The sequence below is a fragment of the Tunturiibacter empetritectus genome (genome assembly GCF_014201375.1).
Lineage (GTDB): Bacteria > Acidobacteriota > Terriglobia > Terriglobales > Acidobacteriaceae > Edaphobacter > Edaphobacter lichenicola_D.
In genome coordinates, this window is the sequence record NZ_JACHDZ010000002.1 from 517664 (window position 1) to 575334 (window position 57671).

At 57.4% G+C, this 57671-nt stretch carries 45 protein-coding genes, 1 tRNA gene and 3 pseudogenes (1 of these 49 cut by a window edge); 29 read left to right on the plus strand and 20 right to left on the minus strand.

Annotated elements, in window-relative coordinates; genetic code table 11:
- Together HDF10_RS08220 and HDF10_RS08225 are read right to left on the minus strand one after the other, a co-directional pair.
- A protein-coding gene (locus HDF10_RS08220) for an aldehyde dehydrogenase family protein (protein ID WP_183812316.1) crosses the window boundary here: on the minus strand, positions 1 to 374 show its start. 1021 nt of this gene lie to the left of the window's left edge; only the first 374 of its 1395 coding nucleotides appear in the window; the start codon lies at positions 372 to 374; the stop codon falls past the left edge of the window.
- Between the two features lie 18 nt (positions 375 to 392).
- Positions 393 to 2090 carry an acetolactate synthase large subunit gene (locus tag HDF10_RS08225; protein WP_183812317.1) on the minus strand — a complete coding sequence of 566 codons (1698 nt, stop codon included), beginning with the start codon at positions 2088 to 2090 and terminating at the stop codon, positions 393 to 395.
- Between the two features lie 296 nt (positions 2091 to 2386).
- Here HDF10_RS08225 and HDF10_RS08230 point away from each other — a divergent pair, with 296 nt between their 5' ends.
- Positions 2387 to 2920, plus strand: a complete 534-nt coding sequence (locus HDF10_RS08230; protein WP_183812318.1) for a hypothetical protein — start codon at positions 2387 to 2389, stop codon at positions 2918 to 2920.
- A gap of 352 nt (positions 2921 to 3272) precedes the next feature.
- On the opposite strand, the gene HDF10_RS08235 is transcribed toward HDF10_RS08230, so the two are convergent.
- The 5 genes and pseudogenes from HDF10_RS08235 to HDF10_RS08250 form a co-directional block, all read right to left on the minus strand.
- The gene (locus HDF10_RS08235; protein WP_183812319.1) at positions 3273 to 6545 is read right to left on the minus strand and encodes a TonB-dependent receptor; all 3273 of its coding nucleotides are present in this window, start codon (positions 6543 to 6545) and stop codon (positions 3273 to 3275) included.
- 314 nt (positions 6546 to 6859) lie between these two features.
- Complete coding sequence (locus HDF10_RS08240) at positions 6860 to 7906, minus strand: YncE family protein (RefSeq protein ID WP_260177725.1); 1047 nt, start codon at positions 7904 to 7906, stop codon at positions 6860 to 6862.
- Positions 7907 to 7924: 18 nt separating this feature from the next.
- Entirely contained in the window at positions 7925 to 9343 is a 1419-nt protein-coding gene (locus tag HDF10_RS08245) for a short-chain fatty acid transporter (protein ID WP_183812320.1), read from the minus strand.
- The gene (locus tag HDF10_RS20890) at positions 9340 to 9474 is read right to left on the minus strand and encodes a hypothetical protein (protein ID WP_260177726.1); all 135 of its coding nucleotides are present in this window, start codon (positions 9472 to 9474) and stop codon (positions 9340 to 9342) included. The genes HDF10_RS08245 and HDF10_RS20890 overlap by 4 nt, the downstream gene beginning before the upstream one ends.
- A 4-nt stretch (positions 9475 to 9478) precedes the next feature.
- A pseudogene (locus HDF10_RS08250) lies at positions 9479 to 9843 on the minus strand (efflux RND transporter permease subunit); the annotation flags it as partial.
- A gap of 50 nt (positions 9844 to 9893) precedes the next feature.
- Between HDF10_RS08250 and HDF10_RS08255 the strand changes: the two are divergent.
- Positions 9894 to 10391 (plus strand): TolC family protein, encoded by a 498-nt coding sequence (locus HDF10_RS08255; protein WP_183812321.1) that lies wholly within the window; start codon positions 9894 to 9896, stop codon positions 10389 to 10391.
- A 155-nt stretch (positions 10392 to 10546) separates the two neighbouring features.
- Here the strand turns inward: HDF10_RS08255 and HDF10_RS08260 are convergent, their stop codons facing one another.
- Complete coding sequence (locus HDF10_RS08260) at positions 10547 to 11569, minus strand: YncE family protein (RefSeq protein ID WP_183812322.1); 1023 nt, start codon at positions 11567 to 11569, stop codon at positions 10547 to 10549.
- Positions 11570 to 11774: 205 nt separating this feature from the next.
- Between HDF10_RS08260 and HDF10_RS08265 the strand changes: the two genes are divergently transcribed.
- The 5 genes from HDF10_RS08265 to HDF10_RS08280 all read left to right on the plus strand — a co-directional run bounded on the left by HDF10_RS08265 (position 11775) and on the right by HDF10_RS08280 (position 16251).
- The gene (locus HDF10_RS08265) at positions 11775 to 12443 is read left to right on the plus strand and encodes a response regulator transcription factor (RefSeq protein ID WP_311732700.1); all 669 of its coding nucleotides are present in this window, start codon (positions 11775 to 11777) and stop codon (positions 12441 to 12443) included.
- Complete coding sequence (locus tag HDF10_RS08270) at positions 12440 to 13963, plus strand: sensor histidine kinase (RefSeq protein ID WP_183812325.1); 1524 nt, start codon at positions 12440 to 12442, stop codon at positions 13961 to 13963. Before HDF10_RS08265 ends, HDF10_RS08270 begins: the two co-directional genes overlap by 4 nt.
- A gap of 284 nt (positions 13964 to 14247) precedes the next feature.
- The gene (locus tag HDF10_RS21580; RefSeq protein WP_260177760.1) at positions 14248 to 14949 is read left to right on the plus strand and encodes a phosphoenolpyruvate carboxykinase (ATP); all 702 of its coding nucleotides are present in this window, start codon (positions 14248 to 14250) and stop codon (positions 14947 to 14949) included.
- Positions 14901 to 15935, plus strand: coding sequence for a phosphoenolpyruvate carboxykinase (GTP) (locus HDF10_RS21585; protein ID WP_311732701.1), 1035 nt, complete (start codon positions 14901 to 14903; stop codon positions 15933 to 15935). Before HDF10_RS21580 ends, HDF10_RS21585 begins: the two co-directional genes overlap by 49 nt.
- 49 nt (positions 15936 to 15984) lie before the next feature.
- A complete protein-coding gene (locus HDF10_RS08280) occupies positions 15985 to 16251 on the plus strand; it encodes an ATP-binding protein (protein WP_183812327.1) in 267 nt (88 codons plus the stop codon).
- A 539-nt stretch (positions 16252 to 16790) separates the two neighbouring features.
- On the opposite strand, the gene HDF10_RS08285 is transcribed toward HDF10_RS08280, so the two are convergent.
- Both HDF10_RS08285 and HDF10_RS08290 read right to left on the minus strand, forming a co-directional pair.
- Positions 16791 to 17729 (minus strand): FAD-dependent oxidoreductase, encoded by a 939-nt coding sequence (locus HDF10_RS08285; protein ID WP_183812330.1) that lies wholly within the window; start codon positions 17727 to 17729, stop codon positions 16791 to 16793.
- Positions 17713 to 18108: a hypothetical protein gene (locus tag HDF10_RS08290; RefSeq protein WP_183812332.1), complete on the minus strand. Its 396-nt coding sequence runs from the start codon at positions 18106 to 18108 to the stop codon at positions 17713 to 17715. Before HDF10_RS08290 ends, HDF10_RS08285 begins: the two co-directional genes overlap by 17 nt.
- Before the next feature lie 97 nt (positions 18109 to 18205).
- On the opposite strand from HDF10_RS08290, the gene HDF10_RS08295 reads away from it, so the two are divergent.
- The 6 genes from HDF10_RS08295 (at position 18206) to HDF10_RS08320 (ending at position 28521) form a co-directional block, all read left to right on the plus strand.
- A complete protein-coding gene (locus HDF10_RS08295) occupies positions 18206 to 20023 on the plus strand; it encodes a tetratricopeptide repeat protein (RefSeq protein WP_183812334.1) in 1818 nt (605 codons plus the stop codon).
- A gap of 96 nt (positions 20024 to 20119) precedes the next feature.
- Positions 20120 to 21517: a TolC family protein gene (locus HDF10_RS08300; RefSeq protein ID WP_183812336.1), complete on the plus strand. Its 1398-nt coding sequence runs from the start codon at positions 20120 to 20122 to the stop codon at positions 21515 to 21517.
- Positions 21514 to 22716 carry an efflux RND transporter periplasmic adaptor subunit gene (locus HDF10_RS08305; protein ID WP_260177728.1) on the plus strand — a complete coding sequence of 401 codons (1203 nt, stop codon included), beginning with the start codon at positions 21514 to 21516 and terminating at the stop codon, positions 22714 to 22716. Before HDF10_RS08300 ends, HDF10_RS08305 begins: the two co-directional genes overlap by 4 nt.
- Positions 22717 to 22727: 11 nt before the next feature.
- Positions 22728 to 26366 carry an efflux RND transporter permease subunit gene (locus tag HDF10_RS08310; protein ID WP_183812338.1) on the plus strand — a complete coding sequence of 1213 codons (3639 nt, stop codon included), beginning with the start codon at positions 22728 to 22730 and terminating at the stop codon, positions 26364 to 26366.
- 5 nt (positions 26367 to 26371) lie between these two features.
- The gene (locus tag HDF10_RS08315; protein ID WP_183812635.1) at positions 26372 to 26878 is read left to right on the plus strand and encodes a hypothetical protein; all 507 of its coding nucleotides are present in this window, start codon (positions 26372 to 26374) and stop codon (positions 26876 to 26878) included.
- Positions 26872 to 28521: an FAD-dependent oxidoreductase gene (locus HDF10_RS08320; protein ID WP_183812340.1), complete on the plus strand. Its 1650-nt coding sequence runs from the start codon at positions 26872 to 26874 to the stop codon at positions 28519 to 28521. The genes HDF10_RS08315 and HDF10_RS08320 overlap by 7 nt, the downstream gene beginning before the upstream one ends.
- Before the next feature lie 171 nt (positions 28522 to 28692).
- Here the strand turns inward: HDF10_RS08320 and HDF10_RS08325 are convergent, their stop codons facing one another.
- Positions 28693 to 29454: a class I SAM-dependent methyltransferase gene (locus HDF10_RS08325; protein ID WP_183812342.1), complete on the minus strand. Its 762-nt coding sequence runs from the start codon at positions 29452 to 29454 to the stop codon at positions 28693 to 28695.
- A 748-nt stretch (positions 29455 to 30202) separates the two neighbouring features.
- Between HDF10_RS08325 and HDF10_RS08330 the strand changes: the two genes are divergently transcribed.
- From HDF10_RS08330 to HDF10_RS08350, 5 genes and pseudogenes are all read left to right on the plus strand, one after another.
- Positions 30203 to 30547: a hypothetical protein gene (locus HDF10_RS08330; protein ID WP_311732713.1), complete on the plus strand. Its 345-nt coding sequence runs from the start codon at positions 30203 to 30205 to the stop codon at positions 30545 to 30547.
- Positions 30544 to 32775, plus strand: a complete 2232-nt coding sequence (locus HDF10_RS08335) for a beta-galactosidase (RefSeq protein WP_260177729.1) — start codon at positions 30544 to 30546, stop codon at positions 32773 to 32775. Before HDF10_RS08330 ends, HDF10_RS08335 begins: the two co-directional genes overlap by 4 nt.
- Before the next feature lie 236 nt (positions 32776 to 33011).
- Positions 33012 to 35119 (plus strand): annotated as a pseudogene (locus HDF10_RS08340) (GH92 family glycosyl hydrolase).
- On the plus strand, positions 35059 to 35508 hold the full coding sequence (locus HDF10_RS08345) for a hypothetical protein (protein WP_221271596.1): 450 nt from the start codon (positions 35059 to 35061) through the stop codon (positions 35506 to 35508). The pseudogene HDF10_RS08340 and the gene HDF10_RS08345 overlap by 61 nt, the downstream one beginning before the upstream one ends.
- 93 nt (positions 35509 to 35601) lie before the next feature.
- The gene (locus HDF10_RS08350) at positions 35602 to 36495 is read left to right on the plus strand and encodes a LysR family transcriptional regulator (protein ID WP_183812348.1); all 894 of its coding nucleotides are present in this window, start codon (positions 35602 to 35604) and stop codon (positions 36493 to 36495) included.
- Between the two features lie 32 nt (positions 36496 to 36527).
- On the opposite strand, the pseudogene HDF10_RS21365 reads toward HDF10_RS08350, so the two are convergent.
- Positions 36528 to 37292: pseudogene (locus HDF10_RS21365) on the minus strand (S8 family serine peptidase); the annotation flags it as partial.
- A 231-nt stretch (positions 37293 to 37523) separates the two neighbouring features.
- On the minus strand, positions 37524 to 37781 hold the full coding sequence (locus HDF10_RS08355) for a hypothetical protein (RefSeq protein ID WP_183812350.1): 258 nt from the start codon (positions 37779 to 37781) through the stop codon (positions 37524 to 37526).
- A gap of 213 nt (positions 37782 to 37994) precedes the next feature.
- Here HDF10_RS08355 and HDF10_RS08360 point away from each other — a divergent pair, with 213 nt between their 5' ends.
- Positions 37995 to 38492: a tyrosine-type recombinase/integrase gene (locus HDF10_RS08360; protein WP_311732702.1), complete on the plus strand. Its 498-nt coding sequence runs from the start codon at positions 37995 to 37997 to the stop codon at positions 38490 to 38492.
- 29 nt (positions 38493 to 38521) lie between these two features.
- On the opposite strand, the gene HDF10_RS08365 is transcribed toward HDF10_RS08360, so the two are convergent.
- Positions 38522 to 38597 (minus strand) — tRNA-Ala (locus HDF10_RS08365).
- 210 nt (positions 38598 to 38807) lie between these two features.
- On the opposite strand from HDF10_RS08365, the gene HDF10_RS08370 reads away from it, so the two are divergent.
- The 8 genes from HDF10_RS08370 (at position 38808) to HDF10_RS08405 (ending at position 46379) form a co-directional block, all read left to right on the plus strand.
- On the plus strand, positions 38808 to 39512 hold the full coding sequence (locus HDF10_RS08370) for an RNA polymerase sigma factor (RefSeq protein WP_183812352.1): 705 nt from the start codon (positions 38808 to 38810) through the stop codon (positions 39510 to 39512).
- Positions 39509 to 40192 (plus strand): zf-HC2 domain-containing protein, encoded by a 684-nt coding sequence (locus HDF10_RS08375; RefSeq protein WP_183812354.1) that lies wholly within the window; start codon positions 39509 to 39511, stop codon positions 40190 to 40192. Before HDF10_RS08370 ends, HDF10_RS08375 begins: the two co-directional genes overlap by 4 nt.
- A gap of 34 nt (positions 40193 to 40226) precedes the next feature.
- Entirely contained in the window at positions 40227 to 40586 is a 360-nt protein-coding gene (locus tag HDF10_RS08380) for a nuclear transport factor 2 family protein (protein ID WP_183812356.1), read from the plus strand.
- 151 nt (positions 40587 to 40737) lie between these two features.
- Positions 40738 to 42468 carry a hypothetical protein gene (locus HDF10_RS08385; RefSeq protein ID WP_221271544.1) on the plus strand — a complete coding sequence of 577 codons (1731 nt, stop codon included), beginning with the start codon at positions 40738 to 40740 and terminating at the stop codon, positions 42466 to 42468.
- A gap of 239 nt (positions 42469 to 42707) precedes the next feature.
- Entirely contained in the window at positions 42708 to 43538 is an 831-nt protein-coding gene (rnc, locus tag HDF10_RS08390; RefSeq protein WP_183812360.1) for a ribonuclease III, read from the plus strand.
- A complete protein-coding gene (gene lepB / locus HDF10_RS08395) occupies positions 43535 to 44404 on the plus strand; it encodes a signal peptidase I (RefSeq protein ID WP_183812362.1) in 870 nt (289 codons plus the stop codon). Before rnc ends, lepB begins: the two co-directional genes overlap by 4 nt.
- 81 nt (positions 44405 to 44485) lie before the next feature.
- Positions 44486 to 45898, plus strand: a complete 1413-nt coding sequence (locus HDF10_RS08400) for a sigma-54 dependent transcriptional regulator (protein WP_183812364.1) — start codon at positions 44486 to 44488, stop codon at positions 45896 to 45898.
- 193 nt (positions 45899 to 46091) lie between these two features.
- Complete coding sequence (locus HDF10_RS08405) at positions 46092 to 46379, plus strand: hypothetical protein (RefSeq protein WP_183812366.1); 288 nt, start codon at positions 46092 to 46094, stop codon at positions 46377 to 46379.
- Positions 46380 to 46538: 159 nt separating this feature from the next.
- Here the strand turns inward: HDF10_RS08405 and HDF10_RS08410 are convergent, their stop codons facing one another.
- The 4 genes from HDF10_RS08410 to HDF10_RS08425 all read right to left on the minus strand — a co-directional run bounded on the left by HDF10_RS08410 (position 46539) and on the right by HDF10_RS08425 (position 53672).
- The gene (locus tag HDF10_RS08410) at positions 46539 to 48686 is read right to left on the minus strand and encodes an HlyD family efflux transporter periplasmic adaptor subunit (protein WP_183812368.1); all 2148 of its coding nucleotides are present in this window, start codon (positions 48684 to 48686) and stop codon (positions 46539 to 46541) included.
- Positions 48683 to 49585: an efflux RND transporter periplasmic adaptor subunit gene (locus HDF10_RS08415; protein ID WP_183812370.1), complete on the minus strand. Its 903-nt coding sequence runs from the start codon at positions 49583 to 49585 to the stop codon at positions 48683 to 48685. The genes HDF10_RS08410 and HDF10_RS08415 overlap by 4 nt, the downstream gene beginning before the upstream one ends.
- Before the next feature lie 8 nt (positions 49586 to 49593).
- The gene (locus tag HDF10_RS08420; protein WP_183812372.1) at positions 49594 to 51984 is read right to left on the minus strand and encodes a GAF domain-containing protein; all 2391 of its coding nucleotides are present in this window, start codon (positions 51982 to 51984) and stop codon (positions 49594 to 49596) included.
- Between the two features lie 248 nt (positions 51985 to 52232).
- On the minus strand, positions 52233 to 53672 hold the full coding sequence (locus HDF10_RS08425) for a trypsin-like peptidase domain-containing protein (protein ID WP_183812374.1): 1440 nt from the start codon (positions 53670 to 53672) through the stop codon (positions 52233 to 52235).
- 436 nt (positions 53673 to 54108) lie between these two features.
- On the opposite strand from HDF10_RS08425, the gene HDF10_RS08430 reads away from it, so the two are divergent.
- Positions 54109 to 54801 carry a GNAT family N-acetyltransferase gene (locus HDF10_RS08430; protein WP_183812376.1) on the plus strand — a complete coding sequence of 231 codons (693 nt, stop codon included), beginning with the start codon at positions 54109 to 54111 and terminating at the stop codon, positions 54799 to 54801.
- 97 nt (positions 54802 to 54898) lie between these two features.
- Here the strand turns inward: HDF10_RS08430 and HDF10_RS08435 are convergent, their stop codons facing one another.
- Together HDF10_RS08435 and HDF10_RS08440 are read right to left on the minus strand one after the other, a co-directional pair.
- On the minus strand, positions 54899 to 55486 hold the full coding sequence (locus HDF10_RS08435; protein WP_183812378.1) for a YciE/YciF ferroxidase family protein: 588 nt from the start codon (positions 55484 to 55486) through the stop codon (positions 54899 to 54901).
- A 164-nt stretch (positions 55487 to 55650) separates the two neighbouring features.
- On the minus strand, positions 55651 to 55854 hold the full coding sequence (locus tag HDF10_RS08440) for a hypothetical protein (RefSeq protein ID WP_183812380.1): 204 nt from the start codon (positions 55852 to 55854) through the stop codon (positions 55651 to 55653).
- A 597-nt stretch (positions 55855 to 56451) separates the two neighbouring features.
- Between HDF10_RS08440 and HDF10_RS08445 the strand changes: the two genes are divergently transcribed.
- Positions 56452 to 57615, plus strand: coding sequence for a hypothetical protein (locus HDF10_RS08445; RefSeq protein ID WP_183812382.1), 1164 nt, complete (start codon positions 56452 to 56454; stop codon positions 57613 to 57615).
- The last annotated feature ends 56 nt before the right edge of the window (positions 57616 to 57671 follow it).

Sequence of the window (57671 nt, forward strand, 5' to 3'; positions counted from 1 at the left end):
ACGGGTTCGCGGGTGGTAAAGGCCCAGCGATTGGCCGAGGCCGGGGTGAGGCCCATAGGGATCTCGGCACCCACGAGATGCTCGATGTGTGAGGCCGCCCACTCGATACTGTTGATGGCGCGCGCGACCTCTACTTGAGCATCCGTGATTGGCTTGCCGCCCTCGAGTGCGATTCGCAGGGCGAAGGTTTCGCGATCCCGGTCAACTAGAGCGGCAAGCCGTTTGATGATCTCGATGCGTCGGTAGGGAGGTAACCAGGCTGCGCGATCAGCGAAAACCCGTGTGGCCCGGTCGAGCATGGCCTCGATCTCGGCGGGCGTATGGGGGGTGATCTCGGCGATGAGCGCGCCGTCGTAGGGTTGGGTGATGAGCATGGGGAGTCTACTTTCGCTTCAGTCGATGCGGCTGGGACGTGCGCTGAGTTCGTCGATGAGGACGCGCCGGTTCTCGGTGTAGTCGATCGGCACGATGACGAGGTGCACACCGCCCTGCTGGAATGCGGCTTCGAGCGCCGGAACCAGGTCATCGGCGGTGTCGATGCGGGTCCCAGTCGCGCCGTAGGCCGCCGCGTAGCGGACGAAATCGGGGTTGTTGAAGGTGAGGCCGAAGTCGGCAAAGCCTTCGGCCTCCTGCTTCCAGCGGATCATGCCGTAGCCATGGTCTTCAATGAGGAGCACGACGAGGTTCAACCCAAGACGGATGGCGGTTTCGAGGTCTTGCGAGTTCATCATGAAGCCACCATCGCCACACACGGCCATGACGCGCCGTTCGGGATAGAGCATGGCTGCCATCATGGCGGAGGGGAGGCCTGCGCCCATGGCGGCAAGAGCATTGTCCAGCAGGATGGTGTTAGAGATGTGAGTCCGGTAGTTGCGTGCGAACCAGATCTTGTACATGCCGTTATCGAGGCAGAGGATGCCGTTCTCCGGCATGACGGCGCGCACGTCGGCGACGATGCGCTGCGGGGCGAGCGGAAAACGCGGGTCGTCCGCGCCTTCGGCAACCCGCTTCAGCACCAGCGACTGCACCTTACGGTAGTAGGAGAACTCGTGCTTCGTACCTTCGAGCGCATCGGCCAACCGCGTCATGCTGTCGCCGACGTCGCCGATGACCTCGACATGCGGGAAGTAAATTTGGTCGATGTCGGCGGGGTTGAAGTCGATATGGACAACCTGTGGCCCGGTGGACTGCATGAGGAAGGGTGGCTTCTCGACCGTGTCGTGACCGACGGCGATGATCAAGTCGGCATGCCCGCTCGCGAGGTGAACGTAATCTCCACTCGAGAGCGCGGCGGTGCCGAGATAGAGGTCGGAGTTGCCGTTTACCGCTCCCTTGCCCATCTGAGTGTTGAAAAAGGGTATGCCCATACGGTGCATGGCCGCGGAGAGCGCGGGGGCGAGACCGGGCCGGTTGGCTCCGCCGCCCAGCACGATGAGCGGGCAGGTGGCCTCGGTGATGCGGCAGGCGGCCTCATGGATGGCGTTCTGCGCAGCGACGGGCCGGAAGGAGGGGCTGACGGGTACCAGCGTGTCGGAAGCGACGATCTGCGCGGCGATGTCCTCGGGAAGCTCGAGATGGACGGGGCCGGGGCGCTCAAACTGGGCGACTCGGAAGCCGTCACGCACCAGCGTGGCGATGTTACGCGCATCGATGACCTGACGCGCCGACTTGGTGAGTGGCCGCATCATGGCGACGGTGTCGATGATCTGGAAGCGCGCCTGGCGACTGTGCCGGATCGGCTTCTGCCCAGTGATCATCAGCATGGGCATCCCGCCGAGCGAGGCGTATGCTGCGGCGGTGACGAAGTTGGTGGCGCCCGGCCCCAGCGTGCTAAGGCAGACGCCGGGCTTGCCCGTAAGTCGGCCATAGGTTGCCGCCATGAATCCGGCGACCTGCTCATGCCGGGTCACGACCAGCTGGATGCTGGAGTGGTGAAGCGATTCGAGCAGGTCGAGATTCTCCTCGCCCGGCACGCCAAAGATGTACTCGACGCCTTCGTTTTCAAGTGCTCGCACGAAGATGTCGGAGCCATTGAGCTCCGGCAGGATAGGGGAGAGCGTCGTCTGCGGCGTGGGAAGCGTGGTGGACATCGATAGCCTCATGGCGCCTGTTCCGGAGCGGCTGGAAGTTTGGGGCGCAGGTGTTCCCAGCCTTTATCGACCCGCAGGATGAAGACGGGGTGAAATCTGGATGAAGCCGCGTTTATGTGGTGGCCCCGCAAACCGTGTGGCTGCGGTCCTGTGAGATGAAAGCAATTTCATACTTGTTTCAGTTGTCGCTCATCTCAAGCGGCCATCGTTCAATACGGCATAGGATGTATGCGTGGCCGGTTTTGGACGGTCCCCGCAGCATCACCATCCAAACCTTCACTCAGTCCGGGAGAAACATGAAAACAGCAACCGCCGCAATATGTGCCATGACCGTGAGTCTCTTTAGTCTCGTTCCCGCCTTCGCACAGGAGACGCGCGAACAGGCTATTTCTGCGATGCGCAAGGTCGAAGCCAAAGAGATGGACCCGACCTACACCACGCCCTCACCCTTCGCGATGAAGCTGACGCAGGAGGCGCTAGCGAAGCATCCGGAGGTGATCCTGATCGCCATTCATGCAACGCCGCCGGGCCACAAGAATGTCATCGTGGCGTCGAACTTCGGCCGTATCGGCAAGATCGGCGATGAGGATGATATGCGCTGCATCAACACCGGTAAGAGCAACCTGGAGGTGGACAAAACCGGACGCCACTTTGAAGATGAACTGGTGCTTCAGGATGCGTCGGGCAAGACCATCGGTGCCCTCGGCGTTGTCTTCAACTACAAGCCAGGCGACGATAAGCTCGCGTTGGGCAAGATCGCCAACGAGATCCGTGATGAGATGAAGTCGCAGTTGACGACGAAGGCCACTCTATTTGGCCCGATAAAGTAACACCGCACCTCAGTAGTTGCGCTGATTCCGGTTTGCGGTTGGTGGAATGACACATCGTCATCCATCAACCGCATTTTTACTGTTTCGCCGTTGAACGCAAGGATTACTCCTCCGTCGATCGGGTGAGAGGCAACGGCTCGATCGTAGTCTGGGAAAACGCGCGATTCGCACGACATTGACGGCAAGCATCGCGATGTGCCGACTCCACGGGTCACCTTTGAGAACAACTTGATGTCGGACTACCGGATAATCTTCCTGAAAACGGATGTGAGACTTATCGGATACTTTCTTCTACTTTTACGGAGGACTAAGGGCGGGACCGAAGCCCCGCCCTTGTGATGCGAGGATTGGGTTAGAAGAGGACCTTGAGGGCGAACTGGGCCTGCCGGGAGCTGGTTGCGGTGGGGCCTACGAGGACGCCGGCGGTTGCGGCGGATAGGGCTGCTCCGCTGGCGTTGAAGAGCTGGGTGCCAGCCTTCGGTGGTGGGCCGTAGTTGGTGTGGTTGGCGACGTTGAAAAGTTCGGCGCGGAACTGGAGGTTGATGGGGTGCTCCCAGGGCTTAAAGGTGGTGTTCTTGACGAGCGAGGTATCGAACTCATTGAGGTTGGGAGCGATGACGGAGTTGCGTCCCGCGTTGCCGAGGTGGGTGTATCCGGTGACCGGGTTGTAAGTGGGGAAGGCGAAGCAGGCGGTGTTGAGGAACTGGCGGTTCATCGAGTTGAAAGACTTGACCGGATTACCGGTGCAGCCGGGTCCCTTCAGACGGTCGGGAAACGCGAAGGTGTCGGCGCTCTTGAGGTTGAGAGGGTCACCACTGATGAGCGGGGTGAGCGGTTCGCCGGTGGAGAACTGGAAGATGCCTCCCCACTGCCAGCCGTTAGCGAGATAGGAAACACCATTGCCTTCTTTGACCTTGGGTAACTCGTAAAGATAGTTGACGACTACGTTATGAGCGACGATGAAGTCGGAGATGGCGCGGCGGCGGTCGGGTGCCCAGGTAGGCAGGCTGGAGACGGAGTTGGCGAAGGTGTCTCCGAAGGTGGAGGAGGAGCCGTCGTCGATGGACTTGGCCCAAGTGTAGGAGACGCCAAGCTGAGTGCTATGGCTGAAGCGCTTGTTGAGGCTGGCCTGCAGCGAGTTGTAGTGGGAGTATCCGGACATGAAGACAGCGCTTATCTGGCCGACGTTGGGATTCAGCTTTTGCGAGGTGAGGGTCGCGGTGGACACGCAGGTAGTGCAGTTAGGGCCGTAGAAGCCGTAGCCGATGGAGTCCTTGACTGGTTGCACGGTGTTGATATCGTCCACGCGGTAGGGAAGGTGAATGCCGCGGGAGCCAGCGTAGCCGACCTGCAAGGTGAAGTCGTAGGGCAGGGTCTGCTGGATGTTGAGGCTGTACTGCTGGACGTAGCCGCGCTTGGGGTGCTGGTCGGCATAGGCGTAGCGAAGGCCGACCGCGCCTGCTGCGTTCTCCTTGGTGTAGGCGTTGTTGGGGAAGTCTCCGGAGGCGAGTGCGGTGATGTTGCCGAGTAGGAGATACGGCGCGGTGAAGATGGACAGGCCCTCATAGAGATAGTTGAGGGTCTGGGTGTCGTAGATGCCGTAGCCGCCGCGGACGGAGGTATTGCCTTTACCGAATGGATCGTATGCGAAGCCGACGCGAGGTGCGATGTTGAGGAAGCTGGAATTAGGGAAGTAAGGGCTGCCGAGACGCCGCGCCGTGGCCGACACGGCGGGCAGGACGGCGATGCGGTTGGCGGTCTCCGTGGGCACGCTGACGGGCTCGTAACGCAGGCCGAGGTTGAGGGTGAGGTTGTTGAAGATGCGGTAGTTGTCGGTCAAGTACGCGCCATAGACGGACTGACGCAGGTCGCGGGGCGAGGTGCCCTGCTGGATGGGGCTGTTGAAGCTGGTTGGAGTTGCGCTGAGGAAAGTGGCGAGGCTCGAAAAGATGAACTGTCCATTGGGATTGGAAGTGCCGAGCTGGTTGTTCTGGAGACGCTCGAAGGCGAAGCCGAACTTGATGGCGTGCTTGCCGTGGGTGAAGTTGACGTCGTCGTAGAACTGGTAGGAGTTGAGATGGAAGTCGAACTCTCCGGTGGCTTTGAGTCCGCCCTGGAAGTTGGAGACGCCGCCGATGTTGATGAGTCCGACGGGTAGTCCTGGGACGAAGCCGAGGCTGGTGTTGGAGGCGGCGGGGTTGATCGCGGACAGTGTGGTGGGTGCGATGGAGACGACGCGGCTGAAGCCGAACTTGGCTGAGTTGACCAGGCTGGCGCTGAAGACATGGCTCTCGTCGACGGTGGCCAGGGTGCGTCGCGCCAGGTTGCCGGTGATGCGGATGTTGAAAGGATCGGGCGATTCAAGATCGCCGCGATCGTAGAAGTAGGTTCCGGTGAGCGAATCGTTGTCGGTGATCTTGTGATCGAGCCGCCCGGTGTAGAAGTTCTCGTGGCTGATCTGCGGGGTGTTGAAGGCGAAGGTGCCGACGTCGGCAGTGGGGCTATCGATGACGCCGGTGTTGGGCAGCGGGTAGAAGGTGAGGTAGGGTGTTACGGCTGGGTTGACGGTGTTCTGCACCTTGGAGGCGCAAGCTGCGTTGATGCAGAGCAGACCGTTGCGTGCATCGGAGTTGGGTACGCTGGAGGTGATGCTGATGCCCTGGTACTGGCGTAGACCTTCGTAGTCGGCGAAGATGAAGGTGCGATCGTGGAGGATGGGACCACCGGCGGATGCGCCGAACTGGTTGCGGCGGAACTCGGCGATGGAGTTGGGGACGTCGAACTGATTGCGGGCGTCGAGTGCGCTGTTGCGGATGAACTCGTAGACACTGCCGTGGAGTTTGGAGGTGCCACCGCGGGTAACGGCGTTGATGATGCCGCCTGCGGTCTTGCCATAGTCGGCGGAGGCGTTGGAGGTGACGACGGAGAACTCCTGAATGGCATCGACACCGAGGTTGGAGCCGATGACGCCGCCAGGGCCGCCGTTAGAGTAGTCGTTGATGCTGATGCCGTCGACGCGGTAGTTGTTCTGCTGCGGACGTGCGCCACCGACGGTGAGTTGGTTGCCGACGCCACGGTTGGCGCGCTGGTTGGTGACGGCGACGGCGGGCTGGGTACGGACAGAAGCGACGCCAGGTTGGAGGTTGGCGAGTGAGGTCCAGTCGCGACCATTGAGCGGCAGATCGACGATAGTGCGCTCGTCGACGACTGGCATGTTGGTGGAGGTGACGAGATCGATGCTGGGCGGCGTGCTGTTGACGACGATCTTGACGTCGACCGCGCCGATTTGCAGGGCGAAGTTGACCTCCTGCTGCGCTCCGACGTTGAGCTGCACGTCGTTGGCGGTCTGGGTGGAGAAGCCGGTGACCGATACCGAGACGGTGTAGGGGCCGATCTGCAGATTGGGAACCGAATAGAAGCCAGTGGCGCTGGTCACGGATTTGGTGACGATGCCCGTAGCCGTATCGGTGATGACAACGGTGGCGTTGGGTACGACCGCGCCGTTGCTGTCGGTGATGGTTCCGGCGATGGTTCCGGTGGAGACCTGCGCGAACGAGACGACTGCCGTGGCCAGCAGCAGCAAAGCGAAGAGAGAAAATCTGATTGGTGTGAAACGCGTGTTCATTTGATACCCCTCAATTCTGGCGAAACGGCCAAGGCGCTTTTCAACTCCGCAAACGGGTGCAAATTACGCCGGGGGTCATTTACTGGGGACGGAATGAAGGATTTGTGAAGCTTACATAAAAACTTGTTCACCTGATTTTTGCGGGCTCCTGGGCGCAGTCTGCGAAGACTACAAAAACCCTTGTCAATCATGGGTTTTGTGCATATTGGCGAAGGTCTGCTGGTGCCGATCGTATCTGAAAATCCAAGGCACAATACTCCCTCGGCAACTGTTTTGACCAGTGCCGTGGGGAGCTATCGTGGAAGTAGGTCTTTCTAGCGGGAGAATACAAAGATCACGAAACTGCCAGGTACGATTGCAGGGCGACGCTTGGGATTTGCTGGCGAGGCGGGCGGTTTGGGACCCAACGATGCCGAGACCGTGTAGACGGTGCCCGTGGAGGGGTCGACCGCCATCGTGCGAGCGCCAAGTTTTGTCGGCAGCGTTTGGAACGTGGAGTAGCCTCCAAAGGCGGAAGAACGCAGGATGCTCATCGTCCCGCTTTCGCCATTGGAGCTGAAGATGAGGTTATGTGCAGCATCGACGACTGCTGCGTCAGCGCCTTCCCCAATCGTAGGCGAGGCAATCAGTTTGCCGGTCTGGCTGTCGAGGATCGCCATCTTGCCGTTGTCGCAGACGGAGAAGAGCCGATGGTGCTCTGTATCGATGGCGAGGCCCGAAGGACCCTCGCCGGGGGACAGCGGCCATCTAGCGGTGATCGTCAGTGTTTTGGCGTCGAGGCGCAAGATAGCGCTGCCGTTCTCGATATTTACAAAGACGTTCCCGGAGCCGTCGGTGACCGAGAATTCGGGTTTGCCCGGCATGGGTAATGTAGCGATGACATGGTTGGTCGCGGCGTCGATCACGGTTGCGTCGTGGCTGATGCCATTGAAGGTGAAGACGCGCCGCTGGGTAGGTTCAAAGAGCACGGCGTCGGGGTTCTTGCCGGCGGGGATGGTCGCGAGAATCTTGTACGTGGCGCGGTCGAAGACGAGCACCGTACCGGCGCCTCCGTCGGAGATGTATCCAACCTTGCCCTCCTCGTCGAAAGCCACGCCATGCACATGCTGCAGGCTACTGATCTCGGTGATGAGCTTGCCGGTCCGCGTGTCGACCAGCATGACTCGATCGAGTCGCGCGACGTAGAGGATGTGAGCCTGCGAGTCGACGGTCATGTAGTCCCAGCTACCGTCTCCGCCGATCTTCCAAACCTCGCGCAGCTTGAAGGGCGCATCTGGGCTAACTGCGGCAAAGCTGGGCTGCGCAGCTGCGAGCATCGAAAAGAGCACAAACGCAGGCACGGACTTCAACAGGAGAGACATGGTGTGATTCCTTTCGATCTATGGCGTGGGAAGCAGAAACAGCAGCGACAGCCCGAAGACTATCCCCGAGACGACGAAGGTGATGACCATGAAGCCCATCATGCGGCGCATCTTGATGCCAGCGATGGCGAGAATGGGCAACGCCCAGAAGGGCTGGATCATGTTGGCTACCGACTCGCCCATGGCGACGGCCATGGTGGTGCCGGCGAGCGATGAGTGAAGCTGTATGGCGGCCGGTATTGCGAAGGGTCCCTGCACTGCCCAGTGCCCGCCGCCGCTGGGCACGAAGAGCGTAATGATCATGGAGGTGAGGTAGGTGAAGAAGGGAAGCGTGTGCGCGGTGGAATAATTGATGAAAACCTTGGACAGTACACCTGCAAGACCTGTCGTCGTGATGATGCCCATCAGGCCGCCGTAGAGTGGATACTGCAGGATCAGCGAGCCGGAGCTGCGGGCGGCCAGCTTGATGGCGCCGACGTAGGCGGCAGGCCTCCAATGCAGCAGCAGACCCAGCGAAAGCAGCGTCATAATGACGATGTTCAGATCGATCGTGCCGTGCGTGCGGATGACCTCGAGCACCAATGCACTCCCAATGAAAATCACCAGCAGTACGTTCAGGATCCAGGCATGATCGAGCTTCGCGCCGAAGGTGCCAGTGTCTTCCTTCACGACGGCGTGATCGTCCTCCTCCTGGAGGCGTGCGGGATCGGCTGGCTGCCTGTTCTGCGCGGTAGGCCCGATGTGGCGAAAGACCAGCGGCAGCAGGACGAAGAGCGCGGCGATGGGGATGAGGTTGTACTTTGTGAAGACGGTCTCTGAGAGCGGCGTGAGATGCCCGGTCAGCTTTTCCACGATGTTCAAGGCAGATCCATGCGTGGACTGCGAGAGCGCGATCGAACCCGAGAGGCCTTCGGTCGAGATGACGTAGCCGGTGTAGCCCGCTGCCACCAGCCAACCGAAATCCACCGGGATACGCTTGGCCATCTCACGCGCGAGCAGCGCAGCGGTGACCAGACCAAGACCCCAGTTGACCCAGGACGCCGCCATCGACACCACGACGATCAACGAGACGGCGTCCGCTGGTGAACGCGGCAGGTCGGCAATCTTCGCCAGCAGCCGCCGAATCGCCGGTGCGCTCGCCAGTGCGCGACCGGCGGTCAGAATGATGACCATCTGGAAGGCGAAGGTGAAGAGGTTGAAGACGCCCGCGTACCACGCTGCGGCAATCTGCTTCGGAGCCGCATCGGGCGCGTATAAGAACGCGAGTACAGAAGCGAGAAAGGTGAGGAGTACGGCAAAGACAAAGGGGTCTGGCATAACCCTCTCGAACAAGAAGACGAAAAAGGCGGTGGTGCGACCGAGCAACGACTGTCTGCGTACTTTGACGGGACGCTGTTGTGGGTTCAACTGAGGATCGATGGGCGTGGAGGTCGTCATGCGAACATCTCAACTCTCTTTTCATCTTCGGCAAAGTCGAAATCAAATCGTCCCCATGCTTCGCGAGGCGGCCTGAGATTTTCATGAAGCGTAAATGAAGAAGCTTTCATCTGGCCGGTCACATCTGTCATCGAGCTAGACGGCCTCCGTGATGATCCGTTGCATGTGGCGCTTGCGGGTAAGCCGAAAGAAGACGACCGGCGTAACGATCAACGAAAGGAGCGTGGAGATCAGCAGATCGCCGATGACCGCGATTGCCAGTGGCTGCAGCATCTGTGAGCCGGCGCCAATCGCGAAGGCCGACGGCAACATGCCGGTGATGGCGGCCAGCGCCGTCATCAGGATGGGCCGCAGCCGGCGGCGTCCAGCGTGCAGTATCGCATCCTCGGGGGGGACATGCCCTCGTCCCGGAAGCGAGCTTCTGCATCGAGCAGCAGCATACCGTTCTTCGCGACGATGCCGATGACCATGATGAGTCCCATGAACGAAGCTACGCTGAAGGGTTGCACGGCGCGGTCTTGTCTCCGTCGTCGTCGCCAACTACTACGGCGTGCTGGCAGCGGACGCAAAACTTACCGTCGGCCAGCGCGCACGCGATGAAGCCGACCGCTTCAGTACCATCACCCAGCAGCGCGAGGCTGCAGGCGAGGTCGCCCATGCCGATACAGTGCGTGGCGACATCCAACTCCAGCAGCGTCAACGCGACCTCAACGAGGCCAAGCTTGCCGCAGAACGCTCTCGGCTCGACATCGGCGTACTGCTCTTCCCCGATCCGACGACGCCGTACACCGTCGCCTCCAGTCTGACACAGCTGCTCACTCTGCCAAGCCGCGCCGAGATCGACGCGGCAGCCAAAGCCAACAACCCCGACCTTAGGGCCGCTCTCGAATCGATGCCGGGAAGCAGCGCAGCGCGGGGCGATACTGCGCTGCGACTGCGCTACTTCCGCGTCGGTCGTGGCGGCAGTAAAGGCACTGTTGGCCTTCTGTGCGCGCTGTATGGCTTCGTCGAGCGAGATGATCGTCGCCGCCTGCTGAGCGGACGCTGAGCCAACGGCGAAGATCGAAGCATAAAGAGAAGAGCCGACTTCATCGAGATCACTGGATGGGCCAAGTTGAGTGCAGAACATGGAGACAGGGGTAGCTATGTGCACGCTTCGTGAGGGCAAAAGCGTACACCGACCAGCGGAGTTGGAGTTGGGAGTTACTTCACTTCATAGGTAAGGATCTTTGCCATGGCTTTGCTCTCGCCTGGCGACACAGCGAGGAAGAGCCGATTCGCAGACGGGATCAGCAGGCCGGTCTTCGCGCCGGGAGCGGTGGTTACCTTCTCGGTCATCTTCAGATGATCCGGATCGGAGGTGTCGTAAATACCCATGTACCCTTCTCCGCCGGGGACATAGAGCCGCTTCGTAGCCGCATCGTACTGCACCTCATCCGAGCGGAGAGGGGCAGGCTGCGTACCGACGACCGCACCGGTGTCGGAGTTCATGACGACCACCATGCCAGGATCGCGGCAGACGACGTACAGCCGGTGCTGTGCGGGGTCGAAAGCGACCATCGCATTCTGCTTTGCCGGTGGGACGGGCCAAGTGCTGAGCACCTTGAGCGTTGCGCGGTCGAGCACCGCGAGCTGGTTGGTCTGGGTGAGGTTGATGAACAAGCGCGGATCGTCATCGACGAAGGCCATGGCCTCGACGTGGTTGTCTTGGAAGATCACTTTTCCCAGGATTGTGCCCGAATCCGGGTTTACGGCTTCGAGGTTTGCCGTCTTCAGGCCGACGTCCTTGCCGCCAGTAACGACATAGAGCGTGTTGCTAATCGCGTCGTACTTCGACGTATCGGAGCCCGGCGCCAATCCAACTGCGGACTTCTTTGTATAGTTGACCGCGTCACGCAACGTCGCGCCCTGCTTCTCGCTATCCGTGATGAGAACCGTAGGCGAGCCCTTGCGGACGAGGATGCTGTGTGGGTTGCCGAAGCCCGACACGGTGCGGAGATGGGCCGAGGTCGTGAGATCGAAGACCTCCAGCGTACCGTGATCCTCGGCCGCGAGCAATAGACGGTTTCGGTCGTAATCTACAGCGAAGTGGTCGAAGTCACCGGTATAGCCGGGGAGATTGACGGAGTGGATGAGCTTAACGGAGGAGGTTTCTTGAGCGAACGACGCGGGCAAGACGAGCGTGGCCAGCGATGCGGTGAGGAATACGGTTCGAATTACCGACATAGACATGGTGGCTCCTGGGACACAAGGAGTAGCTTGTTGATGCAGGATGAGTTCTGCTTGAAGTCCGTATGAAAATGTGTTCATGTAGGAGGCGCATTTGGCAGACAGATGCCGTTGATCGGGATGAATAGCTTTTCATCTTTGTTTCAGCAGAGCTTCATGGCCACGCAAGCTAATAAGGGGCGTAACATATATGCGAATCCTATTGATCGAAGACGAGCAGAAGGTTTCTACGTTAGTCAAACGCGGGCTCACGGCGGAGCGGTACGCCGTGGATGTCACCCCTGATGGCTTCGAGGGGTTGGAGTTTGCCGAAGTCTATCCCTACGACCTCATCATCCTCGATCTGATGCTGCCCCGTGTTACCGGTTCCGACGTGCTGCAGCGCATCCGTCGCAAAAACGTCTTTGTGCCGGTGTTGATTCTGACAGCGCGCGATTCGATCGATGACAAGGTGAAGCTTTTCGAGCTTGGCGCAGATGATTACCTCACCAAGCCGTTCGCCTTTGCCGAGCTGCTGATGCGGGTGAAGGCACTGCTGCGGCGCGGACCGGTCAATCGCTCCAGCACCCTGCGCGTCGACGACCTCGAACTCGATCGCCTTACCCAGCAGGTCAAGCGAGGTGGTAAGCGTGTCGAACTGACCGCCAAGGAATATGCGCTGCTCGAATACCTCATGCAGAACGCAGAGCGTGTCCTCTCGCGCAATATGATCATCGAGCATGTATGGGACCAGAGCTTCGACGGAATCACCAATATCGTCGATGTCTATGTGCGGCACCTGCGCGCCAAGGTAGACGAAGGGAACACCTTCAAGATGATCCGCACGGTCCGTGGTACCGGCTATATGATCCGTGGTGGGAGCGAGGCATGAACCGCAACTCCCTTCGCGCACGGGTCACGGCATTTTACGTCGCTATGCTGGCCATGGCGCTGATCTTCTTCAGTATAGCGGTTTATATCGGGGTGCGAGCCTATCTCACCAAGTCGCTCGAGCGCTCGCTGAATACCACCGCCCATAGCATTGAGGCCGACTACCTCGCGCCGCTCGAAGTCAAGGGGCCGGCTTGGTTTCAGGCTGAGATGAGTGAGTCATACCCGCCGGGTATCAGCGACCCGTTTGTACGTATCTTCGAAGCCGGTAAGGTGCTCTACGACTCCGGCGACATGCGCGATCCGCCAGTGCGGATCTCCGACCTGCCGCACCCCACCACGGCCGAAGGACTGAACGACTTTCACCGGACGCACTCCTCGACAGGTCAGCCGCTGATGGTCTACACGGTGGCGTACACTTCGCCCAACGGCAGGCTCATCCTCGTAGAGACCGGAGCAAGCATGGAGCCGCTGCAGCACCTGCTGCATAGCCTCTTTCTCATCCTGCTCATTGCCACGCCTGGCATCCTGTTCATCGCAGCCGTCGGCGGCTATATGCTCATGGCACGGCCTCTGCGGCCGGTCGTCGCGCTGACAGAGCAGGCGGAGCACGTAGGCCGTAAGCAGATGGGTGAAAGACTGCCGATCATTCCTTCGGGCGATGAACTCGAACGCCTCTCGCTTGCGCTCAACCGTATGATCGACCGCTTGGAGGAGGCACTCGCGCACAATCAACGCTTCTCCGCAGACGCCTCGCACGAGTTGCGCACGCCACTCACGATCATCCGCGGTGAGTTGGAGGCTCTGTTACAGATGCCGGCCCTTCCCGCGCAAGCGATGGACGGCATCAGCAGTGCGCTTGAAGAGGGCGACCGTATGTCGCGCATTGTTCACAGCCTGATGACCATTTCCCGGCTCGATGCCGGCGGCGAGCGCATGGAGATGGTGCCGGTGGAGCTGGCTTCGATCGTGCGTGTCACGCTCGAACACATGAGCTTGCTTGCTGAGGAAAAGAGCATCGCGCTCTCTTGCCAGACCGATGAGCGAATCTACGTGACCGGCGACGTCATGCGCTTGAAGCAGATCGTCGTCAATCTAGTCGACAACGCCATTAAATACACTCCCACGTGTGGAGCTATTGCGGTGCAGCTCTTTGCCGAACGGCAGCGCGCCGTACTTATTGTCTCCGACACCGGCATCGGCATCCCGGCGGAGGCGCTGCCGGCGGTCTTCGAGCGCTTCTACCGCACCGACCAGGCGCGCTCGCGCGTCTCCGGTGGCACTGGCCTGGGACTCGCTATCGTCAAGGCGATCTGCGGCAGCCACGACGGAACTCTCTCCATCGAGAGCGTCGAGGGCAAGAGCACGACTTTGCGCGTGGAGCTGCCGCTGCTGCAACTCTCGCAACGCGAGATCTCTGACCTTCACTCCATCGTCGTAAACCCGCAGACCGACCGTATGCCGTCTCGCGAGCAGGTCTGCGAGAAGCCGGCGGAGGACCTCATCCACCGGAAGGTGTAGACGAAGTTCAAAGTCTCCTGTCGTGGCCCGCGCATGAGTACCGCCGGGGCAGCAGGGAATCGCTGTCCTAAAAGCCAAAACAAACCCGTGCCGCATGTCCCCTTGCGGAATTGCGCACCGAACTGTCTCCCGAGGGACTCCAGCCAATGACCATGACGAAGACCATAACCGAGCTGCCGCTGACGACCAACAAGCATCTGATTCGCTGGGTCGAAAAGATGGCGGAGTTGACCTAGCTAAGCGCCATCCATTGGGTTGACGGCTCCGACGCTGAGTACGATCGTCTGTGCCAGCAACTTGTCAACAGTGGAACCTTCACGGAACTGAACCAAGAGCAGTGGCCAGGCTGCTTTTACGCCCGCTCCGACGCAAAGGATGTTGCGCGCGTCGAAGAACGAACCTACATCTGTAGTCTCAGCAAAGACAACGCCGGCCCGACCAACAACTGGGAAAATCCCTTTGTGATGCGGAAGAGGCTGAAGCAGCTCTTCAAGGGCTGCATGCGCGGACGAACCATGTATGTTATGCCTTACAGTATGGGCCCCATCGGGTCGCCTATGTCGCAGCTCGGCGTACAGTTGACCGACTCCGAATATGCGGTCGTGAATATGCGTATCATGGCGCGTATCGGCCTGGCCGTCTTCGCCGAGATTGATAAGGACCTCAAGCGCGTCGTGCCCTGCATGCACAGCGTTGGTGCTCCGCTGGCCAAAGGAGAGGCAGGTGTGCCTTGGCCCTGCAACGAAGACAAATACATCGTCCACTTTCCGGAGACGCGGGAGATCTGGAGCTACGGCTCGGGTTACGGCGGGGATGCGCTTCTGGGAAAGAAGTGCTTTGCGCTCCGTATCGCCTCGAACATCGCACGAGACGAAGGCTGGATGGCCGAGCACATGCTCATCGTCGGTCTCGAAATCCGCAGGGCGAAAAGACCTACGTGGCCGCCGCCTTTCCTTCGGCATGTGGCAAGACCAACTTCGCCATGATGGTCACGCCGAAGGGCATGGAGGGTTGGAAGGTCTGGACGGTTGGCGACGATATCGCATGGATTAAGCCCGATGCGACGGGCCAGTTGCGCGCCATCAACCCAGAGGCCGGCTTCTTCGGAGTAGCGCCTGGCACCTCCGAGAAAACCAACCCTAACGCTATGGACAACCTACGCCGCAATACTATCTTTACCAACGTCGCGCTTACGCCTGAGGGAGGCGTCTGGTGGGAGGGCATGACCGACACGCCGCCTCCCGAGTGCCTGGACTGGCGTGGACAGTACTGGACGCCCGAGATCGCCGAGGCTACCGGGGCGACGGCGGCTCATCCCAATGGCCGCTTCACCGCGCCCGCCTCGCAGTGTCCGGTCATTGACGATGCGTGGGAGGAGCCCGATGGCGTGCCCATCAAGGCCATCATCTTCGGCGGTCGCCGTTCGACAACCATGCCGCTCGTCTACCAGGCCTTCAATTGGAGTGCGGGCGTCTACACCGGCGCTACCATGGGTTCGGAAATGACCGCGGCAGCCGCAGGTACGCTCGGCAAGGTGCGCCGCGACCCCATGGCCATGCTGCCCTTCTGCGGATACCACACGGGCGACTACTTCCGTCATTGGATTCGCATGCAGCGCACGCTGACGAGTACACCTCGTATATTCCACGTGAACTGGTTCCGCAAGGGCGACGACGGCAAGTTCCTTTGGCCGGGCTTCAGCGAAAACATGCGTGTGCTCAAGTGGATTGTCGACCGCGTAAGCGGCCGCGCGCAGGGCAAGGAAACCTCCATCGGCTGGACCCCGCATTATGGCGACATCCACTGGAATGGCCTCGACTTTCCCGAGGCTCAGTTCGACGCACTGCAGAAGGTCGACCCCGTGGCGTGGAAGCAGGAGGTCATAGGCCATGAGGAGCTGTTCATCTCAGTGCACGACCATCTGCCGCCTGAGATGATCTACGAACGCGAGTTGCTCATCTGCCGTCTGTAGTGCACGAGCGATGAGGCCGGAGGCACGTCCTGGCTGTTCCTTTCCTTAAATGCGCTACGAGAAAGTGGTTAACAGGTATCTAGGCGAAACTGCGAAGCGCATTCAGGAAGTGTTTCAGTATGCGCGCCTGCGTCAATGTGTTTTGTTTTTTGACGAATTCGATGCCCTTGCGAAGGAGCGCGAAGACCGGCAAGAGTCGGGCGATATCAAGCGAGTGCTGAATTCCTTGCTGCTTGAGGTGGACCGCCTGCCAAGCTATGTCTTCCTGGTTGCTGCGACGACCATCCTGACCTTTTCGATCGTGGCAAGACTATAGCCTGTGACTCAGATGAAGGCGTCCAATGGCCAAACGATAAGAAACCGAGCTTTTTCATACAGTTAATATTGATGTGTAAACGGCGAGATAGATTCTCGTCTTCCCACTGATCCGCGTCTCAGGCGCGCAGCCGGCGAGCGGAGGCCGGAGAGCAAGCGGGATGAGAGTCCGGGTGCGACTTGAAGTTGTTTGAATGATTGTTCAACACGAAAGGAGTGAGCTGAACTTGCGGTTCCGTCCGCAGTAGCCTATCGGCATCGGCGTAGCTGGTAACGGCTGGGTCGAAAGCTGCCGAGACAAGGACCCTCTGTCGGTTCGACAGAGGGAGCCCCGTGAGGGGTTTCCTCACACTGCCAGCGTCAAGGCGGTGGGAGGGCCGGGCTGAGTGATATGTCTAACAAATGTGAACTGCCGTAGGTATCGTCAACATCGAAGAGCCAAAGACGCTGATAGGCTCTGGCCAAAAGGCACGCAGCCGGATGCTTCCACCCTGGACTTGGAGCACACGGACCTACAGGCTGCCGGTGTGCAGGCAGGGACTACGTCACGCGACCCTGTTCCATCGCAACGGACGATAGACTCGGGAATCCGATCACGTCGCCCGCGGCGTAGATCCGGCCGCGCGCATCGGCAGCGAGTTCACATGCCGCAAGATTCAACGAATCTGTGTTGGCCTGGCGCCCCACAGCGTAAAGCAAAGCATCCGACCAGATTTGCTTTCCGCTCTTCAGCTTCGCGCAGACTTTGCCCTCAGAAGATTTCGCAACCTCCTCGACTTCCTCACCTGGACGAAAAGTCACGCCCAGGCTGCGCATGTGATAACTCAGCGCTTCGACGATCTGCTGGTCGACGAAATCGAGTATTCGAGGGCGGCGTTCAATTAGTGTCACTGGAATATTCATAGCGGCTGCAATACAGGCATACTCGATACCAATCACCCCACCCCCGACGATGGTCAACGTGTGGTGCTCCGTCCTTAAGCGGCGAATCGCGTCTGTATCGATAATGGAGATGCCATCCACGGGAATCGCGTCGTTGTGAGCCGGTCGTGAGCCCGTTGCGATCAATACATAGTCCGCGTGGCAGAACTGCTCTCCTTCCAGATTCGCAACCCGTACAGTGTGCGGTCCGGCAAAGGACGCAGTGCCAGTCAATACATCAATTTCGTTGCGGCGAAATTGACTCTCAAACACCCGAACCTCGTTGGACGCGACTTCCTCGATTCTCTGCGCCAGGTTTGAGGCCGAGATCCGGCGATCCGTACACCCTGATCGGGTAGAACGCAGGACAGCCTCCCGAAGTGTCTTGCTCGGAATTGTGCCGGTGTTAATACTGGCCCCTCCAAGAGCTATAGAGCATTCGACCACCGCAACCTTTTTGCCGAGTTTGGCGGCCTGAATTGCCCCGTGATGTCCGGCAGCGCCGGAGCCGATCACCACCAAGTCGTAATGCTTTGCCGAACTATTGGTTCCGTTCATCGAAACTATTCTCCTGTAGAAGTTGACATAAGCGAGAGGCCAGGAGAGACGCGGGCAGAATGTCATCGATGCCGCATTCGAGCGCGTCCCACCAGAGCTCCGCCGTACTGGAGGAAGTCACAAGTAGGATTGAAGTAGAGAGATTGATATCGATGCAATTGACCCGTTCGACGAGATCTCTCCAATTGCCATCGGCCAGGGCGAGTTCCGTGACAATCACCGTCTTCTCGTGCGCCGAGTTGAGCAAATCAACTGCTGCCCTTATGCTGTGCACCCACTGCATAACCAGTCCGTGCGCTTCGATGTCTTGCAGGACCGTGGCTTTCGGGCTCCTGTTGGACACAAAAATTACTGTTCCTGCTTGTCTGTCGGTCTGCATCGATCCTCTAACTGATTCCACGCTAAGCCCTCTGGCCTTCGATCGGCCGTAAGCCGCCGTAAGCTCGCCGTGATACTGCGAAGCTTCGTGGAGCATAATGAATGCGGGAGAGAAGCAAGTGCCAACGTCGCCGTTGTCATCCGGAAAATCTCTCGCCAACTCTGCCGCCGACCCCGTGCCGGCGACGGCGGTTCGCGACCAATTGGCGCGGGTGGTGAATAGCCTTGGTTTCGTTTCGTCGGTCCGGTTATGTCGGTTTCTGACGCACATCGTGAATCGGACAATCGATGGAGATATCGATAGCCTCAAGGAGTTCTCGATTGCAATGGAGGTGTTCGACCGCACCTCGGAGTACGATCCGAACATCGACGCGATTGTTCGGGTCGAGGCTCGTCGTCTCAGAGCGAAGTTGAAGGCCTATTACGAGGAAGGGCAGGGTACGGTTGATCCGGTTCTGATTGGATTGCGGCCGGGCAGTTATGTCCCGGTCTTCCGCTGGCTTGACGCCCAACCGGCAAAGCATCGCGACGAGATTGGCGCCGCACCGCCACCGGGCCGTATGTGCATTGCCGTGTTGCCGTTCGTGAACATGAGTCCAGAGCCGGAGCAGGACTATTTTTGCGACGGGATCAGTGAAGAGATCACGAACTCGCTTACGCGGGTATCCGGTTTGAACGTGATCGCGCGGACATCGGCCTTTCACTTCAAGGGTGCCAACATCGATATCCGCGAAGTAGGGCAGCGTCTCGGCGCGAATCTTGTCATTGAAGGAAGCGTGAGGAAGTCCGGCGAACAGCTGCGGATCACTGCCCAGGCGATTCAGACCGAATCGGGTCATCACATCTGGTCGGAGACGTTCCGTCGCGAGCTCCAGGACGTGTTTGTGATCCAGGAAGAGATTGCACAATCTGTTACGGATCTACTCAGGCTTCACATGCCGGAAGTACAAGGGCCAGCGCGACCCTCGGCTCCAGATCTTGACGCATATATAAGGTACCTGCGAGCTCGATTTCTGATTCACCAGCAGTCGCCTGAAACGTTGCACGCCGCCCTGGAGCAGCTCCGAGGGCTCACAGAGACTTATCCGAACTACGCTCTTGCTTACAGCGGCATGGCTGCGGCGAGCGGCCTTCTTGCCCAGTTCGGGATGGTCTCGGGCCGTGATGTGTATCCAGAAGTAAAAGCAAACGCAGAACGCGGATATGCGCTCGATCCTGAATCCGGTGACACATGCACGGTGCTGGGCGCACTTCGTGCGTGGTTTGAGCATCGTTGGGATGAAGCCGAGAAACTGTATGACCGAGCGCTAAAATTACAACCCAGTCACGCGCCGGCGCATATGTTTCGTGGCATGGCCTTGTTGTGCCAGGGGGACATTAACGCGGCAGAGTCAGGACTTCGCCACTCGACTGAACTGGACCCGCTCTCGGCCAGCGATTGCGCGCGGATGGCTTATCTTCACTACGTAAAAGGAGACTACTCATCAGCCGCAGAGCATCTCCGAAAGTCTTTCGAACTGGACCGCGACTATCCTGAAGCGCGATTGTATGAAGGACTCTTGCACTTCCAGCAGCAGCGTTACGACGCGGTGATACAGTGTCTCTCGCCGTCTGCCTCGCCATTGGATATCGGTCTGCTTGCCGCAGCCCATGCCCGGGAAGGCAGCTTATCGCGCGCCGAAGAATGTGTCGAGAGACTGCGCCAATTCGCGGGGCGGCAATACGTCACTCCCCTGGCAGAAGGTTTCGCTGCAGTCGGGATGGAAGATTTCGATCTGGCGCTCCAGCGCCTGGACGAAGCGATCAACCACAAAACCAACTTCGTGAATCTGCTGGCGGTCGAGCCGTTTTTTCATCCTCTTCACCCTGACTGCAGGTTTGCCAAACTCATGAAAAAGCTGAACTTGTCGCACTGAAGGTGCCGCAAGCAATGCCGTTAGCTTACGTAGGGCTTACATAGGCCTTACGAGGCATTACTCCCCCCGCTTCCGCGTTCGAGGCACCATTGCCTCATGAAACGACGCACTCGAACAACCTGCTTGGCCTTCACCCTGGGGACACTGGCGCTGCTGGCGCGAGGCCAGAATCTCGCACCTCTATCCCTCCCGCCCACGGTTGAACAGGTGGCGGGACAACAGTCAAACCTCCCTGAATTGACTCTCGAACAGGCCGTTGAACAGGCTATTGAGAACAACAGCAGCCTGAAGACCGCCAACCTCGATACACTCCGGGCCGCAGACGATCTGGCTGCGAATAAGACAAAACGTTTCGCGAATACGCAGGTCACTGCGCTCGGCGCCCAACTGGTTACGAAGCCATCGGTTACTTACCCGGCGGGCTCGCTAGGGGTATACAGCGCGACCGGGCCGATCCCGGCGACGAATCAGAAAGTCGAGATCCCGCGAAAACCCGTAGGCATCGTGAATGTCTCGGTTGCCCAGCCTCTTTCGACGCAGTACCAGTTGCACTTGCAATTGAAAGCACTTGAGCTGGGGTTGGAAGGTACGCGCCAGGACCAGGTGAAAACGCGTCTGGAGGTGGTCGACCAGGTTCGACGTGCTTACTACGCGGTTGTCGAGACACAGAGCGCTTTGGATAGCCTTCAGGCGTCACTCCCTTACTACCGGGAGTCGCATCGTCTGGCATTAGTGAACCGCCGTAAAGAGACGATTCTCGAATCGGATTTGCTGAACGCCGATGCGCAGCTCTTGAACTTACAGAATGCCGTCAGCGATGCGAGCGACAGGGGCGCGTCGGCGAGCGAAAGATTGAACGATCTGATGGGCCGGGACGTACACACGCAGTTTCGGGTTGCGGCGATCGGTAATGCAGATACCGATCTCGCCACACCCGCAGCCATGGAAGCCCGCGCTCTCCAAAACCGGCCGGATCTGAAGAAGGCGAAACTTCAGGTGCAGCAAGCCAATTATGATGCGCGGGCGAAGAAGGCTGAATATATCCCCGACGTGAGTCTGGCATTCAGTTACTACACAACCGCGAACTTCGAGAATGTTTTTCCAAGCAACGTTGGGACAGTGGGCCTGTCGCTTCGCTGGGAACCGTGGGACTGGGGACGCAGGCACCAGGAATACGAGGAAAAGCGAACCAAGGAAGAGGAGGCAAAGGTTGGAGTTGGCGCTACGGAACGCGCCGTTCTTCTGGAGGTGAGGAATGCGCGCCGGCAATTGGAGAACACTCGCCGGCAATTGACCCTCAGCGATGCAAGTGAAAGTGCGGCCCGGCAGAAGCTCAAAGAGTTGCAGGAGAAGGTGAAGCGCGAAGCGGCATTAAGCAGGGATTTATATCAAGCACAGTCGGATCTGGCTTCCGCGGACAGCCAACAGCAACAGGCTCTCACTGCTTTCTGGAAGGCAAGAGCCAATTTGAAAAAGGCGATAGGAGAAGAATGATGCGTATCTCAATTGGAATTTTAAGTTTTGCTGCGTTTTCGGTTCTCGCCGGCTGCGCAAAGACGCAGAAGGCGGGGCCAGAGCCGGTTCCCGTTGTGGCGGAGATTGTGGCTACACAGCAGGTCCAACCCAGTTGGACTTACTCCGGCGAGATTCGTCCGGACACTGAGGTTCAACTGGCCTTCAAGGAACCCGGTTATATAGCCGCTCTGTATCGAGTGAAGGGCGTCGATGGTCGGATGCGTGACCTGCAAGTAGGCGACGAAATACCTGCCCGCGCCACACTGGCCCGACTGCGCAGCTCCGATTATGAGGCCTCGCTCAATTCCGCGGTCGGCCAGCAGCGCTCAGTGGAGGGTTCGCTCGATGTTTCGCAAGCGGAACTCAACCGAGCAAAGGCCGACCAGGCAAAGGCGGATCTTGATTTTGAGCGTGCACAAGCGCTCTATGCCGCCAAAGCAATGACTCGCCCGGATTACGATGCGGCGGTGGATCAGCACACCTCGGCGACCGCGAGTGTGGAAGCCGCTGTGCGTCAGATCGAAGCGCGCCGTGGGCAGTTGAGCGCAGCGTCGGCGCAGGCTGTCTTCGCGCGGATCAATCTTGGCGATACGAGCCTGAGCGCTCCCATGCCTGGAGTCATCGTCGAAAAGAGTGTGGAACCAGGCAGCCTCGTTGCTGCAGGGACAAGGGCATTCACGCTTGACGATACGCGCGTCGTGAAGGTGAACTTCGGAGCTCCCGACAGCATGCTGGCACACCTCAAGCTAGGAGCACCGGTGCCAGTGCAACTTGATGCATTGCAGGGGCGAACCTTCTCAGGGCAAATTACGGGAATCTCCGCCTCCGCCAACCGTGAGTCCCGGGTTTTCAACATCGAGGTTTCTCTCCCAAACCGGGATCGCCTGTTCAAGGTGGGCATGATCGCCCGCATTCGTATAGAGCAAGCGAATACGCAAACTGTGCCTGTAGTACCACTGACTGCTTTGATGACCGCGGAATCCGGTTCGAATAACTATTCGGTCTTCACTGTAACGGAGCGCGATGGAAAGCAGTTTGCGCAATTGAAGAGCGTGAGGATTGGTGAAACCTTCGGCAAGTCGGTCGTCATCGACGAAGGGCTCACTCCCGGCGAACGAATCGTCGTCAACCGTACTAACCAGCTAAGCAACGGAAGCCTGATCCGGATGGTCAACTAGGAGACGCAGCAATGACACACGCACAGAATGAGCAGTCCACGAACAAGAAACAGAATCTCGCCCGCTTCTTCCTCGAACAGCGACACATCGCATGGGTTTCTCTCGCGGTTGCGCTCCTCTGGGGAATCTACGGACTATTGAAGATGCCGCAACGGAAAGACCCGGACATTCCCGTGCGCCAGGCGATGATTGTCGTGCCCTGGCAGGGAACATCGTCCGAGCAGGTAGAGCAGTTGGTGACTAGAAAAGTCGAACAAGCGCTCGCCTCAAACCAGTGGGTGACGGAGATCAAAAGCGCCTCCCGGACCGGTTCGGCGATGGTCCAATTCGAGCTGGCTGAAAAGGGAAAGTACGACCGGGACAAGGAACTGGACGACGTCAAGATCAGGCTGGACGCTATCCACGACCTTCCCCAGGGAGCGGGGCCCATTCTGTACATCAAGGACTTCGGGGATACGTCCGCATTGATGCTCACAGTGGCCAGTCCGCCGGCGGACCCAGCCCAGGTCGCCGGGATGAGCAAGCTCGTCGAGACACAGATCCGGCAGGTCCGGAGTGGCTTGGATGCGCATGCCGGGTCACGGCGTTCCATCGTTGTGGTCTTTCCAAAGTCTATCGATAGCGACGAAGTTGAGCGCAAGTTGTCCTTCGTGACCCGAGACATGGCAGCCCAGCATCTATGTTCCGATGTGCGAGTGTTTTCGGGAGCTGGGTTCACAGGGGTGGACCTGGCTACGAATCTCAGCACTTCCGATCTGCAGTCGGCCTTGAGGAAGTTCGCAAATCAGGATCTGCAAACCGACGAGCTTCATCCCGATGCGTGGAAACCTGCGATCATCGACGAACCTGCAAACACTACCGCAGCCCTTCAGGCCGTGGCCGGTGATAAATACACTTATCGCGACCTGGACGACTTTACCGATACCCTTCAACGGAGCCTCAAGACGCTGCCGATCGTGGCGAAGGCGGAACGTTCCGGGGTACTGGATGAGAACCTCTTTCTGAATTTCTCGCAGCAGCGTCTGGCGCAATACAAGCTAAGGCCGGCGGATCTTTCCAATATCCTGGCGGCCCGGAATCTCCCGGAGAGCGGCCAAACGATCAATGCACGCGGACGCACGGTTAGCGTCAACACCACAGGCGAGTTCAAGAGCATCGACGATCTGCGGAATGTAGTGATAGGCACGTCGCAGAACGGAACGCCGCTTTACTTGCGGGATCTCGTGGACATCGACAGGGGATACGAGAATCCCCCTTCGTTCCTGAACCGGTACACGCGCCGCGACGAAAACGGCAGATGGATCACGACACGCGCGATTACGCTCTCGGTCCAGATGAAGAAGGGGGAACAGATCGGATCTTTTGGAAAACAGGTTGACGCCAATCTGGAGAACGTCAGGAAAACATTGCCGGCCGATCTGGTGCTGGCCAGGACCTCAGACCAGCCCCTGCAGGTACACGACAGCATTGAGCTCTTCAGCCACAGTTTGATCGAGGCGCTGGTGCTGGTGGTCGTCGTGGCTTTGATTGGCTTCTGGAGCTGGCGGACAGCCATTCTGATTGCAGTTTCCATGCCGATTACGCTCGCGATCACGTTCGGCGTCATCAGCACGCTCGGGATCGATCTGCAACAGGTCTCGATCGCTTCGCTGATCATCGCGCTTGGACTATTGGTCGATGTACCGGTGGTGTCCGGCGACGCTATCGTGCGCGAACTGGGCGCCGGGCAGCCACGGTCCGTCGCCGCGTGGCTCGGACCAACGAAGCTATTCAAGACGATGGCGTTTGCGACCGTCACGAATATCGTCTCCTATCTCCCATTTCTGCTGTTGCCCGGAGATACAGGGAAATTCCTATACAGTCTGCCTATCGTCATCAGTTGTTCGCTGCTGGCGGCCCTGCTCGTCTCCATGACCTTTGTGCCGCTCATCAGCTCGTTTCTCTTGCAAAGCCAAATCGAAACCCCAATTGAGGAGAGGCGGCAGCGTGGGTTCACGGGCTGGTATTTCCGAACGGCAAAGAAGGCGATTGAAGACAGAAAGCTGTGCCTCGCGGGCTCGCTTGTCCTGCTGATAGCGGGCGGCGTTGTCTTCTCCAGGCTGAAACCGCAGTTCTTTCCAAAGGATCTTCAATACTTTTCTTACATCGACGTGTGGCTGCCTGAAGACACTCCCGCGAGCGCGACCAGCACCGCCGCTCAGCAGGTGGAATCTATCACCCGCCGAGTAGCGGAAGAGTACGGCAAAAGCCACCCAGAGCATGGACACCCGAAGGATGTGTTGCAATCGATGACCACGTTCGTGGGCGGGGGCGGTCCGCGCTTCTGGAGCAGCGCCACACCTGAGGACAGGCAAACCAACTATGCTCAGGTGATTCTACGAACGAAAGACAATCATGATACGACCCCTCTGCTTGCCCTTTTACAGCCGGAACTGGACAGGCAAATTCCTGGAGCAATCATCGATACGAGGACCCTCGAAACGGGCAAGCCGGTTGGAATTCCAATTCAGGTCAGAATCTCCGGCGAAGATCTGCCACGTCTCAGAGCGGAAGCCGAACAGCTGAAGCAAATCTTTCGCGACATCCCCATCGCCGCCAGAGTTCGAGACGATTGGGGCGAGCCGAGTGCGAGAGAAGTGGTGCACGTCGATGCGGACCGGGCAAACCTAGCGCACGTCACAAACGCAGATGTCTCCGATTCCGTCGGTGCGGCTCTTCATGGCATTACGGCTGGAGTTTTGAGAGATGGCAACAAGCAGGTTCCGATTGTTGGACGCATGCAGATGGAAGAGAGGTCCCAACTCTTCGATCTGCGCAGTCTATACGTCTTCTCGCGCCAAGACACCCCTCCAGTGCCTCTCGATCAGGTGGCGACGACTGCCCTGAGTCCGGTAACGCCTAAAATCCGACGCTTCGATCAGTACCGCACGATTACTGTGCAGTGTTGGCCTACGCAGGGGCATTTACCTTCGGAGGTAATCGCAGCGGCGATGCCAAAGCTGGAGGCATTCCAGAAGCAGCTTCCCGACGGGTTCATATTCCGCTTCGCAGGCGAGCAAAAAGAGCAGGTCAGCGGCTTTGCTGATCTCACTACGGTGCTGCTCATTTGCGTTAGCGCCATTTACCTGGCACTCCTCGCACAGTTCAAGAATGCCTTCAAACCCCTCATCGTGTTTGCTGCCATTCCGTACGGCGTTGTCGGTGCAATCTTCTCACTCGCCATTATGGGCCAGCCCTTTGGATTTATGGCGTTCCTTGGGATCATCAGTCTCATTGGCGTCATTGTGAGCCACATCATTGTGCTGTTTGAATTTATCGAGGAGCGACGAGAAGAGGGCGAGGACTTGGAGTTGGCGCTGATCGATGCCGGCATCCTGCGTTTGCGGCCAGTGATGATCACGGTTGCGGCCACAGTGATTGCGCTGTTTCCGCTGGCTGCACACGGCGGCCCGCTTTGGGAGCCTCTTTGCTATGCGCAGATTGGGGGGCTGACGATCGCTACTTTCGTGACGCTTCTGCTCGTTCCCGTCCTCTATTCCTACGTCGTGCTGGATCTGAAGTTGATCCGTTGGGAACAAACGGAGCCCACGGCTCCGGCTGCTTCAGAGAAACCGGCAGAGATGCCCGCAATATCGGGGGTGCATGCGTGACTGATATGAACTTTGGGCACATCATCCAATACGCAACATTATTGTCGCTTCTGATGGGAGGTCTCGGTGTGGTTGTCGCGGTCCTAAATCACCGCGAGCAGGTGAAGACGCAGATCTTCCTGGCAATGTCTGCCCAGTATGACGAACTGTTGAAGAACTCTTCGGCGGCATTCTGGCTGAGCGTGCCAGTTGGAACGGAACTTCCTGAGCGGACGGACGATTTAACCATCTCAATGTTGCGATTCTGCACGCTGGTTTCATTAACCTATCTTCTTTTCTGCGAACGTCGCATACCAAAACGAATGTGGGAGTTGATGTTCCGTTCCGCTGAGCGGAGGTTCCGCAGTTCCTTATTTGTGCGTGAGTGGGAGCATGTGAGAACTGAATTCGAAGCATTTCCGGAGTTCATCGATCTTGTTGCTTCAGTGCATCATATGCCGCCCCATATTGAAAGGCTCGGCCCTGGACCAGTGTTACCCGCACAGAAAGAAGGACACCAGCTGCCATGTTGACATCTTCGGAGTTGAAGAAAATACCAATCTTTTCCTGCTTGAACGACGCGAACCTTATGTGGCTCTCGCAGCAGGCTGCCGATCTTCATCTGGAACCGGGTGAGTATCTCATTCACGAAGGGGAGCCCACCCCTTTCTTTGTCGTGATGGACGGAACCACGGAAGTGCTCAAAGATGTGATGGGGCGTCGAACTGAAGTCTCAGAGCACAAGCGGGGCGATTTCTTTGGTGAATTGGCGATTCTCATGGCAACGGCAGCTCCCGCCTCCGTACGCGCGAAGACAGCTTGCCACTTGGCACGGCTCGATCCGCAACACCTGCAGGAATTGATTCGACGCTCGCCCGAGTGCAGCGCGGTGATCTTACAGACCCTGAACGAACGGGTACAAGTCGTGCAGAAGTATATGCTGAATCTTCCCTCCAGCCGTGTGCAGATCGTCGGATCGAAATTTGATGACGATTGCCGAGAGATTCGTACCTTCCTGAGCATGAATCGAATCCCTTATGAGTGGACCGACCGCGAACGTAGCGCACATCTGGCTACGACCGACCAGGCTTGCGAGATTGCTGGCCTATCCGTCGTCGTGGATGGTTCGTTCTGCGTCAGCCATCCTCCTACGGTTCGTAAGATAGCTGAAGCGCTCGGATTCCAGACGGCTCCCCATCGCCAAAGCTATGACGTGGTGATTATTGGCGGCGGCCCAGCGGGACTGGCGGCGGCCGTCTACGGAGCCTCGGAAGGGCTCAGCGTCTTGTTGGTCGAGCGCAAGGCTCCCGGGGGTCAGGCTGGCACATCTTCTCGCATCGAGAATTACCTCGGTTTCCCCAATGGCATCTCGGGAGATGACCTCAGTCAACGTGCGTTCCGGCAGGCGGTTAAGTTCGGAGCCGAAGTGGTTCTTACCCGAGAAGTCCAAGAGATCACTCCGCATCCCGATGGCGCATACACGATTGGGCTCGATGGTGGCGATAGGGTTGCCACAAAGACGGTGATCCTGGCGACCGGAGTTGCTTGGCGCAGACTTGAGGCGGACGGCGTCGATCGCTTCATCGGACGTGGAGTCTTGTATGGGGCCGCACGTACGGAGGCCCCCACGGTGGCAGGGAAGCGCGTCTTTATCATCGGCGGCGGCAACTCTGCCGGCCAAGCTGCCCTGTTCTTCGCAGATTACGCGAGTTCAGTGACCATGCTGGTCCGCGGCGAAGATCTGAAGCGCAGCATGTCGCAATACTTGATCGATCAGATTGCTCTCGTGCCGGGCATTCGGGTGGAGACGGAAACTCAGGTACTCTCTGCAGACGGGACGGATTGCTTGAAAGCAATAGAAACCCGGAAAGCGGGGGAGCCTGTCATCCGGCAGGCTGCAGATGCTCTGTTTGTCATGATCGGCGCCGATGCGGTAACCAATTGGTTGCCACCTCAACTCCAACGCGAAAACGGCTATGTCCGCACGGGACGCGAGGTGAGCGACCAGCCAGGTTGGGCGGCAGATCGTGCTCCATTCTTACTGGAAACAAATCTTCCCGGTTTCTTCTGTGTAGGTGACATTCGCTACAACTCTATCAAGCGCGTTTCCAGCAGCGTAGGAGAAGGCAGCATGGCCGTTGCATTCGTGCATCAATATCTCTCGTCATTGGTCTGATGGTTTGCACAGCGATTGCGGTGCGTTTCAACCGTGGCTCACGGCTGCTCGATTTAGACGGCTCAAGTAGTTGAACTAGCCTCCCGGCCGCTCATGGGCGACTAATCTCACCTAATTCTCCCTACCATCGGCAAACTCATTGGTAAACACAAGCCGACTTCTGAGTACTGACTAGCAGGCGCGTCCAATCACGATAGGTTGGTAATAGCCAGTGGTAGGTGGCATAAGCCATTCGATATTGACGAAACCTGCGGAAAGTAGAGTCTGTGTCAACTCCGCTCGGAGAAGGCATCGATATTGCGACGAGAAGTGGAGATCTTTCCAGCCCTCCTTCTGCTCAAGCGAGATGTACTGATGTACGTCATAGGCATCAGTGTCAGTCCAGTCCCATACCTGGTGCACGATTCGACGCGCTCCTGTAGCACCGAAGAAAACCGGACCCTGAAACGTCGGACGGCTTTCTACGAGATCGTCATAATCCCTTATGCTCGCAACAAACATTTCGTCGCTACAAAGCACGCGGCGAAAGGAGTGGGCGGCAGCCTGCAGCTGGTCCGCAGAAAGGTGAGGGAGTGCATTGTCGAAAGCACAGATAACGTCGAATTGACCGGACGGGTACCTTGCCAAAGTCGTCATGTCTGAAACAAAGAAATCTATGAGGAGTCCTCGGGTTCCTGCCTCGCGCATGGCACGCTGTACGGCTGCCCGGCTAAGGTCTGATCCCGAAACTTGATACCCCAAAGTAGCAAGCCCAATAGCCTGAGTGCCGATCCCGCAGGCGCAGTCGTGAACGTTCAAGCGTTCTCGCTTTAGCTTGCTCCTGATGACTGCATCGAGCACCAGCGCTTGACGAGCGATGGCTCTCTCCCAATCTTCGAAGATGAGGTGATACGCATCGGCCAGAGAATCATAGAACTGCTCAACGCTTGGCATCTCTCGCTCCTTCACCAGTGGATCCACGATCCACGCTTCGTTTTCCTCGTCACCTGGATTGACTATAGGTAACGATAAACGCTCTTTGCTGCATCGCCTTCGGAGTATGTTCCAAACAGGGATCTATGCGGTTTCTTTCGTTTTCCATCTGTCGTCTAGTAATGTACAGCGGCATGTTGATCCAACTGATAGGATTGCCGCGATAGATGCCAGCTATGTAGCTAGTTGGGACCTCGATCAAAGCTAGTCGAAATTCATTCTGAGATAGGTACCGAGAAACGCCATCGTATTGACGCAAGAGCCAGTGTCCCGATCCATCCCCAGATGCTTTCATTTTCACGAATGGGGCGGGCGGGTTTCTGGATACGGACAATTACCGTAAGCGGGTGTTCCACAAACTCGCGCGGAGGCTGAACCTTCCGAAGCTCACGTTTCAGGTGATTCGGAGAACGGTTGCAACTCTGGCTCAGAAGAAGGGAACGGTGAAAGACGTGCAAGGTGTACTGCGACACTCTCGCACGGCGACCACCACCGATATCTACATGCAGGAGATTCCAGAAGGCGTGCGGGGGACGATTGATTCCATCCACCGCGAACTAACAAAGAGCCCCAAGCCTAGAGCTGCGGGTTCCACAACAAAGAGGGAAGTATCCCGGCCCATTGAAAAAACGATGGAGTCCGGAGGCGGAAAGGCCGGCGTTTCGGGACGCCGCACATTCAGAACGCTTATCTGGCTGCCACTGGAGAAATACGGTCAGCATCGGAGGTTTCTTTACTAGCTCGTACAGACGCAGGAGCATTTAGAGTCATGGCTGACTTCGGTGCTGCATTAGCTGAGATCGTGAACAAATACTGCGCTGAGTTTATTCCGGACGTGATCGTTATAGGCGGTTCGATCGCAAAGAGCGCTGATGTGTTTATCCCTTCCATGGAGGCAGGTCTCGATCCAAGAGGGCCGGAAGTGATCGTATCGAGGAGAATAGACGAAGCCGCACTAATCGGAGCTGCAGTTTTTTGGACTGGGATGTTTGCGAAGAAGCGATCCCCCAATGACCTACGCGCGAACATCTCTCAACAGGAATCCAGCCTATGAATCGTAGGAAATTCATACAGCTTGCAACTACATTACTAAGCTCGTCTGCGTCGATTCAATCGAATGCTATCGGAGCGTCTGACTGCGTTGAGACTATATACGCTGGAGATGCCGCGAAAGCCCGTTCCATCTCTTTTGACGAGCGATCGCTAATCATAGATGGGAAGCGATGCCTATTGATCTCTGGCGAGATGCATTACCCGCGATCTACACGTGATATGTGGCCTCAATTGCTCGATCGCTCTAAGGCCCTTGGTGTAAATTGTATTTCCACTTACGTCTTCTGGAATGTTCATGAGCCTGAACGTGACCGATACGACTTCACAGGTGGCCGAGATTTGGCGCATTTTCTACAACTATGCCAAGAGAGAGAGCTGCTAGCGTTTTTACGGGTCGGTCCATATTGTTGTGCGGAATGGAACTTTGGCGGTTTTCCATCCTATCTGCGTGACGAACCCAACATAGAGCTGCGGACAATGAATAATCCATATTTAGACCGCGTGGAGAAATATTTCGATCGGCTCGCGGAGGAAATTCGGCCATATCTCGCGCCTAACGGCGGCCCGGTAGCGATGATTCAGGTCGAAAATGAGTATGCGAATGTGGCGAAGCGTTACGGCGAAGCTGGCCAGGAGTATCTTCGCTGGATTGTAAATCTAGCCGAGCGAGTTGGATTCAAAATTATTCCAACCACCACTTGCGAAGGTGGTGCATCCGGCTCAATAGAGACGTTGAACGGAAATGACATACCACCGGAACGCGCCGCTGGTTTTCGTCTCAAGCATCCCAAAGAACCGATGATATGGTCGGAGCTATACCCGGGGTGGTACGACACATGGGGGCACCCACGACATACTGGCAGGGACGGGCGGGAATTGGCGACTTGCATACTCGAGTTTCTGGCAGAGGGCGGCGCGGGATGGAACTATTATATGTGGCACGGAGGTACGAATTTCGGCCGCGACAGCATGTATCTTCAGACAACAAGCTACGACTTCACAGCGCCACTCGATGAATACGGGCGCTGTACTCCGAAGGGTGAGTACTTAGGTCAGCTCCACAAGAAATTAGTAGAACATCGGTTGATCCTTTTGGAGGGAAACCGGACGAGCGAAAATGTGACAATGAATTTCCAGAAGACCACCTGGACTCGTGGTTTCCAACGATTGGAACTGCTCGTTAATCGAGGGAAAGAGCCGCAAACCGATGCTTCAGGGTGCTCAGTCTCACCTGGGGGTGCATGCCTAAGAAGCGGGGACGGGGATTATATTTTTCATACGGATCAAATTGACGCCACAAAGGGGCCTGCTCACGATGCAACTAAATGGAATGACATTAGCCCTCCTTTGATGTGGAGTGCATGGCATGAGCCACTGCCGCCACAGCGCGATCGAGCGAGCATAGTTAGAAGCAGCGAGCCCATCGAACAACTCAAGCTAACCAAAGATAAGACAGACTATTGCTGGTACAGTACAACGATCAATACGTGGAAAGGCGAAGAGCTTCTGGCCATCCCGTATGGAGGAGATTTTCTTTACGTCTATGTAGATGGTGAACTTGTCAGTCAGAGTGTCGCACCTTTGCTCGAAAACAGAGGCTTCATTGTCCCAAGCGGTAGCAACCAGCCAATGGTGGTGGCCGACCAGAATGAATCCAGTAAGACAGATGGGTACCGACATCAATTTAATCTCTCGGGGATGAAGCCAGGACGTCATCGGCTTGAAATTCTTGCAACCGCGATCGGCATGGTCAAGGGTGACTGGCAGATTACGGCACCTATGAATATGGAACGTAAAGGGATCTGGAATGGGGTGCTGCTGGACGGGGATAGTCTCAATACAGAGTGGTTCAACATTCCCTTTCTGTATGGAGAAAAGATTCACATTGCAACTGGGCCCGAACGGCAAAAATGGCTGAAAGTTCCCGAAATTGCAAAGCCCCTCACCTGGTATAGGGCAACATTCAATCTTTCCGATAACGAACTCGCACATGATTCTGATTACCGGATTGACGCGGCAGGCTTGTGGAAGGGATCGCTATTCGTCAACGGCCACGCAATCGGTAGATATTGGCTAATAGGTGCCCGCGACAGCGAAGCTGATCCTACTCAGTCCCATTATCATGTTCCGAGCGTATGGCTTAAGAGAACGAACGTCCTAATCGTCTTTGAGGAAAACGCAGTGATCCCAAGCAAGGTGCGATTTCAGAGAAGACTGTTTTCGGCCTAGCTCGAGGGAACTGCGATTGGAGATTCATGGATCTACGCGGCAATTGCTTAATAAGCAGACGAAGGGTAGTTTCTGCCCGCACCGTCCTTCTGTTCTGCAGCACAATTATGACTGTGCCGATCAAAGTGCCGGTGCTCGCCGAGCAGCCTAGTAAAAAACAGAGTCATCTTTCGCCAGTGGGTTGGGTTAATTCCTACATTGGAACGGGGGGCGGGGGCACTGAGTATGGGGGCACAATGCCCCTCGTCACGATGCCTTTTGGCATGACAAATTGGACTGCACAAACCCGTCAGAACAAGATTAGCGTCACTTCTTATGCATATGAGGATAGAACGATCTCGGGATTTATAGGAACGCATCAGCCAGCGATTTGGATGGGGACTACGGTTACGTGACGCTCATGCCTGAAGTAGGCCGAGTGAAATTGACACCGGATAGCCGCAAGCAAGTATTCTCGCGAGCAGATGAGATAGCTACTCCCTACTATTACAGTGTTTTTACAGGGGCAAGCCGTTCTCAGCGTATTCGAACGGAAGTCACAGCAACGGATCATTGCGGTTATCTTCGTTTCACCTTCTCTCGGGCTGCCAAGCCGCTTGTGCTGATTGAGGGAAGCCGAAAGGGGGTTTCTGGATATATAAGAGTGGATCAAAGTCGTCGCGAGGTTACGGGATACAACTCCGATCGAATGGATTCAAATCTCGGTCCTTTTACACTCCCTCACTTCAAAGGCTATTTTATAGTCGAATTCAGCGAGCCGTTTCAAAAATACGGAACCTACACAGGCTTGACTGCAGCTCCGGAAAATCATTCTGCCAAAGATAGCAACGTCGGTGCGTATGTTGGCTTCAGCCCGAAACGGGGAAAGAATGTCTCCGCAAAAGTCGGGACTTCGTTTATAAGTGTCGAGCAGGCACGTGCAAATCTAAAGGCGGAGATACCCGATTGGCAATTTGAGACAGTTCGGGAGGGCTTGAAGGACGTATGGAATCAAAAACTCGGAATAGTCACTATTGAGGGTGCAACAAAGGATCAACGCGCGATCTTCTATACAGGCCTCTTCCATGCTCTCCTCTACCCTAAGTTGTTTTCCGAAAATGGTCGTTATTACAGTGCATTTGATGATCAAGTGCACCGAGGTATTTCTTATACGGCGTACTCACTATGGGACACCTTCCGGGCAGAAAATAGCTTGATCACGCTTTTCGCGCCAGAACGTGTCAATGGCATGGTAAACGCGCTTCTTCAGGACTATCGGGAAGGAGGATGGATGCCGAAATGGCCAAATCCTTCTTATACCAACATCATGGTAGGTACTCATGCTGACGCTGTCGTTGCAGAAGCGATTAACAAGGGATTCCACGGGTTCGATTACAAGCTTGCGTATGACGCTGTATCCAAAGATGCCATGATTCCTCCTGACGGAGACACCAAGCGGCTATGGCTCGATCGTGAGGAGCATACGCCTTATGAGGCGCGCGCCGGGCTTACCTATTCCAAGCAACTTGGATACGTGCCGGTAGATAAGACTGCGGAAGCGGCCGCCAGTACTCTGGAAGATGCTTATGACGATTGGGCAGTGGCGCAAGTCGCAATGGCGTTAGGGAAGAAGGACGAGGCACCTTTTTACATTTAGAGGTCTCTCAATTACAAACTGCTGTTTAATCCTTCCACGGGATATATGCAGGGCAAAAACTTCGATGGTTCGTGGGCAAAGCTCGACGACGGGTGGACGGAGGGAGATCACTGGGTCTACACCTGGTCAGTCCTGCACGACATCCCGGGGCTCATGGAGCTTATGGGGGGCGCGGGCCCCTTCACCGCTAAACTGGACCAGCATTTCAACGGGGGACATAATAGGCACGATAACGAGCCCAGCCATCACATTGGCTACTTGTACGACTATGGAGGACAACCGTGGAAGACCCAGGCCGTCGTTCGAAAGATAGCGGAGTCTGCGTATTCCAATCAACCCGATGGGATTCAGGGGAATGAGGACTGCGGACAAATGTCGGCGTGGTATGTCTTCACGGCGATGGGCTTTTATCCTGTGAATCCTGCCTCAGGCGATTACATGATAGGAAGTCCGATGTTTAGCAAGGTTAGCCTCAACCTGCCAAACGGCAAAACATTTGTAATCTCCGCAGACGGAAATTCTGGCTCCAACATCTACATCCAATCGGCCACTATGAATGGTCAAGCCCTGAACGCTCCAGTGCTAACGTACAAACAGATCGTGGATGGTGGAACTCTTCATTTTGTAATGGGCGCTGCACCGTCCTCTTGGGGGTCGAACTGGAAGCCTTCAGCTATATCGTCTACACGCGAATCGCCGAATTACTGATGGAGGATCGCTTCATTCGCCAAAAGCTGCGCAGGTCTGCTACTGCTGCCCGCGGAAATCGCGCTTGCGTGCTGGGTTCAACTGATCCGCGCCGAAACGAGCAACCGGGCTTGGCAGGCTTTTCTGGCCTGAATAGGCAATTTCTGTCGAGAGCATTCTTGCAAGGTATGCCGTTGCGTCGCCGCTGGTCGATCAGCGGGTCTGACACATTGGATCTCAACTCTCCACTGACAAACGTTCTACCAACAGGATATTCGCCGACTTATGATTTGGGCAATCCCGCCAATATCAAGGAACAGGCTCACCGAATGAACTACATGGAATTCGGAAACTGGAACGAGTGTCATTTTGAGAAAGGAAACGTTACCAAGCGACGCAGAAATAGATAAAAGCAGTTAACGCTTGTTCGCAAAGTGCGAAATAGTTGAGCAATTAAGTTGTTATGAACGATCGTTGCAGAGCACTCACGCGGAGATTCATGCATGCGACGTCCCAAGGTAAAGTTGGACAATCTGGTCGCTATCATAACTGTTGCGGAAAAGCACGATATAGACGTTGCAGCTGGCGAAATGGGTTTGACGGCCTCGGCTGTCAGAAAGCAGATCGAGGTGGTCGAAAGCACGCTGGGTGTGCGACTCTTCGAGGGTAAGAAGGGCAATCTGATGCCTACGGAGGACGGTGAGCTATTCCTGGTAGATGCAAAAAGATCGGTCGAGCACGCGCTCCTAGCAGAAGAAAAGACGTTAGCGCGCCAAGCGCTCAGGAGGCACCAATTCTTAATTGGACACTCGACGTATCTTTCACCCAGGCTAATCGCACTCGTCAACCAGATTGGCATTGAGGACACACCACTGATACGCATCCAGCACATCAGCGGATTGACATCGGCTATAGTCCGACGCGTGCTTGAGGGATCGCTTCACGCGGGCTTTGGCTTCTTACCCATCCCCAATCCGGAACTGATGGTACACCCCATCTTTGAAGAGCCATTAGTCGCCTGCATTCCAAGCACCCATAAACTGACGATGAAGCCTTCGATCTACCCGCACGACCTAGAGGATGAGGCGATTATCGCCGTAGCGAGAGAGCCATTGCCTCAGCTACATCAACAGATCGAAGAGCATTTCGGGGAGTTTGGTATCAAACTTCACGTTGTGGCAGATGCGTTCGCACCACCGGAGGCACTGACGTATGTGGCACAAAAGGTTGGTATCTGTCTGCTTGCACGCACGTCTATCGTCGTTCAGCCGGGGATCACCGTCAAGCCTCTCTCGACGCGTGTATTGATGCGTAGAAGCGGCATCTTTATCCGTGCGGACAATCGTTCTCCTCTGGTACAGAAGCTGAGTCGATGCCTAAGTTGGATGGGATCATGACCTCCTAATACTTCGGCCAGGTCGCCGTAGAGTGCGAGACCGGACATGGCGGTCCCGTGTCCTCGCCATACGGAGCTATCTCCCCCCGGCCAATTCGCGTCATAGACATGGACATCGGCAGGGTCGAGACCGAGTCGCAGCAGGGGATGTGCTTGTGTCACGCCGCTGTCAAGAATGCAGACCGCGATGGCTTCTGGACCCGCCGCAGTGATTCGCTGAACAAGATCATCCACTACCGCCGCCTGTTCATCATTTCGCAATGCCAGGAACGTGGAAGGTGTGTCTTTGGCCCGCCTTACTTCGGCAACTGCATTCGACTCCATCACTACGCGGCCAACTTCAGTTTGCGTGCCGAAAGCTAAGACAACCTCTCGCTCAGGAAAGCTGATCCTTTCAGCGGACGTCCGCAGTTCGTGCAATCTGGCGATCTGCTCGAACGCCTCATGACTATCCCGCCGCAACCAGATTTCCCACCATCTCGCATCAGGAAGGTCATCGGGATCGTCCATTAGGACTGATCGAAAGGCCCCGAGTGCAATTGAATCGATTCGCGCGACAAGCGCCTCATTCTTGGGCCGTCCGCCTTCAGTAGCTTGTCTGGTGTCCGTCGCTGGCCGAGGCGCGGTTTCTTCAGTGCGATACCTCTCGATCTTCTTGAGAAAATATTGTTCTGCCCGCATGGGCACGAAAACAGTTGCGGAAATGCCATCTTGCCCGCGATCAGTTACCGAAAGCAGCTCAATCTTCTGTCTGCGATCTTCCAGCTTCTCTACGATCTTCTCCGAGCCACGAGGCATGCGAAATTCGAGATAAAAGCCTTCAGGATTGTATTGGGGATCACGAACTCTACGAGCTTCCAGTCCGGCGTGGAGTTCGCCAAGAGGGTGTTCAGGGACTGCAAAACAGCTTCCGCATGTGCCTCCCGGTCCCGGATTGGCGGCGGGGGAGTACGAGCCATTCCCGGAGAAATGTATGGCTCCGGTCGCCCCGTCGCCTGCACGTAAATGTGATCACGATTCCGGGGTAGTTCAGGCATGTGTCGTTTCGGATAATTCCAGGCTCTTTGAAGATGAGGTCCGTTCGTCTAGTGCTGAGAGCAGGCTGGAGGTAGTGACGTGACTTTGCTCTTGCAGCAAGGCATGCTTGACGGCGTCCTCGGCGGCTCGGCTGACGTCTGCTTGACTAAGACCTCGGACCTTCTCAACGACCACCTTCCAATCAATGTCTTTCCCCGCGAATGTCGCGAGGCGACTCGTGATGATGCGGCGGATCACCTTCCAGGACATGCAATGCGCCTATCTCGGCTCACCGATAGTGGAAAACGGGGGTGAAACCCTGACGTCTGTTGATCTGGGCTGGGCCTGGTTTTGTGATGGCTGACTGTGTCCTCTTCCGGCCGAGTGAAGCGGACAAAGCTGGGTGCGAACCAAATCACCCGGTGCGCTCCGGGGTGCGCTCTGACCTAGGCGGATGTGAACACAATTACGCTCGAAGTGAACGTGCTTCGCTCATGTGTTCGCAACCGCTTCGGGAATGGCAAGAGTCCGGCCTCGCGGAAGCCTGTTCCGCTGCATCCTTTAGTGCTCCAAGCGTTGTTGGAGTGGAAGCGGGAGTCCCTTTACCGGGGCGAAGCCGACTTCCTCTTTGCGTCGCTTCGTCTCAAGGGAGCGAAACCGCTGGGGCCGGACAATCTGCTCAAGCGGTACATTCGTCCGGCAGTGAAGCGGGCGGGCATTGAAGGGAAGATTATCGGCTGGCACAACTTCCGTCATTCGCTGGCAACCAACCTGCGGGCGATGGGGGTAGACGTGAAGGTGGCGCAGGAACTATTGCGGCACGCAAACGTCCGGACGACGCTCGATATTTACACCCGCGCGGTCTCGCAGCAGAAGCGAGACGCCAACGCAAAGGTCGTGGAGATGATGCTTCCGGGTGCCCCGAAAAAGCTTCAGCACCCTACAGCACCCTTGGAGCTTCCGGAGGCTGTCGGGCAATGACGCTAAACTACTCAATCTGTATGGTTTGTTGGTGGACCTGATCGGGATCGAACCGATGACCTCTTCCATGCCATGGAAGCGCGCTCCCAGCTGCGCCACAGGCCCACTCTCAGGAAGTACTCTTTCTATTCTGGCCGAGAGCGCGATATTAGTCAACGTGCGCGGGAACTTATCTCCCATGTCCCGGTGTCTAAAGCTAATAGAGTGAGCGAGCACTCGGCCGCCGGCGGCGCAGTTCCTAACACCTTTTTAGAGTGTCGCACGCTCGAAAGTTGCATAGCGATTCATCACGTCGTAATGTAAAGGACACCCGATATGCAGGCGGGCACGATAGTGGGCAATCTAGCCAGCGCGATAGGCATCACCACAGAAGACGTCGCTCTCATCGCTGACCTCAAGGCCGGCTCCGAGGAGGCGTTCGCTGTGCTCATCGCGCAGTACCATCAGCCGCTCTACTCCCTCATCGCACGCAGCCTCAACGACCCGGCCGACGCCTCCGACATCACCCAGGAAGTCTTCATCAAGGTATTCCGCAGCATTCGCGGCTTCCACGGCGAAGCCAGCCTGCGCACCTGGCTCTATCGCATCGCACTCCACGAAGCCTCCAACCAGAGACGATGGTGGTCTCGCCACAAAAAGCAAGAGATCACCATCGACTCCTCCTTCGAGTCCGATCCGGATGCGGAAAATAGTCATCTCAGCCTCGCATCGACACTCGCCGATCAGTCCGACTCTCCCTTCGACCACGCCGTTCAAGCTGAAGTTCGCGAGCGCGTCGAAGCCGCCCTTCGCCAGATACCCGAGGCCTTTCGCACCGTAGTCATCCTGCGCGAGATCGAAGGCTTCGCCTATGAAGAGATCGCCGAGATCCTCAACGTCAACCTTGGCACTGTGAAGTCGCGACTCACCCGTGGCCGCTCCGCCCTTCGCGCAATCCTGAACGCCGACGGCGCCCTCGCTGCAACCAACTCTGCGACTTCCATAGACCCTCAGACGTCTAAGCTTGAGGTGGCCCGATGACCCCCCTGACCTGTCTGAAGTGCCAATCTTCTTTCTCGGCGTATCTCGATGGCGATGTCAGCGGAAAGCAGATGCAGAAGATCGCATCCCATCTCGAGAGCTGTGCCGACTGCAAGCGAGAGTTTGCCGCATGGCGAACCACCCTCAACGCGCTCTCGTCCGTTGGCCCGGCCAAGCCACCTGCTGACTTGGCGCTTCGGCTTCGGCTTGCTATCTCGCACGAGCAGTCCAAACGCAAATCGAACTGGATCGATACCGTGAGCCTCAAGTGGGACAACACAGCTCGTCCGATGCTTCTCCAGGTCTCCGCAGGTTTCGCGGGCACCATCGCACTCGTCGGCAGCATCGCGCTTCTTCTCGGACTCTTCGCTGCGCCGGAGCCCGTGATGGCGAACGACGAGCCCCTCGGCGCCATGACCTCTCCCCACTATCTCTACTCCTCGGTCAACCCGCACGCCATCCTCACCGATCACGACGGAGTCATCGTCGTTGAGGCCAGCGTGAACTCAGAGGGGAAGGTCTATGACTACCGCATCGTCTCCGGCCCTGAGAGTTCTGCGGTCCAGAGCCAGGTGGTCGACCAGCTATTGACCAGCGTCTTCCAGCCGGCCAGCGTCTTCGGTGCTCCGGTGCGCGGGCGCGTCGTGCTGACGTTCTCAGGCATCTCCGTCCGCGGCTAGAAAGCCAATCGCCCTCCAATAAAAGTAAAAGTCCATGCAGACTGACCGCGAACTTCTCGCCTCCGCCTACAAACACTTCAACGCCCGCGACATCGACGCCGTCCTCAACCTCATGCACCACGATGTGGACTGGCCCAACGCGATGGAGGGCGGTCGCGTCCACGGCCACCATGCCGTGCGGGACTACTGGACACGCCAGTGGGCCATCCTCGACCCTCGGGTCGAACCCACGGATTTCACCTCCGAACCCGACGGCCGCACCGGAGTTCATGTCCATCAGGTCGTTCGCGATCTCACCGGCAAAGTCTTCGTCGATCACATGGTGCAACACATCTATCTTGTGCAAGATGGCCTTATTCGCAGCATGAAAATTAGCGAAACTCCCCTCTCCTGAATTGGCCCATTCCGTGGACAGGTTGCCTCTCACACCTTCGCTCCCATAAACTTCACGGGAGCGTCGAATCCATATCGTGTCCCTTTCAGCAAAACCGTCTTCCTCTCGCCATCCCGCCTTTCTCTCCGTGTGTCTCGCGTCGTCGCTTTTCTTGGCGCCTCTCGCTGTCCTAGCCCAATCAAGCTCCTCCAGCAGCAGTTCTGAGGGCAATCCCGACGCGACCATCTCGAAGGAGCCCCCCACCAAATCCGCGCCTCGCATCGCTCAACCCGAAGCCGGCGGCTCGGCCATCACGCTTGAAACCAGCGAGCCCCTCTTCGATCTTGCCGTTGCGCTAAACGTCTGCGGCTACGACGCCGACCTCGCCAACTCCGCCCCGGTGCGCCTCAGAATTCGCGATGACATCAACGCGCAGGTTGCCGCCTCCCCCGAAGCTCGCGCCAGCAGGGACGCGCTCTGCGGCTATGTCCGTGAGCACACGCTCAACGACGCCAGCCTAAACCTCGCCCAGTACATCTCGCTCGCTCTCTATCTCTCCCCGCCCCCAAGCCTCTCCCCCATCGTCGGCGAAACAGAGCTGCCGCCCGACTCCACCCAAGTCGTCAACATCCTCCCGCTCCTCAGAACCTTCGCCGACGACGTACACCTCCACGCCATCTGGGTCGAACATCGTCCCGAGTACGAAGACCTCCTCAAGCGCGTCCACGACCCACTCACGCGAACGATCCTCAACACCAACGTCTATCTCCATCTCCCGGTTAGCAGCTACGATGGGCGCCGCTTCCTCGTTCTCCTCGAGCCCATGCTCTCTTCCTCCACCACCAACGCCCGCATCTATTCGAACGACTACATCGTCGTCACTTCGCCCGCGGCCGAACCCCTCGGCGCAGTCCACATGGACGACATCCGCCACAGCTATCTTCACTATGAGATCGAGCCTCTGGTCTACTCTCGCGCCTCCGCGATGGAGCGCCTCCAGCCTCTGCTCAAAGCCGTTCAGGATGCGCCGCTCGACTACACCTTCAAGACTGAGATCGTGCCTCTCATCACCGAGTGCCTCATCAAAGCTGTCGAAGCCCGAACCATGGACGTTGGCATCTCCAAGCCAACCAAGCCCACCACGGTCAAGCAGCGCGCCGAGATCGAGCAGTACAACGCCGACCTGAGCGCCTACGAGCGTGAAGCCGAAGCCACCCGCCGCAAGGCAGTCGATCTCGCCATGCGCCAGGGGTGGGTCCTCACCGAGTACTTCTACAACCAGGTCGGTCAGATGGAGAAAGAGTCCGTCAGCCTCAAGGAGTACATGGGCGAGATGGTCTACGGCATGGACGTTGAGCGCGAGCGCCATCGTGCCCAGCAGGTCGCCTTCCTCCCCTCCGGCAGCCGCGATGTCTTGCGCCGCGCCCCGCAGCAGCTCACCGGCCTGCAACTCGCCGAAGAGAAGATCTTCAGGGGCGACCTCGACGGCGCCTCCGACATCGCCAACAAAGTTCTCGCCGATCCCAAAGGCGACCACGCCCAGGCCCACTACGTCCTCGCCCGCGTAAACCTCATGCAGCGCCAGCCCGGAGCCGCCTTCGCCGACTTTCAGGAGGTACTCGACTCCTCCAAAGACCCCCGAACCCTCGCCTGGTCGCACATCTACCTGGGCCGCCTCTACGACGTCAAAGACGATCGCAAGAAGGCCGTTGCCGAGTACCAGGCCGCGCTCACCGTACGCGACGCCCAGCCCGACACCAAAGCAGCCGCCGAAAAGGGAATCAAGGAGCCTTTCGTCGCGCCAAAAGTCGCTCATCAACAGCAAGAAGAAGATGACGACGCCCCGCTGGACCCCAGTGGCAAAGCCGAAAAAGACGCCTACCGCCCCCCGCCTCCACACTAGGGCATTGCCGTTGCTCTTGCCGTTGTTTTTTTTGCTTGTCATCCCGGGATCTGCTTCTGTCTTTGTTTTGCTAGTCGCTGCCCATGGCCATGACAAACCCGTTGGCACCATAGGGATCCACCCGACCACCTGCCGCAGGAGTAAGCTTTCCCTGAAATCCGCTTCATTCCTTTACCATCGAGCGTCTACCCCTTAGCACGAGGCCGTCTCCCTCCGGTAAAGTAGAGCAGGGAAGTTCTATGACGACGCGTCACAAAAAGCCCGGACGATCGCAGTCGAACGCCGCCCCCCCGGCCCTGTTCGATCACATCTTCCAGCGTCCCGAACTCCTCACCTGGGCCCTCACCCACCGTTCCCTCGCCTACGAGACCAACCCCGAGACCCTCCCCGACCCGGCCGCCGACAACGAGCAGCTCGAGTTCGTCGGCGACGCCGTCCTCGGTCTCGCCGTCGCCGAAGCTCTCTTCCGCCGCTTCCCAGCCTCTCGCGAGGGCGAACTAACCCGCCTCCGCGCCTCCCTCGTCAGCCGCAGCCACCTCGGCGAGGTGGCTGCCCGCATCGACCTCGGCTCGCTCCTCCGTCTCGGTCGTGGCGAAGAGCAAAGCGGCGGCCGCAAGAAACCCGCCCTCTTGGCCAACGCCCTCGAAGCCGTCATCGCGGCCCTCTATCTCGATGGAGGCCTCGACGCCGCCCGCGCCTTCATCGAAAGACACATCATCGAGCCCGCCCTCCCCGACCTCAACCTTGCGCTTCATGGCAGCAAGACCTTCAGCGGCGCCATCGGCGACCACAAATCCGCCTTGCAAGAACATCTTCAAGCCACCGGCGCAGGCCAGCCGCAGTACGTCCTCACCGACCAGAGCGGCCCCGACCACCAAAAACGCTTCCGCGTCGAGGTTCGCATCGAAGACAAATCCGGCGGCTCCCGCGCCCTCGCCGAATCTGAAGGCTCCACCAAGAAACAAGCGCAACAAGCCGCAGCCCGCCTCGCCTTCGAGCGTCTCATCGCCGAAGCCCGCATGGTCGCCGAAGCAGCCGCCCTCGACGTAACCGCGGAGGTGGTCGAATGACCCAACCCGCCGTCGTCTCCAGCCATCCCGACACACACAGCCCTTTCACTACCACCGGCGCCCCGCAATCGCGCAAGCCTGCTCCGAACCCCACTCACCGCCGCCACCCGGTCCATCACGACAGGCCCAGCGTCTTCACCGCCCTCCAATCCCTTCTGCACCTCATCGTCATCGCCATCTTCATCATCACCTTCTGCGTGCAGCCCTTCCGCATCCCCTCAGAATCCATGGAGTCCACCCTACTCGTCGGCGACTTCCTCCTCGTCGACAAGCAGGCCGCAGCCCCCGACGGCGCCGGCACCCTCCTCCCCGCCGCCGCCATCCACCGCGGCGACATCATCGTCTTTCACGACCCAGTCGACGCCTCCCTCCACCTCGTCAAGCGCGTCATCGGCCTCCCCGGCGACCACCTCCGCCTCCGCGATGGCCGCGTCTACATCAACGGCCACGCCCTCACCGAGCCCTACGCCGTCTACCGCCCCAGCCCGCCCGATAACTTCCGCGACAACTTTCCCCGCCTCCACAGCGCCGATCCCGAGATCGACTCCCACTGGTGGATCCGCATGCGCTCCCTCATCGAAAACAACGAGCTCATCATCCCCACCGGCAACTACTTCGTCCTCGGCGACAACCGCAACGACAGCGAAGACAGCCGCTACTGGGGCTTCGTCCCCCGCGAAGCCATCGTAGGCAAACCCCTCGTCATCTACTTCTCCCTCCAGACCCACGAAGCCGACGACACAGACGGCACCGGCGCCAGCATAGCCCAATCCGCCACCGCCACTCCCACCCGCCGCCACCCCGGCAAAATCGACTCCGTAGTCGACTTCGCCCGCTGGGGCCGCACCTTCCAAATCGTCCGCTAACCAGATCATTTATAAGAGAACTTCCGAATAATTCCAGCTTTGCTGTAATGTCGAAAGAACTCTTTCCAACTGAGGCTGTGCGTGGCATCGATTGCAACTGCAGCAGGACTCCATGACGGACTAAAGTTGCTCTTTGCAACCAGCGATGACGCGGCCCTCCATGATATCGGCCAGGAGCTGGCACCTGCGTTCTTCATCCGCATGGCTCCAGACTCGGTAGCCCTCTTCCAAAGCCTCGCAGAGCAAACCCCCGAGATCGTCGTCATCGATCTCGACACGATCGTTCCCACCGGCACCGACGTCTTCGCTTACATCGAATCCGTGCGTGCCGCCGCGCCGCAGATCTTATGCCTCGCCATCTCGCGCACCCCTCTGCGAAATGCACGCCAGCGCACAAAAAAAGCAGGCGGAGACGAGTTCCTCCTCGCGCCGGTAGACTTTCCCGAACTCCGAGAGTATCTGCTGGAGGCGGGCACCCGCCATCGCGAGCGGCTCGAAGCAAACCAGCTGCGCAGCGAGATTGCCCGCAAGAGCACCTTCTGCGAGATGATCGGCGGAAGCGAAGCCATGCAACGCGTCTATGAGATCCTCCGCCGCGTGGCATCGAGCAACAGCACCGTCATGTTGCGCGGAGAGAGCGGAACCGGAAAAGAACTCGCCGCCCGCGCCATCGTCTCCCTGAGCCCTCGCCGCAACCAGCCCATGATCAGCGTCAACTGCGCCGCCCTCCCCGAGACCCTGATGGAGTCCGAGCTCTTCGGCCACGAAAAAGGATCCTTCACCGGGGCTCACGCCGCCCATCCCGGACAGATCGAACTAGCCGACGGCGGAACGTTATTCCTCGACGAGATCGGCTCGCTCAGCCTGCCGCTCCAGAGCAAGCTGCTGCGCGTGCTCCAGGAGCGGGTCGTCCAGCGAATCGGCGGCAAAAGCCCGCGAAAGATAGATTTCAGGCTGATCGCCGCGACCAACGACAATCTGGACCAGATGGTAAAGAGGGGTCAGTTTCGTGAAGACCTCTACTACCGGATCTGCGTCATCCCCGTCTTCCTTCCACCCTTGAGGGAGCGGACAGGAGATGTGCCCCTCCTGCTGGACCACTATCTCAGGATGTATTGCACGGCAGGAGATCTGCCGCAGAAGCGTTTTTCGCCCGAAGCTTTGCAGGTTCTGGAGACAAGCACCTGGCCGGGCAATGTAAGGGAGCTGGAAAATCTAGCCCAGCGCCTGGCCCTCATGGTTGACGGCGATCTGATTGAAGTTCACCATCTTCCGGATAAGGTGATCTACGAGAATACGGCGAAACAGGACGAGATCCTGGTGCCTGCGGACGGCCTCGATCTCGACGATGAGCTGGCCCGTATCGAAGTCGCCTATCTCACGGCGGCACTACGCAGGGCTGGCACCAAGAACGGAGCGGCCACCCTGTTGCAGATCTCCAAGGAAAAGATGAAGTACCTCTGCCGAAAATATCAGCTCAATCAGGAGGGTTGAAATTTAACCCCCGTAGGGTTAAATTTGCCCCTAGGCGCAGGCTCCTGGAGACATAGAAGACATCGGCAGTGCAGGAGACCCCACAAATCACCTAGTTTTCGCGTGGAACGAGTTCCTTAGCGTTTGGCACGGGGATTGCAATCATGTATGGCAACAGCCACTAGCTGATTCAGACATTCGGAGGAAACACATCATGGCTATCCAGAAGAAATCATTGATCAGCAACCTCGAGTCAACCAAGAAGTCTGCCCCAGCCACCAAGAGCGCAAAGTCCGACGTGTCGGTATCGAACGCTCCAGTGGCCAGCCGTGTCATGCTGGCGAAGAAGGCCGCTGGCGGCGTCTCCCTGTCCAAACAAGCTCACCTGTCCAAGCAGGTCTCGCTCTCCAAACAGGCCCACCTGTCCAAGCAGGTCTCGCTCTCCAAACAGGCCACCCTGTCCAAGCAGATCTCTCTCTCCAAGAGAGCGGTGGAGTTATAGAAGCAGATATCTGCCAATTGGGCCTCTCTGACCAGATTTGATTGCACGCTTTTCGGTTTAGGCCGACGATGTTTCTTTGGATGTCTGTTCGTGGTTCTCTTATCGAAGTACGGAAAAGAGGAAGAGTTACGGCTCTTCCTCTTTCTCGTTAAGCTCTCCTTACCAGATCTTCCGATCGAAAAACTCCCTTAGCTCTTTGCCGATGAGACCCATGACGCTTCGACGTTGTACCGTGATCTTTGCCGTTCCAGTCATGCCATCGTGCAGAGTGCCATCGTTGGGTATCAATGCGTCGGCGACATAGTACTTCAGGATGTCTTCTTTCCCGCTCTTAGGCCCCTCGAGCGCGGCCGCCAAAGCCTCCGGTGCCGCCTGCATATACTCCAGGCGAGTGGTAGCCGGTGAGAATCGCCCATCCACCAGCAGATGAACCTTGGCCCCGTTCTGCACTCGCGGCACAGCATATTCCAGGACAAACATCCGAACCCGCATCTCTTCGGTCTCGCCTATCTCTGCAATCGTGGCACCGGCATCCAAGTACGTGCCCGCGAGATCCCGCAGATGCGACGTCATCACCGTACCCGCTATGGGCGCGCTCGGGGCAAGCTGTTCGGTCTCCTCCTGTGCGATGGTTCGCTCTACTCCCGCGCGCGTATGTTCCTGCGACACAGAGCTAAGATCAGCCTGCGTTAGCTGAGCCTGCACCCGTTTCACACCGGTAAGAGTGAACTCCTCCTGTGATCTCGTACGCCCGGCATCTACCTGAGCGTTTTGCATTCTGACTAAGGGCTCCCCAACAATAACGCTCTGCCCCTCAGCAACCAGCACCTCTGCAACCCGGCCGGGAACGATCGTTCTCACAACCTCGCGCCGGCTTGGCTCCAGGACAAACCTGGCGCTTACTGTTTCGTGCAGGACGGGTGCGAACAAAAGAGCCAGAAGAACAGCCGCAGCCACACTAAAGCGAGTGGCAGTGAACCACGATCGAACCCGGTCTTTTTTGTCCAGATACACAGTTTGAACGAACCTCAGAAAGATGCGAATACGCGAGCGAAAGATGACCACTGCTAGAGCCAGAGCGGGCACGAACGCCCAGTCGGGGCTGTACTTCAGAAAGACGTTATGGCTGAAACGTATCACGGTGTACAGAAGACTGTAGCTATAAACGCCAGAGAGGACGGCATACAGAAGATAGCCGAAACGCCGGCGCCTGGGTACATACTCCACCTCGACAGGAAGCCGAAAGATGCTTCCCCTTACAAGACTCGAAAGGTACGCCGTCGACTTCTCCTTGATATCCGAGAAGCCAATCACCTCGGAAAAAGCGTAGTAGCCGTCCAGCTTGATCAACGGATTCATATTCACAACGATCACCGCGACACCCGTCAACAGCATGATCTTGTACGCAAGATCGTGCGCGTCGCTTCCTGCAGGCGTCCCCCACCACACGATCGTCGCAATGGCACAGAAGATCATCTCCACCCATATCCCGGCGATGATCGTAACCAGACGTTGCCAGCGGTTCGCGTAGACCCAGGCTTCACTCACATCAACGAAGAATGCTGGAGTCAGAAAGATGAGATGAAAGCCCATCGCATGGACCTCTGCTCCGTAGTGTTTGCAAGTCAGCCCATGTGCGGACTCATGAAAGAACCCCAGTATCAAAAACAGAATCCAGAACTCCGCAAGATCGGATGCGCTCTTCTCCGTGAACGTATAAAACTGAACGGTATCTCGACCAATCTGAGCCCAGTTCGCGAAGAACAAAACCGTCATGAATCCGAACAGAAGCAGCGTAAGCCCAGTAAACCATCGTGAGTAGAGCCAGCGGGAGTAAGGATAGATCCAATTGAAGTATCGGTCAGGATCCCACGCAGAGAACTGCATGTGCGAGATGTCACCCCACTTCGACTTGCGATTGGTATGTTGATGCCTGCTGCTTTCAAGCTTCTGCTGCAGCGCAATATTTTTTTCGAGCGGTGTCTTGTACCAGAAATCCGCGTCATCCAGGCCGCCGGCGAACTCCTTCAGATCATCCGTGCTATAGACCACGCCATAAAGCTCCGCATGGGCCGCCGCTACCTCTTCGTACGAGCGTGTTCCATCGAACAACTCCACAATTCGCCACTGCTCTGGGCTAAATCGATAGATCTTGTCCGTGCCGCGAATGAGCGCAACAATAATCGGCGCCCCATCTTCCACATTTTCGCGGAACACCAGCGCAGGATCCAGCTTCGGATGTGTGCTCCGGCTTCTGCGTGAAGGGAGATCGGGCAGCGCCGCATTGAATGCTTCGGCGAGATTCATCTCGCAATCCGTACCGAGGCGACCGTGCCTGGGATAAGTCCCGGCAGCCGATTCTTCAAAACGGCAGTCACTTCAATCGTGCCGCTGCCAGGGTCGACGACGGGACTCACGTGTGTCACCGTCGCATCGGTCGTCTGCTGGAACTCGGGCGTAGACGATACAGTCACCACCTCCCCCCGCTTCAGCAGAGCTGCCTCTGCCCCGGGCAAAGTGAATCGCACCTCAAGCGGCGACGCGCCCATCACGCGAAAGAGCTTATCTCCGGTCGTTACATATTGACCAAGCCGCACATAGCGTTGCGCCACCACCCCTTTGAAAGGCGCAACGAACTTTGTCTTCTCCAACTCCAGATCAATCGATTGCAGGTTGGCCTTCGCGCTCAGCATCTCCCCGCGCTGCCGCTCCACTTCAAACTGGCTTGCGGCAACCTCGTAGCGGCTGTGGTCATAGGCCTCCTGGGTCGTGATTCCTTCCTTATGCATCGCCTCCGCCCGACGCATATCGGTCTCGCGAACCTGCAGTTCAGACTGCCAGTTCTTCAGGTCTGCTTCAAGACTCTCGACTCTAAACTTGGCCGTGTTGCGATCCGCCTCCAACTGGCGCGAATCGAGCCCCGCCATCAACTGACCTTTCTGCACCACGGTGTCCACATCGGCCGGAAGAGTCACGATCACTCCAGCTCGAAGAGCCACAATATCGAGTTGCTGCTCGAGCGTAATAGGACCGCTAACGACCAGCTCGTGCGGCGGCGCCACGCTCTTCGCGGGCTGAGGGGCTGATGTCTGCCTGGTGCGCGTTCCCTCTCCCTGCACGGCGGGCAGTTGAGCTGTACTCGGAGCGCAACCAAGACACATCGACAAGACAGACGCCGCAATCATCACCGCAAAGAGATGCTTCATTTCGATCCTCACCAGCCAAACCAACTCCAAAGCCTCGACCATGTCCAGAGAGCCGCATCACGAAACAGCACATATCCCAACGGGCGCATCCCCACTCGAATCTTTCCGAGACCCTGCATTCCCGGCCTCAGATCACCCTTCGGATTGGGTACGGCTACTCTCGCAAAGAAGACATGGACGTCGCCCATAGCTTTGCCCGATGGGCTGACCACACTAACCGTCCCGTTAAAGGTTGCGGTCGGGAACGACTCCAGTTTGATATTGGCCGGCGCGCCGGTCCGCAGAAGTTCGACATCCCGCTCCGGTACCGCGACATCCACGACCACGTTCTCCGTGCTCACCAACTCCACCAGCGAATCTCCGCTCGACAGTTTTTTCCCGACAAGATCTTCGACATGCGGCGTCGCAACAACGCCCGCTATCTCCGCATGGACCGTCGTTCGAGAGAGCCTGTCGCTCAACCGCGTCACTTCACCGTGCAGATAGTCCGACTCAAGTTGATGCTGCCCCGCAACCGTCGCATCGTTGTCAATCAGGGCGCGAGTCATCTGTGCCATCGCCGTGTTGTACTTCGCCTGTGCCGCAGCCAGACTCGCCCGCTGACCCCAATCCGTCATTTGAAGCAGCGGAGTTCCAGGCAGCACCGTGTCTCCCTCATGCACGAAGACCTTCTGCACCACGCTGTCTTCTTCCGCGTGAACATATTGAGTCTGGGCCGGGCTCACCTGCGCCTGTCCAACAACCCGCATCGGAAACGGCACCAGGATCAACGCAAGCAGCACGGCAGCGCACGTGGTCAAAATCAGCGCGCGCCGACGCTTCTCAATGGCCATAAAGCGGCGTCTTTTTTCGATGAGAGGCTCGAGTATGCCAATAAACGGAACTTCCTTGTAGAGCGAAGCATTCCGCAAGGCAAGAGTCGCCTGGCTCGCCAGAATCTTGATGATCTCAAAGTGCAGCGTAGTCAGAAAATCCGGATCGGAGCTCTCAAACGACAGTATTCCTAGGGTGCCTTCGTCATCTCCGAGAGGGATGGCATAGAAGCTGCGCGAACCAGTCGTCTCGAAGTAGCGCCGAAATTTCTCGCGGGTCTCAGGCCGCGTATCGCTGATCTCCTCCTCATGTTGCGTGACATAAACCTCCGTCTCCAACCCCGCCACCCAACTGAGCAGGCCATTGAGCGACACGACCTCCGGGCTCGAAAGATCCAGCTTTGTCACCCCGGAGACAGCCTGAACCGTAACTCTGTTTCTCTGTTCCAGTGCAATCGCCGCGCGCTCATACGGAATCACAAGCTGCGGTTGATTCACGATAGCCTGCAGGACCCGCTGCAAATTCAGCGTGGAAGTTATCTCCTGACTCACGCTAACCAGCGTTTGAAGAATCTCAATCTTTCGTTCTGCCTGCAAAAGAGAAGAGTTATGCAGCGCCTGCGCCGCCGATTCGGCCACCTGCGTCAACGTGAAGAGATCGTCATCGCTGAAGCGAAACTCCGGATCATAGCTGACCACCTCAAGCACGCCGGTCAAGGTCTCGTCTTTCACCAAAGGTGCAGCCATCAAGGAACTTGCCGCGGCCTCTGTTGATCGCAGATTCCGCTGTTGCAACGCATCGTCGTCTCCCTGCAACAAAACGGTTTCGCCGGTCTCGCCGACATCTCCCACGATGCCCTCACCCGCCACCTGGCGATCTCCCACTCCCGCGGCCGAATCCTCGCCAGCCTGCTGTATCAGCATCAGATCGTCTTGATCGACCATCCACAAATTGACTACGGTAGCTCCCACGAGATCCTGCACCTTCGCGCAGATCACAGGAAGCAGCTCCTGCATCTCGAGCGTCGCATTGAACACTTTTTCAATGTCGTAAAGTTGCGTGAGCCGAAGCACCGAAGCCAGGCCGGCATTTCGTTCCGACTCATAAAGCAGAGCTGCGCCGAAGGCAACCGCCGCACTGTCGGTCAACTCTACGACGGTTTCGAGCACCCCCTCCGTAGGTGGCTCAGAAAAACTAACAATCTCAACGCAGCCCAGTAACTCTTCCTGAAGTAAGACAGGGATATAAGTAAGAGAACTAAAGCTTTGGCGAATATCAAGATGCGCAAAGTCTTCTCGACTCAAATCCTCGGCGCTGAATTGCAGAATCGTGCGCTCCGTTGCCACGGCACCAAGGCCTCCCGAATCGAATGGAATCCCACGCCGGTCGACGGACACATCGCCTACGGCGGCCTTCAACATCCAGGCCGCCCTTTTGCTGTCGAGCAGATACACAAGAATCGAAGACCCCGGCAACAGATCGGAGATGCCGAGCGACAAAATCCGCGCACGAGGGCCGCTCTCCAACTCCCCTAACAGAGAGATCGAAAATCTTTCAAGCAGAGACGCACCAGCCGGATCGTTCAACGCTAGGCCCCAGGAAAACTATGTCGAATATTTCGCTAAATATTATCCTGTCGCGCACAGTCGTGTTGCGTTTTCTTTTTGTGATGAAAGGTCATTCGAACCCTTGTGGCATAACTCTTCTCCCCGTACATGCAATGGAATGCAAGGTGGGCCAGGAACATGGGCGAGGCTATGCCAATAGGCTAAGGATCACCACCATCACCACCCGGTCAGCCGAGCTGTTTGCCAGGCGATCAGCGAAATACCTGCTACTCCACTTCAAAGGCCACATACTGCAAGACCGACTGGCGTTCCACCTCTAATGCTACCGAGTCTCCCGGTTTGAAGTTTGCAAGCTGCTGCCGCAACTCCTCGGTGGTATTCAGCGGCCTCCCGTTGATCGCGCGGACTACGTCCCCTACCTCAAGCGAGGCGAGCGTAGCAGGCTCTCCCGATAGAACGCCGGCCACCACAACCCCACGCTTCGAGCGCAGTCCAGGCAAAGCCGCAGCGATAAAATCATTGAGATCGACCACAAAGATGCCGAGCGAGGGAATAAGATCCTTCTTCGGATTTGTGAGATCCGACAAGCTATCCACCATCGGAAGCGAATCAACCGCGTTGACCGAGAGTGTCATCTGCTTCCCGACGCGTGACACCACCATACGGAGCGGCGCTCCCCGCGTGTGCACATAGAGAAATGCCGTGTACTTTGGAAACGAGTCGATTGGAACGCCATCGATCATCTCCACAATATCGCCAGGTTTCAGCCCCGCTGCTGCGGCCGGCCCACCCATATCCACATCAGAGAAGATCACGCCATGATCTTGAGTCAGCTTCAGGCCCGCGGCAAGGTCAGGAGTGATCGCCTGCGCATGCGCTCCAATTGAAACCGAAGGTACAAATCCGTGCGCTTTCAACTCGTAGTACACAAAGCGAACTACAGGCTCGGGAACCGCGAATCCCAAGCCCTCGCTTCCGCCTCCAGAGCTATAGATAAAGGTGTTGATCCCGATCAAGTTGCCGTCGCGATCGATCAGCGGTCCACCACTATTGCCGGGATTGATCGGCGCATCGGTCTGCACGTACACCATCGGGCGATCCAACTCGGGCTGTCTGCCCACCGCACTGATGATTCCCTTGGTGATCGTATGGTCCAGCCCCTGCGGCGATCCAATCGCAATCACGGTCTGTCCCAAACGCACGTGAAACGGCTCCGGCAGCGCAATCGCAGGAAGGTCGTGAGCCTCGATCTTGATGACCGCAAGATCGGCGTATCGATTCGTGCCGATCAACTTCGCTTCGTAGACGCGCTGCGGATTCGCCAGTTGCGTGTGCCACGTTACCAACTCCACGGTCGTCGGCGCAACGATCACGCGAATGCGAAGCGCACCCGCGACGACGTGGTTGTTGGTCACGATATAGCCGTCCGGATCGACAATAACCCCCGACCCAATCACGCGCTGTCGTTGCAAAGTCGTCGGATCCGCATCGTCGTCGCTGCTTTCCGGTTTTCCAAAGCCGGTAACTTCTATCTGCACCACCGAGTGCATGGCGTGTTCGGCAACCTCATCGATGGCCTGGTCATACTCCCGCAAAATAGCCGACCTGTCGCCGGAAGCACCCGTTGTCTCTGCACTCTGGCCAGAGGCAGGCAACCATACGGAGAGGAATAAAAGAGCAGAGGCAACCGGGATCGCGAGTTTCATTCAAGACTCCTGCATACAAACTGACACTCTACAAATCTAAGTGCTGGCCGCCTCAGTGGCTGACTTTTTTCGACGGCATCCCGCCTCAAGCTTTGAGATCAACTACAAAGATTGCATACATCCCCGGCACGTGGAGTCTTTCAGCCCCTCATCCTCGCAATCCCGAAGAGCAGAATTGAACCCGACGCCGGTTCTCGTTTAGGATTTGAAGGTAGCTAACGGAGGATATGAGATGAGTTCGTCAACTGAGTCGATGTCTTGGGTGGATCGTTGGTGGCCCCTATTGGTCATTCTCTTTGGAGTGATCTTCGTCACGGTTCTGGTCGGCTTTCACCCGGTAAACTAGAAGACGGGTACGGCGCAAGCCGTGCCTTTTCCTTTCCAATCTCGCTAGCCGCGCGCAAAACCTGCACGCCTCCACTGCTATCATGATCCCGTGTCTGAGCCCACTCTCAACCTGGAAGGCTGGAAGCCCGCACACCGGCCTCAACCCATCGTGTTGGACGGCCAATGGGTTCGGCTCGAACCACTCACAGCCGCACACCACGGACACGCAATCTGGTCCGCTGTAAACGGTCATAACTCCGTCTGGGCGTGGCTCGGCGACGGCCCTTATACCTGCGAAAAGGATTGCCTTCAGGCTCTCCTCGCCAAAGAGAACGATACCGCCTCCCGCTTCTTCGCTGTCCTACCCAAACAGACCTCCAGACAGCCCCCGGGGCAAACACAAAGCGCCGCCGGCTACGCCAGCCTCATGCGGATCGACGCGCCCAACGGTGTCATCGAAGTCGGCAACATACTGTTCTCTCCCGAGCTGCAAAGAACGCGTGCCGCAACCGAAACCATCTATCTCCTGGCGCGATATGTCTTCGAGGAGTTGGGCTATCGACGCTACGAGTGGAAGTGCAATGCGCTCAATCTCCCTTCGCGGCGAGCAGCCGAGCGGTTCGGGTTCACCTTCGAGGGCATCTTCCGTCAGCACATGGTAATAAAGAAGCGCAGCCGCGACTCCGCCTGGTACTCCATACTCGATACGGAGTGGCCAAACCGCAAGCGCGCCTTTGAACGCTGGCTCGATCCCGCAAACTTCGATGCAGAGGGACGACAGATCAACCGGCTAACCACATGAGGCACTCTCGCAGATAATCCAACCGAAGCTCAAAACCGATGTTGTCCCAAAGAAAGCCCCGCAGCGGCGAGGCTCTCTCTGAGAGTTCTTACCCAGCCTAAGAAGCGCGTCTCTTCAAACCCGCAGCCGCCTGGTTTTCATCTTCACGGCTCTTCTGTGCCGAGTACTTTTCCTTGGCAGACTTGGGTTTCTTCTTATGCTCCGGCTCTTCGGAACTCAGCCTCAGAATCGGCTGTGCGGCCTCGGTAATCTTCGCTGCCGCTGCCAGCTCCTCATTCAGATTCTCCGTCAGCAGGTCGATGACATCTTGCATCCCCAGCGTCTTGGCCATGGCAATCGTCGCCTGGTAGCCCGCGATCTCATAGTGCTCCGTCCGTAACGCTGCGCTAATCAAACCGCAATCAAACGACGCGCCCTCCTCGTCCTTCTCCAAAGCATCTTTGCCCTCTTCAACGATGCCTTCCATCCCATTGCAGTGCTCTCCGGTCGGCTTCGCTTCCAGATGCCCAAAGACCTCCTTCAATCGTTCTACCTGGCCCTTGGTCTCTTCCAGATGCGCAGCAAACAACTCCTTGAGCTTCGCATTCTTCGCGCCCTTGGCGAGCTTGGGCAGCGCTTTCACCAACTGATTTTCCGCACTGTACATATCGCGCAACTCATCCAGCAAAACATCCTTAAGCGGCATATCTCTCTCCTGTGTCGATCTATAGTTTGATCCCGGCCCTACTGCCACTTGAGAATCAACTAGTGAGAGATGCGTTAGTCACGGGAAGTTGGCCGCCAAAACGTTTAAATGTCAAAGGGGCCACGGATCACCGCAGCCCCTTCAAATCCGTTCTGGCTACTGAACTACTTCTTGCTGGACGATGCCGCAGACTTCGAATGCGCATCCGTCGATTTGCCATGCGCCGCCGTCGATGACTCATGGGCCTTCTGCGAGTGTTCGTGCGCCTCAGCCACGTTGCCGGTATCGTGCTTATTGGCTGCGTTGATGTGGTGACCTGCTGCCTCGGTGTGATGCTTTGCAGCATCCATATGTGCTTGTTTAGCCATTGTGTCCACTACCTTTTCTAAGAGCTTCAGCTCTTGATCGGGTACGATGACATCGCTTCAGCCGGAGTTATCCCGCTTCCCCAGGCGCGATCAAACACTCATCCCCAATTATTCATCCGTTCAAAAAATCCGTCTCTCCCGCCGAATGCCGCCTTTCAAAGTCGCTAAATGTGGTGGCCGTAACTTGCGCAACATCTTCTGGGCGAGAAGGCGAGTCAAAAATAATCCAGGAGATCTTCGCCAGATTTGGCGTATGAGTTCTATCCAATTCGCTACAATTAAAGAAGAGATCAACCCAAGGGCTGCCTCCGGCGAGAGCTGGGCAGCCCTTCGCATTTAGCTCACCACAATTCACCACCAACACACCACGAAAGGACCACAACACACCACGGCCACGCATATCGCCCTAACGACGCGAAAAGCCCAAATGCGCCACCGCCGTCGCCCCTAACCCGCACAAAATAAATATTTTAGGCGCAACTCATCTTGATGCAATACCGCAGAGGCAAGGTGACAGGTCGTTCCCACTAAAAATGACATTTCTGATACATGCCCGAGACACTGTAACGGTGGGATCGCTCTATAGTTCCCAAAAAGATGAATCCATCCGTCCATCGGTTTCTGCTTATCTTCAGCATCTGCGCTGCCTGGGAGCTCATCTCCTGGGCTGCAATCTACAAGTATCTGACTCATGGCAAAGCCACCGCGGCCATGTTGCTCGGTATTCTGTTCATCGCTCAGGGAATGCACTGGCTCGATCGACTCAACCAGCAACAACGTCAGATCAGCGTCGGCTGGCTCCTGCTTCTCTTCCTCATTCTCACTGCAGCATTTTCAGTACTCTATCCCATCTCCCCGAAACACACCCTCAACGTTGGTTCTGACCGGGAAGATGCTCTCCGCATAGAACTCAATGCCGTCCACCACCACCAGTACCCTTATGATACCCATACCTTCCTGGGCAACCCGCCTACCCCCCTGCCCGGAGCCATGTTGCTAACCGCACCCTTCTTCGTGCTCGGGCACATTGCCTGGCAAAACTTCCTTTGGCTCGCCCTCTTCTTCGTCTTCGCGATTCGCTTCTTCCGCCACCGTGCAACCGCTCTCTTCTTCCTCACAGTGTTTCTTCTGCTGGCACCTGGAAATCTCAGCGACTTCACCTCGGGCGGCGACTATCTCACCAACTTCTTCTATCTAACAATCGCCGTCGCACTCTTCATTCGGTCGCTTGACCGCGCATTCTATGCCAGCATTGCTGCCGCGCTCTTTCTGGGAGTCACTCTCTCTTCACGCATCATCTATGCGGTTATTCTTATTCCATTGCTGGCGCTTACACTGCAACGCACTTCACGCTCTCGCACCGGAGCATTGTTTGTCATCGTTCTTATCGCCGCCGCCGCCGTCACTCTTCCAATCTTCGCTCCTCATACCTTCACGCGTCTCCTGCAGCAGCTTGACCAAAATGCAGTGAAGCTACGGTACATCCCGAGCGCACTTCATCCTCGCTGGACCCTTCCGCTGCTCGCCGTGTTGGTGGCCTGCACCACCTTTTTTGTGCGCATGAACCTCCCGCGTCTGTTACTCACCTTCAGCATCACCAGCTTCGTGATGCTTGCGCCCTTCGTCGTTTCCTTCGCCCTCCACTCGGAAAAGCTGCGGTACAACTTTGCCTATCTAAGTGTCTGCACCCTGTCCTTCTCTCTGTGGGCACTGTCGCGATACGAGCGCATATCCATGGGCACTTCACATTGCACTGGCTAAAGTTCATAACAGGCTCTAGCCAAAGTTGTGTCCGTAACCTGCGCGAGCTCCCGGGT

What these genes read in the sequence shown, in the direction of transcription:
- HDF10_RS08225 (WP_183812317.1), bottom strand. Translation starts at nt 2,090, where the DNA reads ATGTCCACCACGCTTCCCACGCCGCAGACGACGCTCTCCCCTATCCTG.
- HDF10_RS08230 (WP_183812318.1), top strand. Translation starts at nt 2,387, where the DNA reads ATGAAAACAGCAACCGCCGCAATATGTGCCATGACCGTGAGTCTCTTT.
- HDF10_RS08235 (WP_183812319.1), bottom strand. Translation starts at nt 6,545, where the DNA reads ATGAACACGCGTTTCACACCAATCAGATTTTCTCTCTTCGCTTTGCTG.
- HDF10_RS08240 (WP_260177725.1), bottom strand. Translation starts at nt 7,906, where the DNA reads ATGTCTCTCCTGTTGAAGTCCGTGCCTGCGTTTGTGCTCTTTTCGATG.
- HDF10_RS08245 (WP_183812320.1), bottom strand. Translation starts at nt 9,343, where the DNA reads ATGACGACCTCCACGCCCATCGATCCTCAGTTGAACCCACAACAGCGT.
- HDF10_RS20890 (WP_260177726.1), bottom strand. Translation starts at nt 9,474, where the DNA reads ATGACAGATGTGACCGGCCAGATGAAAGCTTCTTCATTTACGCTTCAT.
- HDF10_RS08260 (WP_183812322.1), bottom strand. Translation starts at nt 11,569, where the DNA reads ATGTCGGTAATTCGAACCGTATTCCTCACCGCATCGCTGGCCACGCTC.
- HDF10_RS08270 (WP_183812325.1), top strand. Translation starts at nt 12,440, where the DNA reads ATGAACCGCAACTCCCTTCGCGCACGGGTCACGGCATTTTACGTCGCT.
- HDF10_RS08280 (WP_183812327.1), top strand. Translation starts at nt 15,985, where the DNA reads ATGCGCTACGAGAAAGTGGTTAACAGGTATCTAGGCGAAACTGCGAAG.
- HDF10_RS08285 (WP_183812330.1), bottom strand. Translation starts at nt 17,729, where the DNA reads ATGAACGGAACCAATAGTTCGGCAAAGCATTACGACTTGGTGGTGATC.
- HDF10_RS08290 (WP_183812332.1), bottom strand. Translation starts at nt 18,108, where the DNA reads ATGCAGACCGACAGACAAGCAGGAACAGTAATTTTTGTGTCCAACAGG.
- HDF10_RS08295 (WP_183812334.1), top strand. Translation starts at nt 18,206, where the DNA reads ATGAATGCGGGAGAGAAGCAAGTGCCAACGTCGCCGTTGTCATCCGGA.
- HDF10_RS08300 (WP_183812336.1), top strand. Translation starts at nt 20,120, where the DNA reads ATGAAACGACGCACTCGAACAACCTGCTTGGCCTTCACCCTGGGGACA.
- HDF10_RS08305 (WP_260177728.1), top strand. Translation starts at nt 21,514, where the DNA reads ATGATGCGTATCTCAATTGGAATTTTAAGTTTTGCTGCGTTTTCGGTT.
- HDF10_RS08310 (WP_183812338.1), top strand. Translation starts at nt 22,728, where the DNA reads ATGACACACGCACAGAATGAGCAGTCCACGAACAAGAAACAGAATCTC.
- HDF10_RS08315 (WP_183812635.1), top strand. Translation starts at nt 26,372, where the DNA reads ATGAACTTTGGGCACATCATCCAATACGCAACATTATTGTCGCTTCTG.
- HDF10_RS08320 (WP_183812340.1), top strand. Translation starts at nt 26,872, where the DNA reads ATGTTGACATCTTCGGAGTTGAAGAAAATACCAATCTTTTCCTGCTTG.
- HDF10_RS08325 (WP_183812342.1), bottom strand. Translation starts at nt 29,454, where the DNA reads ATGCCAAGCGTTGAGCAGTTCTATGATTCTCTGGCCGATGCGTATCAC.
- HDF10_RS08335 (WP_260177729.1), top strand. Translation starts at nt 30,544, where the DNA reads ATGAATCGTAGGAAATTCATACAGCTTGCAACTACATTACTAAGCTCG.
- HDF10_RS08350 (WP_183812348.1), top strand. Translation starts at nt 35,602, where the DNA reads ATGCGACGTCCCAAGGTAAAGTTGGACAATCTGGTCGCTATCATAACT.
- HDF10_RS08355 (WP_183812350.1), bottom strand. Translation starts at nt 37,781, where the DNA reads ATGTCCTGGAAGGTGATCCGCCGCATCATCACGAGTCGCCTCGCGACA.
- HDF10_RS08370 (WP_183812352.1), top strand. Translation starts at nt 38,808, where the DNA reads ATGCAGGCGGGCACGATAGTGGGCAATCTAGCCAGCGCGATAGGCATC.
- HDF10_RS08375 (WP_183812354.1), top strand. Translation starts at nt 39,509, where the DNA reads ATGACCCCCCTGACCTGTCTGAAGTGCCAATCTTCTTTCTCGGCGTAT.
- HDF10_RS08380 (WP_183812356.1), top strand. Translation starts at nt 40,227, where the DNA reads ATGCAGACTGACCGCGAACTTCTCGCCTCCGCCTACAAACACTTCAAC.
- rnc (WP_183812360.1), top strand. Translation starts at nt 42,708, where the DNA reads ATGACGACGCGTCACAAAAAGCCCGGACGATCGCAGTCGAACGCCGCC.
- lepB (WP_183812362.1), top strand. Translation starts at nt 43,535, where the DNA reads ATGACCCAACCCGCCGTCGTCTCCAGCCATCCCGACACACACAGCCCT.
- HDF10_RS08405 (WP_183812366.1), top strand. Translation starts at nt 46,092, where the DNA reads ATGGCTATCCAGAAGAAATCATTGATCAGCAACCTCGAGTCAACCAAG.
- HDF10_RS08410 (WP_183812368.1), bottom strand. Translation starts at nt 48,686, where the DNA reads ATGAATCTCGCCGAAGCATTCAATGCGGCGCTGCCCGATCTCCCTTCA.
- HDF10_RS08415 (WP_183812370.1), bottom strand. Translation starts at nt 49,585, where the DNA reads ATGAAGCATCTCTTTGCGGTGATGATTGCGGCGTCTGTCTTGTCGATG.
- HDF10_RS08425 (WP_183812374.1), bottom strand. Translation starts at nt 53,672, where the DNA reads ATGAAACTCGCGATCCCGGTTGCCTCTGCTCTTTTATTCCTCTCCGTA.
- HDF10_RS08435 (WP_183812378.1), bottom strand. Translation starts at nt 55,486, where the DNA reads ATGCCGCTTAAGGATGTTTTGCTGGATGAGTTGCGCGATATGTACAGT.
- HDF10_RS08440 (WP_183812380.1), bottom strand. Translation starts at nt 55,854, where the DNA reads ATGGCTAAACAAGCACATATGGATGCTGCAAAGCATCACACCGAGGCA.
- HDF10_RS08445 (WP_183812382.1), top strand. Translation starts at nt 56,452, where the DNA reads ATGAATCCATCCGTCCATCGGTTTCTGCTTATCTTCAGCATCTGCGCT.